The following is a 48,502-nucleotide window of genomic DNA, read 5'->3' on the forward strand; positions in this document are numbered from 1 at the left end:
CCGGGGGCGACCATCTCGGTTCGACTGACCGAGGTCAGCGCCGATCAGATCACTTTGGCCGTCGACGGGCAGGACGACGTGACACTGCACCATGTCTCTGACGGCGTCGTCGGAGGCGTGCAGCAGAGTCAGTGGGAGACCACGGTGTCGTCGCCGACGCCGAGCGATCTGCCGACGAACCCCACGGTCGCCGACCTGCAGCGACGCAACGGCGGTCGGCTGCCGTCTGGTCTGAACTTCGAGCGCACACCTGGGCCTTTCGAGGCGCAATGGAGCCAGCGCCAGACCTACAGCGCCCGCACGAGTGGCAGCACGCTGATCAACGCCGCGCAGAGCACCACGCTGAATGCGGTGCTGGCCGGCGGCGGCATCAGCGGAACCAAGACGGTCAGCGTCAGCGGCGGTCTGGGCGCAGGCTGGGTCGTCCCTGACGACGAGGTCGCTGCGGTGACCGACCGCCTCGTCGACGCACAGCAGCAGGCGGCCGAGCGTGCTCTGTGGTGGGGGTGGCTTCCCGGCGTGCTGCTGTGCGTCGCCGCCGGTCTGCTGCTCTCAGGCGCGCTCGATCATCGTCGGGCCAAAGATCAGATCGCGGAAGACGCAGAGGCCGGAGTCCATCCTGCGCGGCAGGCCGGTGCTGAGGGTGACCACGCACCGGTCGAGACCGGCGCCGCTGCGAAGTGACGGTTTTCTCTGCGCTCCGTGCAGAGAATCAGAGAGCGGAGAGATCCGCGACAGTTGGAGGGAACACACAGATGAAGAAGCATCACACTCGGGTGCTCGTCGCCGGCGGCGTCGCCGTGCTGGCAGGAATCAGCCTGGCAGGGTGCTCGTCAAACGGCGGCGATGCGGCACAGTCGTCCGGCGGCGCCGCACAGGTCAATGTCACGCTCACCAGTGACAACGGCAAAGACACCTGCAAGCTCGACACCACCGAGGCCGCTGCCGGCCCCGTGACCTTCACGGTCAAGAACGAGAGCGCGCCGGCGATCAGCGAAGTCGAGCTGCTGTTCAACCAGAAAATCATCGGTGAGAAAGAAAACCTCGCCCCAGGCCTCGACCCGGTGAGCTTCACCTCGACGCTCGACGGCGGCAAGTACCGCATCTACTGCCCTGGCGCAGACACCGAGTACGTCGATTTCACCGTGACCGGTGAGGCCGCCGCCGCCCCCAGCGGCTCGGCACAGGACGTCCTCAACGCCGGTGTGCCCGCGTACGGCAGCTACATCAAAGATCAGGTCGCCCAGCTGGACTCGACGGTCAAAGCCCTCGATGCGAAGGTGCAGGCCGGTGACGTCGAAGGCGCGAAGACTGCCTACGCCACTGCGCGCCCGTACTACGAGCGTGCTGAATCGGCCGTCGACGGGTTCCTCGTACCCGGAAACGAGAACCCCGAAGACAACGCTCAGAACCTCGACTACCTGATCGACATGCGCGAGTCGAACCTCGACGACGCAGCCGGCTGGCACGGCTTCCACGCCATCGAGCGCGACCTCTGGCAGGGCGGTGCGATCACTGCCGAGACCAAGACCCTCTCGACCGAGCTGGTCAAGAACGTCGACATTCTGAACACGCAGGTCATCCCGACCTTCACCGAAGGCCTGAAGCCCGAGGATCTCGCCAACGGCGCAGCCGACCTGCTCGAAGAGGTCTCGACCACGAAGATCACCGGCGAGGAAGAGGCCTACAGCCACATCGACCTCGTCGACTTCGCCGGCAACGTCGAGGGCGCACAGCAGGCGTACGCTTCGCTGCGCGACGGCCTCGACAAGATCGATCCCGACCTGGTGAAGACCATCGACCAGGAGTTCGAGAACGTGCAGAAGATGCTCGACGGCTACCGCGATCCGTCAGCGCTCGGCGGGTTCAAGACCTACGACGAGCAGCTGAAGGCGAGCGACTCTGAGAAGCTCACCAAGGGCATCCAGCCGCTGCACGACGCGCTGGCCTCGATCGCAGAGAAGGTCGCCACCGCGTAGTCTGCTGTCAGAGGTGCACCAGCACCGCTGAGCACAGCGTCGTCTGAGTCGCTCGAGCACAGACGACGACGGCCAAAGGGTCGAAAGATATCGAGTACGCGATGACGCGGGGCGCCGGCACTGAGCCGACGCCCCGCTCTCGCGCAGCAGGCAGCACAGCCGCACGCAAGATTGCAGCAGGGGAAGAACGACAGATGTCAGAGAAACAGCCAGAGAGCCACGAACCCGGCCACGAACCCGGCCACGCACCCGACGCAGGCGCTGAGACGCAGGCGACGGGGGCATCCGCCGAAGAGGCGAAGCCACGAGCCGGCGTGAGCCGCCGTGCGCTGCTGACCGGCACCGGACTCGGCGTCGTGGGAGGTGCGCTCGCCGGAGGCGGCATCACCTGGGCCACGACGAACCAGGACGGCAAAGACACCATCGAGCTGCACGACTCGGTGCCGTTCTACGGGCAGGCGCATCCGGCAGGCGTGCAGACGCCGCCGCAGCGCTACCTGATGTTCATGACGTTCAATGTGAAGACGACTTCGAGGCAGCAGCTGCAGACGCTGCTGGCACGGTGGACGGCCGCAGCCGGCCTGCTGCAGAAGGGCGACGCCGTCGGGTCGGTCGAGCCGACCAGCGAGCAGGGCGTGCCCAAAGACACCGGCGAGGCCTACGGTCTGGCCCCGGCAAGCCTCACCGTCACGATCGGGCTCGGCCCGTCGCTGTTCGCACCCGGGCGCTTCGGTCTCGAGAACAAGCGACCCTCTCTGCTGGCCGATCTGCCGGCTCTGCCGAGCGACAACTTCGACCCGGCGCTCACCGGCGGCGACCTCAGCGTGCAGGCATGCGCCGACGACCCGCAGGTCGTGTACCACGCGGTGCGCAACCTCGCGCGCATCGGGCGCGGGCTGGTCGAGACGCACTGGACGCAGATGGGCTTCGGGCGCGCGTCGGCCGGGCCGGGGCAGCAGACGCCGCGCAACCTGATGGGGTTCAAAGACGGCACGCGCAACATCACCACCGACGACGACTACGAGAAGTTCGTCTGGAGCGACGGCGACGGCCAGGACTGGTTCGCCGGAGGCACCTATCAGGTCGTGCGCAAGATTCGTATGAGCATCGAGACTTGGGACGCCGACCGCATCGGCGATCAGCAGACGATCTTCGGGCGTACGAAGGGCGAGGGCGCTCCGCTGACCGGGTCGAAGGAGTTCGACGACCCGGACTTCGCCGCCACCGACGACCACGGAGAGCGCATCATCGATGTGACCTCGCACATTGCGCTGGCGGCGCACGAGAACAACGACGGGGTGAAGGTGCTGCGGCGGTCGTACAACTACACCGACGGGCTGAACCCGCATGCGCAGCTCGACGCCGGCCTCGTGTTCATCACGTACCAGAACGACCCCGAGCACTTCGCACGTCTGCAGCGGCGGCTCGGCGCGTCAGACCTGCTGAACGAGTACATCTCGCACATCGGGTCGGGCATCTTCGCGATTCCTCCCTCGCCGAAAGAGGGGCGCTACATCGGTCAGGAGCTCTTCGAAGGCTGAGTCGCTCGGCGCTGGGGCTGCAGCACCGGCACACCGGTCGCCTGCTCGACGATGCGCTCGAGCTGATCGGGCGGCGTCAGGTTCTCGCCGAGTCGGTTCGGCTTGCCCGCACCGTGGTAGTCGCTCGAACCGGTGACGATGAGGTCGTAGGTGCGCGCGACCTGCATGAGGTGTGCGCGGAACTCCGGCGGATTGAGCCGGTGCCAGACCTCAAGACCGCCGAGCCCGGCGTCGGCCATCCGGTGCATGAGGTCGTCGTCGGGCCCGGCGCCGCGCCCGACCGTCGCCGGATGCGCGACCACCGGAACGCCGCCGGCCTCGCGAATCAGCGTTATCGCCTCGACCGGGTCGGGTGCGAAGTACGGCTCGTAGTAGCCGGCGCGCGGATGCAGCATTCGGTCGAAGGCCTGGGTGCGGTCTGCGACGATGCCGCGTTCGACCAGGGCGTCGGCGATGTGCGGGCGACCGATCGCCTTCGCCTCGCCTGACTGTGCGAGCACGTCGGCCCAGGTGACGGGGAAGTCTTTGGCCAGCCGGGCGACGATGCGTTCGGCGCGGTGCTCGCGGGAGTCCCGAATCTCTGCGGTCAGCTCGGTGAGCGCCCGATTCGTCGGGTCGAACAGGTAGGCGAGCATGTGCATCGAGCCGCTGCGAGTGATCGTCGACAGCTCCATGCCTCGCACGAGGCCGATGCCCGCCTGCTCGGCGGCGCAGGCGGCTTCGTCCCAGCCGTCGGTGTTGTCGTGGTCGGTGAGTCCCAGGCAGTCGAGGCCGGTGGCCGCGGCCTCGTCGATCAGCTCGGTCGGCGACTGCGTGCCGTCAGACACCCGAGAATGGGTGTGCAGGTCGATGCGAGTGAATGAGAGGGCCATGTCGTCATCGTACGTGAGCCGCTGCCTCGTATCGCCGACGTGCCTCTGCGGCGCGTGAGATCGCCTGTTGACACCGGTGCGAGAATGAGAGCATGAGCGATTCAGCACAGAAGCCGGGTGAGGCGCGCTCGCGCACCCCGAAGAACGAGCACTTTCGCACCTACATCTCACAGGGCTGGGCAGACCGAGAGGCGCAGGTTCCCGACACCGACGTCGTGGCCAGGTTCGCCGAGGATCGCCGCGATCGTCTGCATGCGATGCTTCCCGAACACACACTCGTGGTTCCCGCTGGCGACGTCAAAGTGCGCAGCAACGACACCGACTTCCGCTTTCGGCCGCACAGCGCCTTCACCCATCTGACGGCTTGGGGAGCAGACGCGGTGCCGGGCGCCGTGCTCGTGCTGCCGCCGGTCGACAGCGATGACGAGCCCGTGCTGCTCTTCCGCAAACCCGCCGGCCGAGACACCGACGAGTTCTATGCCGACCCCGCCATCGGCGAGTTCTGGAACGGGCCGCGGCCCGGTCTCGACGAGATCGCGGCTCGACTGGGCGTCAGCACGGCCGACATCCGCCAACTGCCTTCGGTCTTGGGAGCGCACACCGGCCCAGTCTCCGTGATCGCCGGTGTCGATGCGAATGCAGACGCCGCGGTCGACGATTTGGGGGAGCGTCACGACGCCGCTGGCGACAGCCTGCTCGAACGTGATGCGAGCGAACTGCGTCTGGTCAAAGACAGCTGGGAGATCGCGCAGATTCGCGAGGCGGTCGGGGCCTCCAAGGCGGGTTTTGACGACATCCTGCGACGGATGCCGGAGATCAGCGGGCACCCGCGAGGCGAACGTGTCGTGGAAGGGACGTTCTGGGCGCGCGCTCGCGAGCTCGGCAACGATGTCGGTTACGACACCATCGCTGCTGCGGGAGATCACGCGTGTTATCTGCACTGGACCGACAACGACGGCGCGGTGCAGGACGGACAGCTGATTCTGATCGACGCGGGCGTCGAGGTCGACAGCCTGTATACGGCCGACGTCACTCGAACGGTTCCGGTGTCCGGGCGGTTCTCCGCACGACAGCGTGAGGTGTACGAGGCGGTGCGAGAGGCGGCCGATGCGGCGTTCGCGGTGGCTCGTCCCGGTGTGCGTTTTCGCGACGTGCACAATGCTGCGCTCGAAGTGATCGCTCGCAAGACCAGCGAATGGGGGCTGCTGCCGATTCCGCTGGAGCAGACGCTCGACACGGAATGGCAGCTGCATCGCCGTTTCATGGTGCACGGCACCAGCCACCATTTGGGGCTCGACGTGCACGACTGCGCTCAGGCCCGTCGTGAGATGTATCAGGATGCTCTGCTCGAGCCCGGCATGGTGTTCACGATCGAGCCAGGGCTGTACTTCCAGGCCGACGACCTGACGATTCCCGAGGACTTTCGCGGCATCGGGGTGCGCATCGAAGACGACGTGCTCGTGACCGACGACGGCGTGGAGTCGCTGACCGCCTCCTTCCCGCGCACGGCCGACGAGGTCGAGGAGTGGTGCGCGTCACCCGAGACGTCGGAGTGATCGGCGGAGCGGCGGCCTCTCGCACGTGCGTGCAGACAGGATTCTTCTCGTCTCACTCCTGCGCGGGAGGCACGCGGCTCAGATCTGCGGCGCGCGCGGCGGGGTCGGATCCCCGAGCGACGGCATGGTACCGAGGATGCGCTGGGCCTGCCCGGCGACCGACGGATCGGTGACCACCGCATACGCGCTCGCCACGACCGCGGTGGTCGACTGGTAGTTCTTGTAGCGGCGGGTCAACGCATAGGTCACGATGCCCGAGATGATGCCGAACCCGGCGCCCAGTGCGAGAGCGGCGAAGAGGTAGTTCATCCCGTTGTTCGGCGTCCAGATCAGCATGATCAGTCCGAGGAACAAGCCGAACCACAACCCGCTGACCAGCCCGCTGAGAGCCGCCTTCGGGTAGCTCAGTCCGGTGGTGATGCGCTCGATGCTGTGCAGGTCGTTGCCCACGACGCTCACTTTTTCGACGGGGAACTCTTTCTCGACCAGCTGGTCGACGGCGGCGACCGCCTCGCGATACGTCTTGTACTCCGCGACGGTCGTGCCTGTCGGAAGCGTCGGAAACATGTGCGGGTTGGTCTGCCCGGCAGAATTTAGTCCATTGCCCATGACCTCATTGTCGCACTCACGCCGGATTGTCGCACTGGGCTGGGTGCACGGCGTACCATTTGCGTGTGACGTCACCCAAGATCTTTGTCTCCCGCATCATCGGCAGTGGGGTGTTCGACCCTGCCGGTGACCGAGTGGGCCGCACACGTGACGTGGTCGTCACCTATCGCACCGTAGGGCCTCCTGTGGTCGTCGGCCTGTTGGTCGAGGTTCCCGGGCGCAGACGGGTCTTCCTGCGAATCGCCCGGGTCACCGGCATCGTCTCCGGGGCCATCATCACCACTGGGTTGATCAACCTGCGCCGCTTCGAGCAGCGCGCCGGTGAGACGCGCATTCTCGCTGAGATCTTCGGCCGAACCGTGCGCCTGCGCGATTCGCAGCAGACCGGACGCATCGAAGACGTCAGCATCGAGAAGCTGAGCACGGGTGAGTGGGTGATCGCCGACGCCTTCATGCGCAAGCCGAAGACGAACGCATCGCCGTTCTCGCGCGGCGAGACCGTGCTCGTGCCCTGGGATGAGACCGAAGAGATCCACCGTGAGGGCGTCGAACAGGACACCACCCACCTGCTCGCCTCGTTCCAGGAGCTGCAGGCCCCAGATCTGGCGAGCTCGCTGATGGAGCTGCCAGACCGTCGGCGTGAAGAGGTCATCGAGAACCTGTCGAACGAACGTCTCGCCGACGCGCTCGAAGAGCTCGGTCGCAACGACCAGGCCGAACTCGTGCGCACCATCGATGACATTCGTTTCGCCGAGGTGCTCGACCACATGCAGCCTGACGACGCCGCCGACCTCGTCGCCGAGATCGCTCCAGAGCGCAAAGAGAAGCTGCTGCAGCTGATGGAGCCCGAAGAGGCCTCTGACGTGCGTATGCTGCTGCGCTACGCCCCCGACACCGCCGGTGGTCTGATGACCACCGAGCCGGTGATCTGCTCTGCCGACACGACCGTGGCCGAGGGGCTGGCGCTGATCCGCCGACATGAGATCGCACCCGCTCTGGCGGCCGCGATCTGGGTCACGCTGCCGCCCTATGAGGCGCCGACGGGTCGCTACATCGGCATGGTGCACTTTCAGCGGATGCTGCGGTATCCTCCGCATGAGCGTCTCGGCACCCTGGTCGACGACGACATCGAGCCGATGTCCCCTGAGACGTCGGCACTTGAGGTCGCGCGAAATCTTGCCGCGTACAATCTGACGTCGATTCCGGTCGTCGACGGCAACCGACGCCTGCTCGGCGTGGTGACTGTTGACGATGTACTGGACAACCTGCTGCCTGAAGACTGGCGGCACCGAGTCGGGGAGGTGAACGATGATGGCGAAACAGCCGAGCAGTGATCACGGACTGCTGAACGCACCACAGGCACGTCGCGTGCGACTGTGGAAGCGCAAGGATCCTGTCGAGTTCGGCAGCGCCGACACCTTCGGCCGGTTCACTGAGTCGTTCGCGCGTGCGATGGGCACGCCGGCCTTCCTGCTCGGTATGAGCGTGTTCATCATCCTCTGGATCACTTGGAACACGATCGGCCCCGAAGACCTGCGCTTCGACTCGGCGGCGATGGGGTACATCGCCCTGACGCTGGTGCTGAGTCTGCAGGCCTCGTACTCGGCTCCGCTGCTGCTTCTGGCGCAGAACCGTCAGGACGATCGCGACCGTGTGCAGATCGAGCAGGACCGCCAGCGAGCGGAACGCAACCTGGCCGACACCGAGTATCTGGCTCGTGAGGTGGTTGCGCTGCGTCTTGCCGTCAGCGAGCTCGCCAGCGAGCGGTTCGTGCGTGATGAGCTGCGCGAGCAGCTCGAAGATCTGACCGCCACCATCCAGGAGCTGCGCGGCGAGATGACACCGCGACAGGCGGGCGAGGGCATCGCCTCATCGGCTGCTGAGGCATCCGTCGCTGCTCACCGCGACGGTCACGCAGCGACGGCCGCACCTCTGAACCTGGCGGTCGACGGGCAGGCGCAGGAACAGCGCTGATGCTGCCCGATCAGACGTCGAAGCGCATCGACCCTGCTTTGGAGGCAGCGCTTTCGCGCGTGCACGATCCAGAGCTTCGTCGGCCGCTCGTCGACCTGGGCATGATCGAGCAGGCGACGCTCGTCGACGGTCACGCTGAAGCGCTCGTGCGGCTCACGATCACGGGTTGCCCGGCCTCGCAGCGCATCGAGCATGACGTCATCGAAGCGCTCGAAAGCGTCGTGGGCGCAGGCAACGCCAAAGTCACCCTCGAAGTCATGAGCGACGAGCAGCGGCGGGCGCTGCTCGCCTCATTGCGGCAGGGGCACCGCGGCAATCCCTTCGGTGAAGGCACACTCACCCGGGTCATCGCGGTCACCAGTGGCAAGGGAGGCGTCGGCAAGTCGACCATCACCGCCAACCTTGCGGCCGACCTTGCGGCTCGGGGGCTCGACGTCGGGGTGCTCGACGCTGACGTCTACGGATTCTCGATTCCCGGCCAGCTCGGCATAACGACCGGCCCGACCAAGCTCGACGAGCTGATGCTGCCGCCGATCGGCCATGGGGTGAAGGCGATCTCGATCGGCATGTTCGTGGGGGCGGGCAAAGCCGTCTCGTGGCGTGGACCGATGCTGCAGCGCACGCTTCAGCAGTTTCTGACCGACGTGCACTTCGGTGATCTCGACGTGCTGCTGCTCGACCTGCCGCCGGGCACCGGCGACGTCGCGCTGACGGCCGGGCAGCTGCTGCCGAACGCCGAGGTGGTCGTCGTGACCACGCCTCAAGAGGCCGCCTCCGAGGTCGCCGTGCGAGCCGGACTGCTCGCCGGGCAGCTGGGACAGAAAGTGGCTGGCGTCGTCGAGAACATGTCGTGGCTGCAGCAGGGCGATGAGCGCATCGAGGTCTTCGGCTCGGGTGGGGGTCGGCGCGCCGCCGACGAGCTCAGCCAGGATCTCGAACGCCCCGTTCCGCTGCTGGGACAGATTCCGATGAGCATTCCGGTGCGTGCCGGCGCCGACATTGGGCAGCCGGTCGTGCTGACGGCTCCGGAAGACCCGGCGGCTCAGGCTCTGCACGCACTGGCAACCAGGCTCGTCGAGCGACCTCGCGGCCTGCAGGGTCGGCAGCTGCCGCTCAGCGTCGGGTGACGAGGGTGCGATTCTGTGCGCACGGGACAGAGCATCTTTTCGGGCTCGACGAATGGCCTGTGCACAGTGTGATCAGCAGGCACGCCGACCGATGAAGTGCGTGATCAGGTCGCGTCGTTGTCGAAAGGTGCCGGTCGCTGATTGCGCTCACGTTCGGCTCGCTCGCTTGCGACGAGCGCGGTGGCGGTGAGGGCGGTGGATGCGACGGCCCCGGTCGCCGCTCCGGCTGCACCTGCGGCGGTTGTGACGGGCGGATCGTCCTGCAGCGCCTCGGCGATGATCCGACGCGGATCGTACTGGCGTGGGTCGAGCTTCTTCCAGTCGAGGTCGTCGATGGCACCGTCGGTCTCGTCTTTGACACGCTGCTTGGAGCTCTCGAGAAACTCTTTGACCTTGCGCGTGCCACGACCGAGCAGCTCTGCGTAGCGCGGTAGATTCGCCGGGCCGAGAATGAGCGCAGCAACCACTGCTACCAAGAGGATTTTCTCGAAACTCATTCCCACAGGTATTACAGTAGCCGAGTTGTTCCTATGCTTGCAGCAGGAGGTTGCCATGACATCAGCGGCGAACATCGCCAGGTACACGGCCGAATACCAGACCGAGCCTGAGACGATCGAACGCGCTCGAGCTGCGGCGCTCGAGTGGAATGTTGAGGCAGTCTCACCGATCGTCGGCGCGCAGCTTGCACTGCTCAGCGGTGCCGTAGACGCCCGTAACATCGTCGAAGTGGGCACGGGGACCGGTGTCAGCGGTCTGTGGCTGCTGAAGGGCGCACCAGAGGCTACGCTGACCACGATTGAGTCAGAGGTTGACTACCAGCAGTCGGCCAAACGCTCGTTCGCTCAGGCAGCCCTGCCAGGGTCGCATGTGCGCGCCATTCTGGGGCGTGCATCAGGAGTGCTGGAACGACTTGCCGACCGTTCGTACGATCTGGTGTTCATCGACGCCGACATCGCTTCGGCGCCCGCCTACGTCGCACATGGACTGCGACTGGCACGACCGGGTGGACTCATCGTGCTGGCCCACGCACTGGCTCATGGTCGAGTGGCCGATCCAGCGGCTCGGGATGCCGAGACGACTGGGCTGCGAGATCTCATCGAAGAGATCGGCAAGCGAGACCAGATTCGATCATCGCTGCTTCCGCTGGATGACGGCCTGCTGACTGTGGTGGCCCCCGCGAGCTAGAGGCCTGAGCGAGCTAGAAACCCGGTCAAAACCGGTTCAGGCGACCACGTCGGCCAGAACGGAGTGCAGCTCTTTGGCCTCGTCGGGTGTGACGGAGACGACAAGTCGTCCGCCGCCTTCAAGTGGCACGCGTACCACGATGACCTTGCCCTCTCGGACGGCCTCCATCGGTCCGTCACCAGTGCGCGGTTTCATCGCTGCCATGGCATATACCTCTTTCTGAGCGATACGAGCGTGCTGCTTTGCACCACTCCAGTATCTCACGAGCGCTCGAAAAGGGGCAGAGCGAGCCTCTGATGCCCGGGGTCAGCGCAGCCAGGCGACCAGCGCATCCAGACAGCGCGGCACTTCGTCGACGCGCAGGCGTTCGTCGTCGGCGTGCGCCAGCAGGGCGTCTCCGGGGCCGAAATTGACCGCGGGGATGCCGAGCGCACTGAATCGGGAGACATCGGTCCAGCCGTATTTCGGCTTCGGTTCGCTGCCGACGGCCTCGACGAACTCCTTGGCGATCGGGGCGTCGAGCCCGGGGCGGGCCCCCGGCGACATATCGATGAACTCGATTTCGTAGCCGGCGAAGAGGTCGCGCATGCGCTGTTCTGCCTCGGCTGCGCTGCGGCTCGGTGCGAAGCGATAGTTGACGTGCACGGTGCACTCGTCGGGAATCACGTTGCCGGCGACACCTCCCGTGATGCCTACGGCGTTGAGACCTTCACGGTAGGCAAGACCGTCGACCGTGATCGTCTCGGGCTCGAAGTCGCGCAGAATGTCGAGAATGCCGGCGGCGGCATGAATCGCATTCACCCCGACCCATGCGCGGGCGGAATGCGCGCGCCGACCCCGAGTGTGCAGCAGGAAGCGGCACGTGCCGTTGCACCCGCCTTCGATCTCGCCACCGGTGGGCTCGCCCAGGATGGCGAAGTCGGCGGCCAGCCACTCAGGGTGCTCACGCGAGACTCGGCCCAGACCGTTGAGGTCGGCGGCGACCTCTTCGTTGTCGTAGAAGACGTAGGTCATGTCGACGCTCGGGGCGGGCACACGACCCGCAACGGCCAGAAACACGGCGTCACCGGCCTTCATGTCGACGGTGCCACGACCGTTCAGCCAGGTGCCTTCGGCGTCGGTCGTGGTGGTGGTCGGCACGTTATCCCGGATCGGCACGGTGTCGAGGTGCCCCGCCAGAAGCACTCGTCGGTCGCGTCCGAGGTGCGTGCGCGCCACAACGGTGTCGCCGTCGCGCAGCACCTCGAGGTCGGTCTGCGTGCGCAGCGCATGCTCGACCGCGTCGGCCAGCCGTCGTTCGTCACCCGACTCAGACGGAATGTCGCAGATGGCGCGGGTCAGGTCGATGACCGAGCCGGAGAGGTCGAGAGCGTCGGGCGAAGTGTTCATGGTCAACATGGTAGCGACGGGTACAATCTGTGCCTATGACTGACACCCCAGACAACGCACCCCGCATCGGATTCGGCACCGGCCTCGCCACGCTCACTGCGAAGGGCGATGTGCTGGACGTGTGGTTCCCGCTGCCCGAGCTGCTCGAGAGAGTCGAAGACGCGCCGGGCCAGCAGCCGGGGCTCGAGTCGCACTTTGCTGGGCTCGTAGAAGGCGAGCAGGCGCGAGACGAGCTGCGCGAGGTCGAACGCCGGGTGATCTCAGTTGTCGTCGACCTGCAGCAGCCCGTCGAAGACACCGCTGATGCGTACCTGCGCCTGCACCTGCTGTCGCATCTGCTGGTGCAGCCCAACTCGATCAACCTCGACGGCATCTTCGGCCACCTGCCGAACAACGTCTGGACCAACCGCGGGCCGGTCGAGCCCGACACCTTCGACCGTCGCCGCGGGCAGCTGCGCGCGGCAGGCGTCGTCGCGCTGCTGGTCGACAAGTTCCCGCGTCTGATCGACTACGTGAGCCCCAAGGGCGTGCGCATCGGAGACGGCGCTCGCGTGCGTTTGGGTGCACACCTCGCACCAGGCACGACGGTCATGCACGAAGGCTTCGTCAACTTCAACGCCGGCACTCTCGGCGAGTCGATGGTCGAGGGACGCATCTCGCAGGGTGTCGTGGTCGGCGACGGTTCGGACATCGGCGGCGGCGCATCCATCATGGGCACGCTCTCGGGCGGCGGTCGCGAGCGCGTGCGCATCGGCGAGCATGCGCTGCTCGGCGCGAATGCCGGCATCGGCATCTCGATCGGTGACGACAGCGTCGTCGAGGCAGGGCTCTACATCACGGCTGGCACCAAGGTCACGCTGCTTGGTGCAGGCGGCACACAGCGCGTCGTCAAGGCCGTTGAGCTGAGCGGCGAGAGCAACCTGCTGTTCCGTCGCAACTCGGTCACCGGTGCGGTGGAGGCGCTGCGTCGAAAGGGTCAGGGCATCGAGCTGAACCCGGAGCTGCACGCTTGAGTGCCGCGTTCAGCGACGAGGCCTGGACGCTCACGGCGGGGCTGCGTGCGCAGATCGACGAACTCGACTTTCTGCGCGAGCTCGGTGACGGCACGCTCGACATGGACGACTTCCTGTTCTATCTGCGGCAGGATTCGTTCTACCTGACGGGTTACGCCAAGGCGCTCGCCTTTGTGGCGACCCACGCGCCCGATCCGCAGAGCGCCGCTTTCTGGGCGGGCGCAGCAGCCGAAGCGAGCACCGGCGAGACCGAGCTGCACGAGACGCTGCTGCCGCACGGCCGTGCCGAAGAGGTGCGCGAGCCGCTGCAGGCGTCGCCCACCTCGCTCGGCTATACGTCGTACCTCGTCGCCACCGCTGCGACCGAGTCGTACGCCGTCGCCGCGGCTGCTCTGCTGCCGTGTTTCTGGGTGTATGCGGATGTGTCGGCTCGGCTGGCCGTGCACGCGCACGACGTGCTCGCGGCCGATCCACGGCATCCGTTCGCCCAGTGGGTGGCCAACTATGACGGCGAGGACTTCCAGCACGCCGTGGCCGAAGCCCGACGCTGGACGGATGCAGCGGCCGAGCAGGTCGGCGCCGACGAGCGCCAGCGCATGCTCGACGCATTCCTGATCGCCACGCGCTACGAGCTGCTGTTCTGGCGCACGGCGAAGCTCCGCGAGCGCTGGCCTGAGCACTGAGCAGGATGCACGCAGGCGCATGCGCTGAGACGGATGCACCGAGACACCGTGGGCACCGACTGAACGAGAACTGAGAGTCTGAGGAGGCAATCATGCTGTTGGCATTCTCTGTGGCGCCGTCGGGCACTGGCCGAGCCGATGCGTCGGTGCACGATGCGGTCGCTGCAGCGGTCAAGGTCGTGCGCGACTCCGGTCTGCCCAATCGCACCTCGTCCATGTTCACTGAGATCGAAGGCACATGGGATGAGGTCTTCGACGTCGTGAAGCGTGCCACCGAGGCGGTCGAGCCGTTCGGGTCGCGTGTCTCGCTGGTGATCAAGGCGGATATCCGCCCAGGTCACACCGGCGAGATCACCGGCAAGCTCGAACGGCTGGAGCAGGCCATCGACGAGCTCTGAGACGCCGCTGCGTACAGATCCGTCGCGGGAATGCCTCCCGGATCAGGTCAGATCTCTTCGAGGTCGACGACCTCGAACTCAAGCAGACGCGCCCCGGTGGCGACCGGCTTGTGGCCCTCGCCGTGAGCGTGCGCAGCATGGTTCGCACGGCTGTCGCGCCAGTGTTCGAAGTCCTCCTGCGTCGCCCACTGCGTCAGCACGAAGTAGCGATCCTCACCCGCGGTCGGGCGCAGCAACTGGAAGCTCTCGAACCCCGGCTGTCCGTCGACCGAGTGACGGCGAGCGGCGAAGCGGCGCTCCAGCTCGGCACCCTCGCCTTCGGGCACCTCAAGCGCATTGATGACGACGACTGACATGTTGTCTCCTTCTGTTGCGATTCTCGTTCCGAGGGACTCAGGCGGTCCCACAGCAGTCGGCAGCGCCGACGATCAGGCCCGCTCTTTGAGCACGTAGCGCTGAACCTTCGCGCTCGCCGTTCGGGGCAGCTCGTCGACGAACTCGATCACCCGCGGATAGGCGTGCGCTGCGTAGCGGGTCTTGACCTCCTGCTGCAGCTCGTGGATGAGCGTCTCGTCGCCGGTGAAGCTCTGAGCGAGCACGATATAGGCTGCGACGACCTCGCCGCGCAGCTCGTCGGGTTTGCCGACGACCGCGACCTCGCGCACTGCCGGGTGCATGGCGAGCACACTCTCGACGTCAAGCGGACTGATGCGATATCCAGCAGCCAGAATGAGGTCGTCGTCGCGCGACACGAAGTGCAGCTGACCGTCGTCGCTCTGCCAGCCGAGGTCTCCGGTGAGGTACCAGCGGCCGTCGTCGGTGTAGCGCTCGGCGGTCTTCTGCGGCGCATCGTCATATCCGGGGAACCACCAGACCGGGCTCTCGGAGGGTGAGAAGGCGAGACGACCCACCTCGCCGGCCTTGGCCGGCCGGTCAGCATCCTGATCAAGGATCTCGCAGTGCCAGCCGGGCAGCGTCACACCCATCGAACCGGCCTGGGCCGGCAGTGAGATGCCCTCGCGCCAAGGCACCCCGATCAGCATGCCGTGCTCGGTCTGTCCGTAGTGATCGTGCGGCTCGGCTCCGAGCACATCGCGCGACCACTCGAGCACCTCAGGCGTCAGGGGCTCACCGGCAGACGACGCGCGGCGCAGGTGCACGGGCAGGTCGCTCTGCGGGTCGTTGCGCATGGCACGGAACATGGTGGGTGCTCCGCAGAAGTTGGTGACGCCGAACCGGCTGAGCACGTTCCAGGCCTGCTCGGCGGTGAATTTGTCGTGCGGCAGCAGGTTCGTGTGGCCAACGACCAGCGGCCCGAGCACCCCGAAGTAGAGCCCGTAGGCCCAGCCCGGGTCGGCGGCGTTCCAGAACACGTCGTCGGGCTGCAGATCGAGCCCGTTGACCATGTACGAGCGGAACGACACCAGCGCCTTCATCGGCAGCGGGACGCCCTTCGGCGCCCCGGTCGTGCCAGAGGTGTAGAGCAGCGCGAGCACGCCGTCACCACCGATCGAAGCCGATTCGGTGAGAGGCTCGGCCGCTTCGACGAGCGGGCCGAAGACCGCATCGTCGGCCCATTCCGGGTGCGCGGCTGCCGTCGTGTCGTCGTCGACCGGGTCGACGCGCAGGATGCTCCAGCTGCGTCCGTCTGCCGGCAGATCCTCGCTCGGGTCGAGCTTGTGTCGCTGGCTCGCGTCGGCCACGACCAAAGAGGCACGACCGGCGTTGACCCGCATGCCGATGGCCTGCGCCGCGAGCGCGGTGAAGAGGGGGATGTGCACGGCGCCGAGACGCCAGATGCCGAGCAGAATACCGATGTAGTCGGCCGATCGAGCCATCATGACGCCGACGCGGGAGCCCTCAGTGACGCCGAGATCGGCGAGCACCCGAGCCGAGCGCTGCGAGAGTTCGTCGAGGTCGCCGAATGTGAGGTCGACGCCATTCCAATCGGCGTCGACGGTGCGGAAGGCGACCGCATCGCGAGGATGCGCCCGCAGGAGCAGATCGATCGCGTTCGCCTCGGGCGCGTCGTAGACGGCACGCCAACGGGTGATCTCTTCGTCGATGAGCCGAGCGATCTCGGTGTCGGTCTGCTGCGCTTCGGTCATCTGGGCTCCAGTCTCGTCGTGCTTCTCAGGAAGGCGCACCGCCGTTGCTGCGCCCGGCAGACAGCCTACGTCAGGCGTCGCGCCGAATGTGGATCACACGGAATCCACGCGCAGTGGCTGCACGGCGCACTTCGAAGTCGCCGGGCAGCTCCTCGGCCAGCCAGCGCTGCAACGAGTCAGCACCGAGCTGCTTGCCGACGACGAGCCAGGCTGCGCCGCCAGGAGCGAGCCGCGGCAGCCAGGTCAGCAGCAGCTCGTGCAGCGCCTGTTTGCCGATGCGGATCGGCGGATTCGCCCAGATGACGTTGAACTCGACATCGTCGGGCACGCCGTCGGGGGAGGCGACGGTGACCCCCTCGAGACCGAGGCGATCGGCGTTGCGCGTGGTGGCATCCCTCGCCCGCTCGTTCACGTCGACGGCCCAGATCCGCAGATGCGGTGCACGCAGGGCAAGCGTCAGTGCGATCGGGCCCCAGCCGCACCCGATGTCGAGCGCCTGACCGGTCTGCGGCGGCTCGGGCACGTGATCGAGCAGGATGCGGGTGGCCTTGTCGAGCCCGTCAGGGGAGAACAGGCCACTGGCGACGGCCACTGTGCGTGTGCGACCATCGAGATCGACGTCGATGTCGCGCCAATGCGCGGCCACCTGTGGGTGTTCGGCGAAATAATGCTCTTGAGCCATGCGTTCAGGTTAGTGGAGGTACATATACATGACAGATTCCGGGCGCCCGTTGGACGAGCTGCTGCAGAGGATCGAGGCTCGTGAGCAGGCGACGGAGGCTCTCGGCCGAGAGATCGATTCGACCACTGTGAAGGTCGGCCATGCTCAGGCGCTGCAGTCTGAGGCGAGCGAGGCTCACGGTGGTGACGAGGAGCGATTCGAACGTGCGGCGCTGAAGCGCGTCGCAGGGCTCTCGACCGAACTCGAAGACGTCTCAGAGGTCGAGTACCGGCAGCTGCGGCTTGAGAACGTCGTGTTGATCGGTGTGTACACGCAGGGGAGTCTTGCCGATGCCGAGAACTCGCTTGCCGAGCTCGCCGCACTGGCAGAGACCGCCGGATCACGAGTGCTGGATGCGCTGCTGCAGCGCCGGCTGAACCCAGATCCGGGCACGTATCTTGGTCACGGCAAGGCCCATGAGCTGAAAGAGCTCGTCGCCGCACTGGGTGCCGACACCGTCATCGCAGATACTGAGCTCGCCCCGAGTCAGCGGCGTGCGCTCGAAGACGTCGTGCGGGTGAAGGTCGTCGACCGCACCGCGCTGATCCTCGACATCTTCGCCCAGCACGCCAAGAGCCGAGAGGGCAAAGCCCAGGTCGAGCTCGCGCAGATGGAGTACATGCTGCCGCGTCTGCGAGGCTGGGGCGGATCACTGAGTCGTCAGGCCGGCGGCCGTGCTGCTGCCGGTGAGGGCATCGGCTCGCGTGGCCCGGGCGAGACGCAGATCGAGATGGATCGCCGGCGCATTCACACGCGCATGGCGAAGCTGCGCAGACAGATCAAGGCGATGGCGCCGGCCCGCGCCGCGAAGCGTGCGAACCGCGACCGTTTCGCGATTCCGTCGGTTGCCGTGGTCGGGTACACCAACGCGGGCAAGTCGTCGCTGGTCAACGCGATCACCGGTTCGGACGAACTCGTGCAGAACCAGCTGTTCGCGACTCTTGACTCGACCGTGCGTCGCAACACGACCGAAGACGGTCGGGTGTACACGCTCAGCGACACAGTCGGCTTCGTGCGGCGTCTGCCGCACCAGCTCGTCGAGGCGTTCCGGTCGACGTTCGAAGAGGCAGCCGACGCAGATGTGCTCGTGCACGTCGTCGACGGCTCGCACCCCGATCCACAGGCGCAGATCGAAGCGGTGAGAACCGTGCTTGCGGAGTCGGGTCTGGAGGGGGCACGCGAGATTCTGGTCTTCAACAAGATCGACCTCGTCGACGACGAGCGTCGCATGGTGCTTCGTGCCATGGAGCCCGAGGCTTCGATGGTCTCGACTCGCACCGGTGAGGGCATAGCCGACCTGGTGCGTCGCATCGAGACGGCGCTGCCCGACCCCGGCGTCGAAATCGATGTCGTGGTTCCATACGACCGCGGCGACCTCGTTGCGCAGGCGCACGAGCACGGGCAGGTGCTGCACACCGAGTACCTGGACAAGGGCACACGGCTGCATGCGCGCGTCAGCCCGCAGCTGGCAGAGCAGATTGACGGGGTTGCCGTCACAACTGCTGCCGTGCAGTGAGTGCCGCGATCACACAGAGCGCAGCACGGCGACGACTTTGCCGAGGATGACCGCGTGGTCACCGAGGATCGGCTCGTACTGGGTGTTCTGAGGGAGCAGCCAGGTGTGCCCGTCACGCTGACGGAACGTCTTGACCGTGGCCTCCTCTTCAAGCAGCGCGGCGACGATGTCACCGGCGACGGCGTCCTGCTGCTGCCGCACCACGACCCAGTCGCCGTCGCAGATCGCCGCGTCGATCATGGAGTCTCCGCGCACTTTGAGCAGAAAGAGCTCGCCCTGCCCGACCAGTTGCCTGGGCAGCGGAAACACGTCGTCGATGTGCTGATCGGCGAGGATGGGGGAGCCTGCGGCGATCTGGCCGACCAGTGGCACCATTGCGGTCTCTTCTGAGACGACCGCCAGTGCCTGCTGTGCCGGAGTCGACGGTGGCTCGGCGACGGCCGTCGGCTCCTGCTCGATGAGTACTTCGAGTGCACGCGGTCGCTTCGGGTCGCGGCGGATGCAGCCGGCGAGTTCGAGCTGATTGAGCTGGTGGGTCACCGATGACAGTGACGAGAGACCGACCGCATCGCCGATCTCGCGCATGCTCGGCGGATACCCGCGGTCGCTGATCGACTCGGTGATGAATGCGAGGATGCTCTGCTGCTTCTTACTGAGCCGTGAGCGGTCACCACGGCCTGACGTCGTCGACGTGTGGGGTCTCGTGGCCATATTTTCAGTCCTTCTGCGCGTGATGTCAGTGGGTCGTGGTGCACTGACTCAGGTGATGCCTATTCGAAACTTTATCCGAACGATGGGCATCTGGCCAAAGATGTCTTCGAACAGGCGTGGCGTGAGTGGGTTGCCCAAACGCAGATTCGAAGATATATTCGAAAGACACGTTCGAAAGGACTTCTCATGGACGCGACCAACAACCTCTCCTCGGCACCCATCGTCAAGACGCGGGCACGTCTCACGCGCCGTGGCCGGCAGGTGCGGGCGCTGGCACTGGTGATGCTGCTGGCTGCAGTCATCGTGGCGGCCATCTCATTCGGCACCCAGGCCTTCGCCGGTGACGACGAGCCGATCGAAGTCACCAGAGTGCAGGTCCAGCCCGGCGACACGCTCTGGGACATCGCACAGCTGTCCGCCCCGCGTCATGACGTACGCGACGCCGTCGCCGAGATCCGCAGAGCGAACCACCTCGATGACGCCACGGTGCATCCTGGCGATCAGCTGATCATTCCCGCTCATCTGCTCGACGCCTGAACGACGAACTCGCCGACTGGTTCGAGACCGGAGTCCTGATGACGCCGTCCTGGCGATTCGTCGTTTGCGCAAGGGCGCACGCGTAGACTTGCGTCTGTGACCACTCTTGATGATCTTCCCCTTCGCGCAGAACTCGTCGGACAGCAGCCGTACGGCGCACCGCAGCTGCACGTGCCCATCGAACTCAATGTGAATGAGAACACCTTCGGACTTCCCCCAGAAGCCGTTCGCGACATCCAAGAGAGCGTCGCTGGTGTGGTCGCCGGTCTGAACCGCTACCCCGACCGAGAGTTCACCGCACTGCGCGAAGCCCTGGCAGGCTACCTCGGTCACGGTGTCACCCCAGAGCAGGTCTGGGCGGCAAACGGCTCGAACGAGGTGCTGCAGCAGGTGCTGCAGGCATTCGGCGGGCCAGGTCGGTCACTGCTGAGCTTCGTACCGACCTACTCGATGTACCCGCTGCTGGCAGCCGGAACACAGACGGCCTGGCTGCCGATCGATCGGCAGGCTGATTTCACTCTCACCCCAGATGCCGTTGCCGCGGCGATCCGCGAGCACCGTCCAGATCTCGTGTTCATCTGCCGGCCCAACAACCCCACCGGCACTGGTGCCGCGCTCGATGTGATCGAAGCCGCATATGCTGCGACTGACGGCATCGTGGTCGTCGACGAGGCCTACCAGGAGTTCAGCGGTTCCGATGCCGTGAGCGCACTCACACTGCTGCCGGGGCGCCCACGTCTGGCGATCTCGCGCACCATGAGCAAGGCGTTCGCCTATGCGGGTGCACGGGTCGGCTATCTCGCCGCAGATCCGGCGTTCGTCGACGCGCTTCGGCTGGTGCGGCTGCCCTACCATCTCTCTGCGCTCACTCAGGCGGCGGCCGAAGCCGCACTGCGTCACGCGCCGGCGATGCTCGCCAATGTCGATCGCATCCGCGCGCAGCGAGACCGCATCGAACGGCGAGTTGCCGAGCTCGGCTTCACGCCCTATCCCTCTGCGTCGAACTTCGTGCTGATCGGTGGCGTGGCAGACCCGAAAGACACCTTCACTCGTCTGCTCGCCGAGGGCATTATCGTTCGCGACAACGGTATTCCGCACACGCTGCGCGTCACCGCCGGAACCGAGAGCGAGACCAGCGCGTTCCTTGCCGCCTTCGAACGAATCGCCACGCCGGTCACCGCCGGTTAGACTAGGTGACCGTATTGCCTCCAGGCGGCTGATCGCCCTGGACGAGGGCAGTTGACAAGGGAGAGAGATGCCTGAATCATCGCGTCGAGCGACCGTGCGCAGAGAGACCTCTGAATCGTCAGTCCGCGTGACTGTCGATCTCGACGGCACCGGCACGTCGCACATCGAGACCGGGGTTCCCTTCTACAATCACATGCTCACGGCACTGAGCCGACACTCGCTCATCGACCTCGATATCGAGGCGACCGGTGACATCGACATCGATGTGCATCACACCGTCGAAGACACCGCCATCGTCTTGGGCGAGGCAGTGAAGCAGGCGTTGGGCGACAAACGGGGCATCACACGCTACGGCGACGCCACGGTGCCGCTCGACGAGGCTCTGGCACAGGCCGTCGTCGACATCTCGGGGCGTCCGTACTTCGTGCACACCGGCGAGTCTGAGGCATTCACGATGCACCTGATCGGCGGTCACTTCACCGGTTCTCTCGTCGGTCACGCCGTAGAGTCGTTCGCCTTCCACGCGGGAATCACCATCCACCTGCGTGTGCTGGCCGGTCGCGACCCGCACCACATCGCCGAGACTGAGTTCAAAGCGGTCGCGCGCGCACTGCGTGCTGCGGTGTCGCTCGATCCGCGCGTCACCGGAGTGCCCTCGACAAAGGGCGCCCTGTGAGTGCAAGACCCACGGTCGCCGTGCTCGACTACGGCAGCGGCAACGTACACTCAGCGGCGAAGGCACTCACGCAGGCAGGCGCCGATGTTCAGCTGACGCGGGACAAGGCCGCGGTGGGCGCCGCCGACGGACTGCTCGTGCCCGGTGTCGGTGCGTTCGGTGCCGTAATGGACCAGCTCAACGAAGTCGGCGCACCCCAGATGATCGAGCGGCGCCTCGCCGGCGGGCTTCCCGTGCTCGGCATCTGCGTCGGCATGCAGGTGATGTTTGACCATGGTGTCGAAGGCGAGATGGAGCATGACGGACTGGCCCAATGGCCCGGTACCGTCAGCCGACTGCAGGCTCCTGTGCTGCCGCACATGGGGTGGAACACCGTGCAGCCGGGGGAACGCAGCCGTCTCTTCTCGGGTATCGAGAACGAGCGCTTCTACTTCGTGCACACCTTTGCGGCCAAACGCTGGACACTACAGACCGACCCGCCGTTTCCGCAGCCGGTCGTGACCACGGCATCCTACGGAGAGCCATTCCTGGCCGCGGTCGAGAACGGTGCCCTGTGTGCGACGCAGTTCCATCCTGAGAAGTCGGGGCGTGCAGGCATCAGACTGCTGCGCAACTGGCTGAGCACATTGCCGAACGTCGCCCACTGAGGTGTCGTGCACGAGACATCAGGTCACTCGGGGAGCCCTGTGACCGGTATGAATGAGGGAGAGACACATGAGTGAGGAAGATCTGGCCCAGCGCCCTGAACTGGTGCTGCTGCCTGCCGTCGACATCGCCGATGGAAAGGCCGTGCGCCTCACCCAGGGCGAGGCCGGCACTGAGAAATCGTACGGCGACCCGACCGATGCGGCCCTTGACTGGGTTCGCCAAGGGGCCGACTGGATTCACCTGGTCGACCTTGACGCCGCCTTCGGTCGCGGTGAGAACCGCAAGGCGATTCGTCGCGTCATCAAGCAGGCCGGTCACGTCAACATCGAGCTCTCCGGCGGCATCCGCGATGATCGCTCTCTCGAGCAGGCGCTCAGCACCGGTGTCAAACGCGTGAATCTCGGCACCGCAGCGCTGGAGAACCCTGAGTGGGCTGCCAAAGTCATCGGTGAGTATGGCGAGGCGATCGCCGTCGGCCTCGACGTGCGCGGCACGACCCTCGCTGCGCGCGGGTGGACGAAAGATGGCGGCGACCTGTTCGAGGTTCTGGAACGTCTGGAAGAAGCCGGCTGCGCTCGCTACGTCGTCACCGATGTGTCCAAAGACGGGACGCTCAAAGGGCCGAATCTCGACCTGCTGAGCCAGGTGCTCGCTCGTACTGACAAGCCTGTTGTGGCCTCTGGCGGGGTTTCCTCCCTGGACGACGTCGCCGCGCTGCGCGAGCTGATTCCGGCTGGCCTCGAGGGGGCGATCATCGGCAAGGCTCTCTACGCCGGTCGCTTCACCTTGGCCGAGGCCCTCGACATCGCTCGCGACTGAGGCGCGTCGATGACTGACAGCCGTGCATCCGGCCTGCCTGCTGACTCAGCCGGCACGCCATGGGCCGGGCGCCGATTCGAGGCCAATCGCTTCGCGACCGATGACGGCACGTCGCCGACGGCTTGGTTGGAGGCGGTACGCAGGTTTCGCCTGGCCGAGATCAGCATCAGCGAGGTCATCGCGGAGCTGCATAAGACGAGGCTGCTGATTCCACTGGTCGCCGAGCTCGAATCCTCCGGCGTCGCAGAGAACGGGCTGCCTGTCGACAAATCTGCCGAGCTCGCAACAGTCACCGTTGCGACTCCTGACGGTCAGCGTGCGCTGCCCGTCTTCACCGCGGTGGATGCCATGCAGCAGTGGAACCCCGAGGCGCGGCCGGTGCCAGCCGAGGCTCCTCGGGTCGCGCTGGCAGCAGCGGGGGAGCACACCCCGCGTGTAGTGGTCGATCCCGGTGCCGAAAGTGAGTTCGTAGTGCGGTGGCCGGCCCTGGAAGCGCTGGCGACTGGCCGCGCGTGGACTCCGGCGATCGACGACCCGCGCGTACTGGAGGCATTCATGCGTCCGGCCAGTGAGCTGCCCAGCATCAAATCGCTGGTTCTGACCCCGGGCGACCCGACCTCACAGCTGCGCGGTCCAGAGATTCTGGTGCAGCTCGAGATCATCGACGGTCTGGACGCTGCGGCGCTGAAAGAGATGTCGGACTGGCTCTCTGAGCAGTGGCGTGCCGACGAGACCATCATGGGGCAGGTGGACTCGATCGGGGTGCGCTTCGTGCGCACTCAGTACTGAACGCCGGGGTGCTTTCGGTCAGTTCACTGGTCCGGTGAGCTTCTCACCCGGGCCCTCGCCACGAGCGTCGGGAATCAGTGACGCCTCACGGAAGGCCAGCTGCAGGGTGCGCAGTCCGTCGCGCATGCTGCGAGCATGCAGGTTGCCGATCGCAGGCGCTGATGCGATGACCAGCCCGGCCAGCGCCTCAATGAGTTTGCGCGCCTCGTCGAGGTCTCGTTCCTGCTCTGGATCCTGAGCCAGCCCGATCTTCACGGCCGCGGCACTCATGAGATGCACGGCTGCGGTCGAGATGACCTCGACGGCAGGAACGTCGCCGATATCGCGGGTCAGATCCTCCAGCGCTTCGCGCTCCCGAACATCCATCTCGCGCGATCCGCCGGCCGCCGGTGACTCAGCCGCGTCGGCTCCGTCGCTGTGCAGACCGCTGGAACGCTCGCCCAGAATGTCGCCTTCGTGGATGCTTCGCTTGGTCATCTTCGCTCTTTCTCTCGTGTCCCCGGCACTCAGAACGGCAGGAGCGGCGCAAGTGCTCGCAGGAGGGCTCGGTCTCTGGTAGTATGGCTTGTGCTGTGCGTCTCGACGATGCTCAGCGCTGAGCTGAAGAGGAGTTCACACTCCCACCTACTGTAGTCGACCTCAACACAGACTGCCGGGTCCAAAGTGCTCAAGACGCGACTGCGCCTTGCTGCTTCTCTGACGTTCACCATGCCGTGCACGAGTAAGGAGCAGCCGATTAGCGAGCCGCGCATCAATGACCGTATCCGAGTTCCCGAAGTCCGCCTGGTCGGGCCCAAGGGAGAGCAGATCGGTGTCGTCTCCGTAGCCAAGGCACTGCACCTGGCGCGTGAGGCTGACCTCGACCTCGTCGAGGTCGCCCCGCATTCGAAGCCGCCGGTAGCCAAGCTCATGGACTACGGCAAGTTCAAGTACGAAGCCGCTCAGAAAGCGCGTGAGGCCCGTCGCAACCAGACGAACGCCCAGCTCAAAGAGATCCGCTTCCGCCTCAAGATCGACAGCCACGACTATGAGACCAAGAAGGGCCATGTGCTCAGGTTCCTCAAGAGCGGCGACAAGGTCAAGGTCATGATCATGTTCCGTGGTCGTGAGCAGTCTCGCCCCGAGTTCGGCTACAAGCTGCTCATGAAGCTCGCCGAAGAGCTCAAGGAGTACGCGACCATCGAGTTCAAGCCGCTGCAGGACGGTCGCAACATGACCATGGTGCTTGCGCCGATCCGCACCAAGGCCGAGATCAAGGCCGAGGCCGAGCGTGCTGCGAAACGCGAGGCGAAGGCCGCCGAAGTCGAGGCTGACGCTGAGAAGACCACGACTGACGCAGAGAAGACCAACTGACCGATCCACCGGTCGGCAGATACGAAAGAGAAGAAGAAGATGCCAAAGCAGAAGACACATTCCGGTGCCAAGAAGCGTTTTCGCACCACCGGCAGCGGCAAGCTGTACCGCGAGCAGGCGAACAAGCGCCACCTGCTCGAGCACAAGTCGTCACGTCGCACCCGTCGCCTGAGCGCGGATGTCCCGGTCTCGGCCGCTGACACCAAGCAGGTCAAGCGACTGCTGGGCAAGTAAGAGCGAACCGGACTGAAGAGAGAGTACTGAAATGGCAAGAGTCAAGCGTTCCGTCAACGCCAAGAAGAAGCGTCGCGAGATCCTCGAGAAGGCAGAGGGCTACCGCGGTCAGCGGTCGCGCCTCTACCGCAAGGCGAAGGAGCAGGTCACCCATTCGTACACCTACGCCTTCCGTGATCGCCGTGCGAAGAAGGGGCAGTTCCGCCGCCTCTGGATCCAGCGCATCAACGCTGCGGCACGTGCGAACGGCATCACCTACAACCGTCTGATCCAGGGACTGAACCTGGCCGGTGTCGAGGTCGACCGCCGCCTGCTCGCCGAGCTGGCCGTCACTGACGCCAAGACGTTCAGCAGCCTCGTCGAGACCGCAAAGCAGGCTCTGCCCGCTGATGTGAACGCTCCTCAGGCCTGAACATGCTCAGCAGCGTTCACAACGAGCGCGTGAGATTCGCTGCCTCTTTGGCACGCAGAGACGCCCGGTCGAAGACCGGGCGTTTTCTGCTTGATGGGCCGCAGGCCGTGGCCGAGGCCATTCGGTGGCGCCCTCAGGTCGTCGAACAGGTCTATGTGGCAGAGAACGCCCTCGGGCGCCTCAGCGATCTGTCCGAATCTGCTCGCGCGGCTGGGCTGCCGGTCGAGACCGTCACAGAGCGTGTGCTCAAAGGGATGAGTGACACCGTGCATCCGCAGGGCGTCGTGGCGGTGGCCCGGCAGTTCCCGGTCCGCGTCGAAGACCTGTTCTCCGGAACCCCGAGACTCATCGTGATCATGCATCACGTCTCAGACCCGGGAAACGCTGGCACCGTGCTGCGGGTGGCCGACGCAGTGGGCGCCGACGGAGTGGTGTTCACCGATCGCAGCGTCGACGTCTACAACCCGAAAGTGGTGCGTTCGACGACCGGGTCGCTCTTTCACCTGCCGGTGGCGGTCGGGGTCGATCTGGGCGACGCAATGCGACTCGCACACGAGAGCGGCCTGCAGACCCTCGCAGCGGACATCAGCGGTGACGAGCTCGCATCTGATGAGGCGACGGCAGAGCTGCTGTCTCGGCCGACGGCATGGCTCTTCGGCAATGAGGCGCACGGTCTCGACGATGCCGAACTTGCCCTCGCCGACCGCGCAGTGCGACTGCCGATCTACGGTCAGGCGGAGTCGCTGAACCTGGCCATCGCCGCCAGCGTGTGCCTCTACCAATCGGCGTTTCGCATGCACGCCTGAACGGCGCAGGAGTCGGCCCCTACGTGAGGTCGGCCGTCGGTGCAAGTCGAATAGGATTCGCCGGGTCGGTCTGCGATTGCTACTGTGTAGCCAGGTTTCACTCTTGTTACGAGAGTGTTACGTGGCAGTTCTTGCAATGAAGCGCTAACTACGATGGGGCACCATGACCACGAACGACACCGTCTCGATCCCGCAGATCCAGAGTGATGACCCCATTGTGGTCATTGACCACGTCGAAAAGCACTACGGTGAGCTGCACGTGCTGAACGACATCAACACGAACGTGGGCCGTGGCGAGGTCGTCGTCGTGATCGGCCCCTCCGGGTCAGGCAAATCGACGCTCTGTCGGGCGATCAACCGGCTTGAGACGATTGACTCGGGCACAATCACCATCGACGGCAAGCCGCTGCCCTCCGAAGGAAAAGGCCTCGCACGCCTCCGTGCCGACGTCGGCATGGTCTTCCAGTCGTTCAACCTCTTCGCGCACAAGACGATCCTTGAGAACGTCACGCTCGGCCCCATCAAGGTGCGAGGTCTCAAGCGCAAAGAAGCCGAAGAGCAGGCGATGGTTCTGCTCAAGCGTGTCGGTGTGGCGAACCAGGCCATGAAGTACCCCGCTCAGCTCTCAGGCGGCCAGCAGCAGCGCGTGGCCATCGCCCGCAGCCTGGCCATGAACCCCAAGCTCATTCTGCTCGACGAGCCGACCAGCGCGCTCGACCCCGAGATGATCAACGAGGTGCTCGACGTCATGGTCGAGCTGGCTCGCACCGGTATGACCATGGTGGTGGTCACACATGAGATGGGCTTCGCCCGCAAAGCGGCCAATCGCATCATCTTCATGGCCGACGGCCAGATCGTCGAAGAGGCCCGGCCAGAAGAGTTCTTCACGAATCCCAAAACCTCGAGAGCACGTGAGTTCCTCTCGAAGATCCTCACGCACTGAGTCGTGAGCTCAACCCGAAAGAATGGAGACCACCCCATGAGAATGAGGAAAGCGCTTTCAGGTGCAGCACTGCTGGCAGTCGGGGCGATCGCCCTCAGCGGATGCGCGTCAGGCGGTTCGACGACAGATTCCGCCAAGTTCCCGGTGGCAGAGAACGTCACGGTCGAGGGCAGCCCGACCTTCGACGCGATCAAGCAGCGCGGCAAAGTCGTCGTCGGTGTGAAAGACGACCAGCCTGGCTTGGGCTATCTTGACGCCGCAACGAACGAGCGCTCTGGGTTCGACATCGAAGTGGCACAGTGGATGGCCGCCTCGCTGGGCTTCGGTGCTGACAAGATCGAGTACAAGTCGATTCCGAGCGCCAACCGTGAGCAGTCGATCATTAATGGCGATATCGACTACTACGTGGGCACCTATTCGATCACTGACAAGCGCAAGCAGCAGATCGGCTTCGCAGGTCCGTACTTCGTGACCGGTCAGGGCCTGCTCGTCCGTTCGGACGACGACTCGATCAAGGGCCCCGATGATCTGGCAGGCAAGACCGTCTGCTCCGCAACCGGCTCGACGCCGATTCAGAACATTCGCGAGAACTACCCCGAGGCGAAGGTCACTGAATTCGACAAGTACTCGCAGTGCGTCGACGGGCTGAAGAACAAGCAGCTCGATGCCGTCACGACAGATGAGGCCATCCTGATCGGCTACGCCGCGCAGGATCCCGACTCGCTCAAAGTCGTCGGCGAACCCTTCACCACAGAGAAGTACGGCATCGGTCTGAGCAAGGACGACACCGCACTGCGCACGTTCTTCAACAAGACGCTCACCGACGGCGGCTCCACCTGGACAGAGATCTTCGACCGCACTCTGGGAGCGTCGGGCACGAAGGTCGAGCAGCCCAAGGTCGAAGCGTACTGATTCGCCGTCGACTCGCTCCGCTGAACGACGTGGCCGTCTGAGCCACTGGCCGGCGGGGCACGGAGTGCCGGGGAAATCCTCCCGGCACTCCGATCCTCCCCATCCGCATCGAACTGAGAGACGAACGTGAACACTCTGCTCGAAAACAGCGACCTGTTCCTCACCGGGTTTCGCAACACTCTGATTCTGTTCGCAGTGTCAGCGGTCTTCTCTCTGTTGCTCGGCGGCGTGGTCGGCGCCATGCGAGTGTCACCTGTCGGCCCGATGCGCGTGGTCGGCACGGTGTACGTGAACCTGGTGCGCAATACTCCACTCACTCTGCTCATGCTGTTCTTCGCATTGGGCTACCCGAAGCTGGGGCTGCCGACTCCTGGTTTCATGGCCTTGGCCATCATCTCTCTGAGCCTCTACACCGCAACCTACGTCGCAGAGGCCATCCGCTCCGGCATCAACACCGTTCCGGTCGGACAGGCCGAGGCCGCACGGTCGATCGGGCTGACCTTCGGGCAGACCATGTCGCAGGTCGTGCTGCCCCAAGCGATCCGAGCCGTCGTTCCTCCGCTGATCAGCGTGTTCATCGCTCTTCTGAAGAACACCACAGTGGCTGCGGGCTTCTCCGTCTTCGAGGCGGGCGCCATCCGCGCCTACGCCTCAGAGCGTGGTGAGAACGCCATGGTCGTGCTGCTGTGGGTCGCACTGATCTTCGTGGTGCTGGTAATGGGGCTTTCTCTGCTACAGCGAGTCCTCGAGAAGAAATGGAAGGTCAAGGCATGAGCACCTCCGTTCTCTATGACGCACCAGGCCCCAAGGCCCTGCGACGCAATCGCATTCTGGGCGTGGTCACGGTCATCGTCGTCATCGCCGTACTGGGCTTCGTGATCTCTCACCTGGCAACGAGTGGCCAGTTCGAGGCGAAGAAGTGGCAGCTGTTCACCTACCCCTTGGTGTGGCAGCGAGTCGGGCTCGCCCTCGTCTCCACGCTGTCTGCGTTTGCTCTCGCCGCGGTGCTCAGTCTCGTGCTCGGAGTAGTGCTCGCTGTCGGGCGACTCTCGGATCATGCCTGGGTGAGCCGTCCGGCCGCTTGGATCACCGAGCTGTTCCGGGCCGTTCCTCTGCTGATCCTGATGATGATCATCTACTACGGTCTGCCGACGATCGGTGTCACTTGGGTGAGCCCGTTCGTCGCGGTCGTCGCCGGCCTGACGATGTACAACGGCTCGGTTCTCGCCGAGGTGTTCCGCTCCGGAATCCAGGCACTGCCGAAGGGGCAGGCCGAGGCCGGCTACTCGATCGGCCTGCGCAAGGGGCAGGTCATGCGCATGATTCTGCTGCCGCAGGCGGTCAAGTCGATGATGCCGGTGATCATCTCGCAGCTGGTCGTCGTGCTCAAAGACACGGCACTTGGCTTCATCGTCACCTATGAAGAGCTGCTGTACGTCGCCAAGTTCTACGGGGCTCAGGCACAGTTCGACTACCCGATCATTCCGTCTGCCATCGTGATCGGCTCGATCTACATCGGTCTCTGCCTGCTGCTCAGCGGCTTCGCGGTCTGGCTGCAGCGGCGACTGAGTCGTGCACACCGCTGACCAGCGCGCCAGCTGAAGCGCGCATTCCGAGTGTGATGCGCAGACGTCGCTAGAATGGAGTGGTGCGCGCAGGCGCACCCTCCACTTCGACCGCGGCTGCACCACGTGCCGGCCGCCTCGCGAGGAACGTCACGGAACGGAATCATGTCTGATCACACTCCCATCACGGGCGAGATCGTCGACGGGCTCGTCGACGATGCTCTGCAAGCGATTGAGGCCGCGGCGACGACCGACGAACTGAAGCAGGTTCGAGCCGCACACAGCGGCGAAGGTTCGCCGCTGGCCACACTCAACCGATCGATCGGCGGTCTGCCGAAAGAGCAGAAAGCCCAGGCCGGCAAGCTCGTCGGTCAGGCACGCGGCCGAGTGAACAAGGCCTTCGCCGCGCGCGAGAGCTCACTCGCCGCCGCTGAGAAGGCCGAGCGGCTGGCAGCCGACACCGTCGACATCACCGCCGCCGCCAGCATCCATCGCACCGGATCCCGCCACCCCCTCAACCTCCTCGTCGAGCAGGTCAGCGACGTCTTCGTCGGCATGGGGTGGGAGATCGCCGAAGGGCCCGAGATCGAGAACGAGTGGTTCAACTTCGACGCGCTGAACTTCGACGCCGACCACCCCGCTCGCGCAATGCAGGACACCTTCTTCGTCGAGCCGGTCGACCGGCATCTGCTGATGCGCACCCACACCTCTCCGGTGCAGGTGCGTTCGCTGCTGACACGCGACCTGCCGGTCTACGTTCTGGCGCCGGGGCAGGTGTACCGCACAGATGAGCTCGACTCGACGCACACTCCCGTGTTCCACCAGTTCGAGGGGCTCGCGGTCGACCGAGGGCTGACCATGGCCGATCTGCGCGGCACGCTCGAACACATGGCTCGCATCATGTTCGGCGACGACGCACGCATTCGCCTGCGCCCCAGCTACTTTCCCTTCACCGAGCCCAGCGCCGAACTCGACGTCTGGTACCCGGGGGCCAAAGGCGGCCCGCAGTGGGTCGAATGGGGCGGCTGCGGCATGGTTCACCCCAACGTGCTGCGTGCGGCGGGCATCGACCCCGAGGCATACTCAGGCTTCGCGTTCGGCATGGGCGTCGAGCGCACGCTGCAGTTCCGCAACGATGTGAATGACATGCGTGACATGGTCGAAGGCGATGTGCGCTTCAGCGAGCAGTTCGGGGTGATTATCTGATGCGGGTTCCATTGAGCTGGCTCGGCGAGTTCGTCGAGCTGCAGAGTTCCGAACCGGATGCGGTGCTGGCCGCGCTGGTCAAAGTCGGGCTTGAAGAAGAAGACGTGCATGCGTTCGAAGTCAGCGGTCCGCTCGTCGTCGGCCAGGTGCTCGAGGCGACGCCCGAGCCTCAGACCAACGGCAAGACCATCAACTGGTGCAGTGTGCGTGTGGCCCCCGAAGGTCAGCAGGCCGCTGACGGCGGTGAGTCGGTGCGCGGCATCGTCTGCGGCGCGCACAACTTCGTGGTGGGTGACAAAGTCGTCGTGACGCTGCCCGGCAGCGTGCTGCCCGGTGACTTCCGCATCGCGGCGCGAAAGACGTACGGCCATGTCTCTGACGGCATGATGGCCAGCGCGCGCGAGCTCGGCCTGGGCGAAGACCACAACGGCATCATCGTGCTCGCCGATCTGGGACTCGACCCCGAGGTCGGCACGCCGGCGATTCCGCTGCTCGGCCTGGACGACCGCGCGGTCGAGATCAATGTGACGCCTGATCGCGGCTACGCCTTCTCGATTCGCGGTGTGGCCCGCGAGTACGGTCACGCGACCGGTGCGGCCTTCGTCGACCCGGTCGATCGGGTGGGCACACCCGTGCTCGCATCCGGCTTCTCGGCCGAGATCGACGACCGGCAGCCGATTCGCGGTGCGGCCGGGGTGCGCAGCTTTGTGACGCGCGTCGTCGACGGCGTCGACGCCAGCGCTCCGACGCCCCCGTGGATGCTGGAGAGGCTGACCTTGGCCGGCATCCGGTCGATCTCGGTCATCGTCGACATCACCAACTACGTCATGCTCGAGACCGGGCAGCCGATCCACGGCTACGATCTCGATCGACTCGACGGCGGGCTGGTGGTGCGTCGAGCACAGGCCGGCGAGAAGCTGACCACGCTCGACGACAAAGAGCGCACCCTCGATCCCGAAGACCTGGTCATTGCCGATCATGCTCATGCCATCGGCCTGGCCGGTGTGATGGGCGGTGCGGCCACCGAGGTGAGCGAGACCACGAAGCGTGTGCTCGTCGAGGCTGCGGCGTTCGAGCCGGTGTCGATCGCCCGCACCGCCCGTCGGCACAAACTGCCCAGTGAGGCTTCGAAGCGCTACGAGCGCGGGGTCGATCCCGCCATCGCCTCGGCGGCTGCGCAGCGCGTCGTCGACCTGCTGGTCGAACTCGCCGGCGGAACCGCCTCCGAGATCGGATCGGCCTACCTGCCCGAACTGCCCAAGACGACGGTGCAGCTGCCGGTCGACGCTGCGGCCGCGCTGACCGGCATCGACGTCACCCGTGACGAAGTGGTGTCGATTCTGCGACAGATCGGTGCCCAGGTCGTCGACAACGGCGACGTGCTCGAGGTCACTGCCCCCACCTGGCGCCCTGACATCACCGAACAGGTCGACCTGATCGAAGAGGTCGCCCGCATCGCCGGCTACGAGCGCATTCCGGTGCGCCTGCCGGTGGCCCCTCCGGGGCACGGCTACACGGCTGCTCAGCAGGCTCGTCGGCGGCTGGCCCGGCATCTGGCCGGTGCCGGCTACACCGAAGTCTTCAGCTATCCGTTCGTCTCTGCAGCGCAGAACGCGCTGTTCGAATCGGCAGAGGTGGCGTCGGTCGCCCTGGCGAACCCGCTCGATGCCAAAGAGGGCCTTCTGCGTCGGCTCGTGCTGCCCGGTCTGCTCGAAGTGGCCCGGCGCAACATCAGCCGCGGGCTCACCGACCTGGCGATCGTGGAGCAGGAGCTGGTCTTCCGACCCGAAGCAGGGCAGCAGACGGGGTCGCCGCAACTGCCGATCGGCACGGCGCGTCCCGATGCGGCCACGCTGCAGGCGCTTTACGAGAGTCTGCCGCCACAGCCGCGGCACATCGCCGCAGTGATCGCCGGCAACAGTATCGCGCATCAGCCCGGCACCAAGGCGCTCCCCGTCGACTGGCAGGAGGCCAGCGCGTTCGTGGCACAGGTGGGTCTCGCCTTCGGCGTCACGCTCAGCCTGCGTCAGGCTTCGCTCATCGGCCTGCATCCCGGGCGCGGTGGCGAGGTCGTCGCCTCGACGGCCGAGGGAGAGGTCGTCGTGGGCTTCGCCGGCGAGCTGCATCCCGACCACGTCGCCGCGATGAAGCTGCATGGACGCATCGCCGTCGCCGAGATCGACATCGATGCTCTGCAGCGCATCGCCCCGGCTCAGGTGCACGCCGCGCCGGTGCGCACGCAGACTGCGGCCACGCAAGACCTCTCTCTGGTCGTGCCGCTCGACACCCCGGCTGCTCAGGTGCGGGCTGCCATCACCGAAGGCGCCGGCGACCTGCTCGAACACGTGCAGTTGGTCGACGACTATCGCGGAGACGGCGTCGGCGAAGGTGAGAAGTCGCTCACGTTCGCTCTGCGCTTCCGCGCGGCCGACCGCACACTGACCGCCGCAGAGGCGACCGAGGCGAAGGACGCCGCCGTCGCGCTGGCGGCCGAGCGCTTCGGTGCGCAGCTGCGGGCCTGACGTAAGGTGAATGCCATGTCGATCTCTGTAGCCGTCGCCGGAGCCAGCGGGTATGCGGGCGGAGAGCTGCTTCGCCTGCTCTCGTCGCACCCGCAGCTCGAGGTGCGCACGGTCACCGCTCATTCGAACGCCGGGCAGCGCCTCGGTGACATCCACCCTCACCTGCACCGTCTCGGAGACCTCGTGCTCGCCGACACGAGTGCCGAGAACCTCGCGGGTCACGACGTGGTCTTCGTGGCCCTGCCGCATGGCAAGAGCGGCGAACTCACTGATCAGCTGCCCGAGAACGTGGTCGTCGTCGACGCCGGGGCCGATCATCGGCTGATCGACGAAGACGACTGGAACCGCTTCTACGGCGGCGACTATCACGGGGCTTGGGCCTACGGTCTGCCAGAACTGCCGCGAGAGGGCGGCCGTCAGCGCGACTGGTTGCGCGGGGCGACTCGAATCGCCGCTCCGGGCTGCAACGTGAGTGCGATCAGCATCGGGCTGGCGCCCGCCGTCGCGGCAGGACTGGTCGAGACCGACGACTTGGTCGCCGTGCTCGCGGTGGGTCCCTCCGGCGCCGGGCGTTCGCTGAAGCCGAACCTGCTTGCCAGCGAGATTCTCGGATCGGCCAGTGCGTACGCCGTCGGCGGCACCCATCGCCACATCCCCGAGATCCAGCAGGATCTGCGTTGGGCCGCCAGCGCTCCGGGCGAGACCTCGACGCAGGACATCCGCATCTCATTCACCCCCGTGCTGGTGCCGATGGCCCGTGGAATCCTGGCCACCTCGACCGCACGGCTGTCTGCGGGCACTACGATCGGCGACCTGCGCGACGCCTACGAAGCCGCTTACGAAGACGAGCGCTTCGTCGAACTGCTGCCCGCCGGCCGTTTCCCGGCGACCGCATCCGTGCTCGGCTCCAATGTCGCCTCGCTCGGCATCGCCGTCGACGAGGCCGCCGGGCGGCTCGTCGCCGTCTCAGCGCTCGACAACCTGGTGAAGGGCACCGCCGGTGCCGCCATTCAGTCTGCAAACATCGCCCTGGGCCTTGACGAGGCCGCCGGGCTGCCCATCGAAGGAGTCGCTCCGTGACCGTCACCACACCAGCAGGATTCGAGGCGGCCGGGGTGGCCGCCGGCATCAAAGCGAACAGACACCGCGATCTGGCGCTCGTCGTCAACCGCGGGCCGCGCTTCGATGCCGCTGCGGTGTTCACCACCAACCGGTGCCAGGCGAACCCAGTGCGCTGGAGCCGTCAGGTCGCGGCCGACGGCCGCGTCGACGCGGTCGTGCTGAACTCCGGCGGTGCGAACTGCTACACCGGCGAGCAGGGCTTTCAGACGGCTCACGCGACAGCAGAGGCGGTCGCCGAACAGGTCGGCGTCTCGGCCGGCGACGTCGTCGTCTGCTCGACCGGCATCATCGGCCATCAGCTGCCGCTCGAGAAACTGGTCGGCGGCGTGAGCGCTGCGGCTGCCGAGCTCTCTGCAGACGGCGGCAGCCTGGCCGCCGAAGCCATCCTCACGACTGACACCGTGGCCAAGGAGGTCGCTGTGCGTCATCCCGACGGCTGGTCGATCGGCGGCATCGCCAAGGGGTCGGGCATGATCGCCCCGGGTATGGCCACCATGCTCGTCGTGGTCACCACCGACGCCGTGATCGAGGCCGCCGAGCTGCAGCAGGCGCTCGACGAAGCCGTGCGACACACGTTCAACCGCCTCGACGTCGACGGCTGCATGTCGACCAACGACACGGTCACCCTGCTGAGCTCGGGCGCCTCAGGCGTCAGCCCTGCGCACGCGGAGTTCGTCGCACGGCTGACCGAGGTCTGCGACGTGCTGGCCGCCAAGATCCAGGATGACGCCGAGGGCGCTTCGCACACCATCGACATCGAAGTCCAGCACGCGGCAGACGAGGATGACGCGATCGAGGTCGCCAGGGCCGTGGGGCGCAGCAACCTCTTCAAGGCCGCCATCGCAGGCAACGATCCGAACTGGGGACGCGTCCTCGCAGCTGTGGGCACGACTCAGGCCGCGTTCGACCCCTTCGACATCGACGTGACGATCAACGACACCCGCATCTGCCATGCTGGCCAGCCCGATCGCGACCCCGCCACCGTCGACCTCTCGCCTCGAGCCGTCCATGTGCTGATCGACCTGAAGTCAGGCGAGGCGACAGGTATGGTGCGCACCAGCGATCTCACACATGAGTACGTCGAGATCAACAGCGAATACGAGAGCTGATATGACTGAGCATCTCTCTCTGGCCGAAGACGCTGCGCTCGCCGAAGTCAAGACGGCGACGCTGATGGAGTCGCTGCCGTGGCTTCAGAAGTTCCACGGCGAGACCTTCGTTCTGAAGTTCGGCGGCAACGCGATGGGCGACCCAACTCTGATCGACGCGTTCGCTCAGGATGTCGTCTATCTGAGCATGGTCGGCATCCGGCCCGTCGTGGTGCATGGCGGAGGCCCGCAGATCACGCAGATGCTGGAACGGCTCGGCATTCCCACCGAGTTCAGGGTCGGGTACCGCTACACCTCGCCCGAGGCGATGGATGTCGTGCGCATGGTGCTCACCGGGCAGATCTCTCGAGATCTGGTCGGGCGCATCAACCACTACGGTCCGTTCGCCGTCGCCATCTCAGGTGAAGACGCCGGGCTGTTCACCGCCGAGCGCATTACGGGCAACGACCACGGCAGGTCTGTCGATCTGGGGCTCGTCGGCGAGGTCGTCGGCGTGCAGCCGCAGATCGTGCGCGCACAGCTCGACGCCGGGCGTGTGCCGGTCGTCTCGTCGATCGCACCAGAGGGGGAGTGCGGTGCGCAGCCGCTGAACGTCAATGCCGATCGGGCGGCCTCGGCCCTCGCCGTGGCGCTCGGCGCAGCCAAGCTCGTGCTGCTGACGAACGTCGGGGGGCTCTACCGCGACTGGCCGGATCCCACCAGCCTGATCTCGCAGATGACGACCGATGAGCTCGAACAGATGCTGCCGAGTCTCGAGAGCGGCATGATCCCGAAGATGCGCGCCTGCCTTGACGCCGTGCGCGGCGGCGTTCCTCAGGCGCACGTGGTCGACGGTCGACGTCCGCACTCGGCGCTGCTCGAGATCTTCACCCAATCGGGTATCGGAACGCTCGTCACCCCGACGCCCGACGCGACAGTCCGCGCCGAGACGAACGACGCATCGGCCGAGCGACGATGATGCGGGACCGCCTCGACTGACCGGTCGTTCACGGCGGCCCCGACCACCGCATCCGCACACCCATTGCGCAACGCACTCATTCACCGCACAGGAGCACATCACACACATGGCAGACTGGACCACTGACTATCAGGAGCATCTGCTTCCCGTCTTCGGCACCCCCGCACGCGAGCTCGACCATGGTCGAGGAGCATGGGTGTACGACGTCGACGGCAATCGGTATCTCGACTTCCTGGCCGGCATCGCCGTCTCGGCGCTCGGCCACGCCCACCCCGCACTCGTGCGCGCGATCAGCGAGCAGGCCGCTCGCATCATCCACGTCTCGAATCTGTTCACCTCACCGTCTCAGATCGGTCTCGCCGAAGACCTGCTGCGTGTCGCAGGCAACCCCGAGAACGGCCGCGTGTTCTTCGCCAACAGCGGCACCGAGGCGAACGAGGCGGCTTTCAAGATCGCTCGCGCCCATGCGCGTCAGGGCGGCGGCACTCGCATTCTCGCGCTCGAGCATGCCTTTCACGGGCGCACTCTCGGTGCCCTCAGCGTGACATGGAAGCATAAGCTGCGCGAGCGCTTCGAGCCGCTTGCGAGCGAGGTCGAGTTCATTCCGGCGACGCTCGACGCGCTCGACACCATCGACGACTCTGTCGCTGCGATCTTCGTCGAGCCAGTGCAGGGCGAGGCCGGTGTGCTGCCGCTTCCCGAAGGGTACCTGCAGAAGGCCCGCGAGCTCACGACACAGGCGAACGCACTGCTCATCGTCGACGAGGTGCAGACCGGCATGGGCCGCACCGGCAGCTGGTTCGCGTTCCAGCAGTCGGGCATCATGCCAGACGTCTTCACGCTGGCCAAGGGGCTCGGCGGCGGGGTGCCGATCGGTGCGACCGTCACCGTCGGAGCGGCCAGCGGCATCCTGCATGCCGGCGACCACGGTTCGACGTTCGGCGGCAACCCGCTGGCGACGACCGCAGGTCGCACGGTCATCAACTCGATCGAGAGCGAGGCCCTGCTCGACAACGTGCGACACCAGTCACAGCACCTGCGCGACCTGCTGCCGACGCTGCGGCTCGTCACGGGTGTGCGCGGCATGGGGCTGCTGCTCGGTGTGCAGCTGGATAAGCCGGTCGCGGCCGACCTCGTCGCAGCCGCCCTTGAAGAGGGGCTCATCATCAACGCACCCGATGCACAGACCATCCGACTCGCGCCGCCGCTGATCATCGGCGAGGCAGAGGTGCAGGAGTTCGGCGAACGGTGGACGAAAGCGACAGAGAGGCTCAGCGCATGACCAGGCATTTTCTTCGAGACGACGATCTGACTCCCGTCGAGCAGGCCGAGGTGCTCGACCTCGCGGCCGCACTCAAAGCCGACCGATTCTCTCAGCGCCCGCTTGAAGGCCCGCAGACGGTCGCCGTGTTCTTCGACAAGACGTCGACGCGCACCCGCGTGTCGTTCGCCACCGGCATCGCCGATCTCGGCGGCTCGCCGCTGATCGTCGAGTCGCAGTCGAGCCAGCTCGGCGGCAAGGAGTCGATCAGCGACACCGCACATGTGCTCGAGCGCATGGTCGCGGCGATCGTGTGGCGCACCTACGCACAGTCAGGCCTCGAAGAGATGGCCGCGAACAGCCGCGTGCCGGTCGTCAACGCTCTGTCGGACGACTTCCACCCGTGCCAGATTCTGGCCGACCTGCTCACGATTCGCGAGCACAAGGGCGCACTCAAGGGGCTGACGCTGACGTATGTCGGTGATGCGGCGAACAACATGTCGCACTCCTACCTGCTCGGCGGCGCGACCGCAGGCATGCACGTGCGCGTGGCCGGCCCGGAGGGGTATCTGCCCGACCCGCAGGTCGTGGCGGATGCCGAACGACGTGCCGCCGAGACAGGCGGCTCTGTCTGGGTCGGCACCGATCCGGCTGCTGCGGTCAAGGATTCGGACGTCGTGCTCACCGACACCTGGGTGTCGATGGGGCAGGAGTCCGAGAAGGCCGAACGCCAGCGACTGTTCACCGACTACCAGGTGAACGACGAGCTCTTTGGCCAGGCGGCTGACGACGCGATCTTCCTGCACTGCCTGCCGGCCTACCGGGGCTATGAGGTCTCGGCGTCGGTCATCGACGGCCCGCGCAGTGTGGTCTGGGACGAAGCTGAGAACCGTCTGCACGCGCAGAAGGCGCTGCTGGCCTGGCTGCTGCAGCACTGAGCAGCGCAGGCCCCGACTGCTGCACAGATCGACGGGCTCTGAACGGGCCGCGGCACATCCCACTGCCGCGGCCCGTTCTGCGCATCCGGCGCGCGCCGTGGTGCACGGGCCCGACGAGACCTCTCACGTAGAATGAACACGGCCGCAGGCGCGGCATGAAGGAGCACAATGTCTGAACGCGCAGGAAAAGCCGGAGCACTCTGGGGAGGACGCTTCACCAACGGGCCGTCGCCGGCTCTTGCCGAGCTGAGCAGGTCGACACAGTTCGACTGGGTGCTCGCCCCCTATGACCTGGCAGGTTCTCACGCCCACGCGGCGGCCCTGCACCGGGCCGGCTATCTGACCGACGACGAGTACCGAGACATGATCGCAGCCCTCGACGAGCTCGGTCGTCGGGTGGCATCCGGCGCGTTCGCGGCCCAGCCAGAAGACGAAGACGTGCACTCCGCGCTCGAACGCGGCCTGATCGAGATCGCCGGGGGCGGGCTCGGCGGCAAGCTGCGTGCCGGTCGATCGCGCAACGATCAGATCGCGACTCTTGTGCGCATGTATGCCAAAGATCACGCCCGAACCATCGCAGGCCTGGTCGCCCACGTCTTGGACGCACTGCTCGAGCAGGCCGAGCGCCATATCGATGACCCGCTGCCCGGTCGTACGCATCTGCAGAGCGCTCAGCCCGTACTGCTCGGGCATCATCTGCTGGCGCACGTCTGGCCGCTGCTGCGCGACCTCGACCGACTCGCCGACTGGCGCGATCGTGCCGACGTGTCGCCCTACGGCTCGGGCGCGCTCGCAGGCAACACTCTGGGGCTCGATCCGCAGGCGGTCGCCGAAGACCTGGGGTTCACCTCGTCGGTGCAGAACTCGATCGACGGCACGGCCTCGCGCGACGTGGTCGCCGAGTTCTCGTTCATCCTCACGATGATCGGTATCGATCTGTCGCGCTTCGCCGAAGAGATCATCACCTGGAACACCGCTGAGTTCGACTTCGTGACTCTCGACGACGGTTACTCGACCGGCTCGTCGATCATGCCGCAGAAGAAGAACCCCGACATCGCCGAGCTCGCTCGCGGAAAGAGCGGCCGTCTCATCGGCGATCTGACCGGGCTGCTGGCGACGCTGAAAGCGCAGCCGCTGGCATACAACCGTGACCTGCAAGAAGACAAAGAGCCGATCTTCGACCAGGTGACGCAGCTCGAAGTGCTGCTGCCCGCCTACGCAGGCATGGTCGCAACGGCCCGTTTCAACACTGAGCGCATGGCCGAGGCCGCGCCCAAGGGATTCTCTCTGGCGACCGACGTCGCCGAGTGGCTCGTGAAGCGGGGTGTGCCCTTCCGCGACGCCCACGAGATCTCGGGCAAGCTGGTCGGATACTGCGAACAGCGTGGCATCGGTCTCGACGACCCCACCGACGCAGAGTACGCATCGGTGGATGCGCGGCTCACGCCCGGCGTGCGAGAGGTGCTGACCGTCGCCGGATCGGTCAACGCCCGCACCGGACGCGGCGGCACCGCAGCGGTGAACGTGCGATCCCAGCTCGAAGAGGCACCGCGAACACTGAGTGAGACGCTGCGTCGTATCGGCGTCGCCGAGCAGCAGGCATAGACAGAAAGTGACTGAAACCGTGACGGACACCCCGACCGAACTCGCGCCGCAGCGCATCGACGAGTCATTCGACTCCATCGTCGACGAGCTCCAGTGGCGGGGACTCATCTCAGTGAGCACCGATCTCGACGACCTGAGAGCATCTCTCGCCGCCGGGCCGATCCGCTATTACTGCGGATTCGACCCCACTGCGGCGAGCCTGCACTTGGGCCACCTCGTGCAGCTGCTGCTGATGCGTCGCCTGCAGCTGGCCGGCAATACGCCGTATGCTCTGGTCGGCGGGGCGACGGGACTCATCGGCGACCCGCGGCCAACAGCTGAGCGCACGCTGCACTCCCGCGAACAGGTCGGAGAGTGGGTCACACGCATCCAGCATCAGGTGTCGCGGTATCTCAGCGACGACGGTGCCAACGCGGTGCGCATCGTGAACAATCTCGACTGGACGGCCGAGCTGAGCGCGATCGACTTTCTGCGCGACATCGGCAAGAACTTCCGCGTCGGAGCCATGCTCTCGAAAGAGGCCGTCTCGAAGCGGCTGAACTCGGACGCCGGCATCAGCTACACCGAGTTCAGCTACCAGGTGCTGCAGGCCAATGACTTTCTCGAGCTGTTCCGTCGTGAGGGAGTCACCCTGCAGAGCGGCGGCCAGGATCAGTGGGGCAACCTCGTCGGCGGTGTCGATCTGATCAGGCGTGTCGAGAAGCAGTCGGTGCATGCGATGGGCACGCCGCTCATCACGAATTCCGACGGCACCAAGTTCGGCAAGAGCGAAGGCAACGCCATCTGGATCGATGCCGACCTGACCGCGCCGTACGCGTTCTACCAGTTCTGGCTGAACACCGACGACGCCGACGTGATCGAACGGCTCAAGGTCTTCACGTTTCTGACTCGAGACGACATCGCGGAGTACGCACAGAAGGTCGCCGACGAGCCGTACAAGCGTGAGGCGCAGCGTCGGCTGGCGTTGGAGGTCACCGCGCTGGTTCATGGGCTGGACGCCACGCTTGCGGCGATTGACGCCTCGGCTGCGCTCTTCGGCAACGGCGACCTCACGACGCTCGACGAAGCCACGCTGATCGCCGCGCTGGCCGAGCTGCCCTCTGCAACCGTCGCACCGGACACCACGGTTGCTGCGGCGCTGGTCGAGACAGAGCTGGTGAAGAGCCTGGGCGAAGCCCGACGTGCGATCTCTCAGGGAGGGGTCTCGGTCAACAACGAACGGGTCACCGACCCAGAGGCCACCTTGGCAGACCAGTCGCTGCTGCACGGGCGCCATGCGGTGCTGCGACGCGGCAAGAAGACGCTGGCCAGCCTGACCGTGGCCTAGACACGCAGCAGCACCCGGCCCGTCGCCGGTCGAAAGGGAGTCGTCACCACTGGTGGCGGCTCCCTTTTCGCCTTCTGGGTGTCTCTGGTCTGATGAGGGGATAAGACCACCTGATTGCAGGCGGCTGTGGCTCAGATCGTTCCGAGAGTCCCGACTCGCGGGAGAGCCCCTGTGCTCATGCCTGTGCGTGTGCCTGTGCCTGTGGCTGTGGCTGTGCGTGTGCGTGGGGTTGGTGGTGTTCGACACGCCCGGGTGGTTGGTGTGGTTTTGGGTGGTTGGTGGGGTGTGGGTATTGTTTCTTCTTGTCACCCCAAAGGTGCTGGGATCTGTAGGGTTCTGGGCCTCAAGCGGGGGCCGCTCATTGTGTTGCTGGGGCCGTTTGGTTTTGGTGTATGGTGGGTGTCTGTGTTGCTTGGTTGTTTGCGTGTTGGTCTGGTTTTTCCGGGTTGACGTTGTGTGAATTTCTGGTAACATAGTGAAGCGCCTTGGCCGTTCTGGTCTTCTGGTTCTCCTGGTTTTGTCTGGGTGTCCTGGTTTGACTTGGTGGATGGTTGTGGTAAGCTGGAAAAGTTGCGCCGGCAGGTAGTCGCCCAGGTTTGGGTGGTGATGGTTGGTTGCGTCCGATCCTTGAGAACTCAACAGTGTGCACATGTCGATGCCAATTGATTTGGATTGCTGAGACCGTTTGGTTTTGGTGGTTCATGTTTTCTTTTGGTTTTATGCCATCACTTTTGTGGTGGTTTTTAGAGCCATGTCAGATTTTCTTCGGAGAGTTTGATCCTGGCTCAGGACGAACGCTGGCGGCGTGCTTAACACATGCAAGTCGAACGATGAAGCTGGAGCTTGCTTCGGTGGATTAGTGGCGAACGGGTGAGTAACACGTGAGTAACCTGCCCCTGACTCTGGGATAACTGCTGGAAACGGTAGCTAATACTGGATATGAACCGTACAGGCATCTGTAGCGGTTGGAAAGATTTTTTGGTTGGGGATGGACTCGCGGCCTATCAGCTTGTTGGTGAGGTAATGGCTCACCAAGGCGACGACGGGTAGCCGGCCTGAGAGGGTGACCGGCCACATTGGGACTGAGACACGGCCCAGACTCCTACGGGAGGCAGCAGTGGGGAATATTGCACAATGGGCGAAAGCCTGATGCAGCAACGCCGCGTGAGGGATGACGGCCTTCGGGTTGTAAACCTCTTTTAGCAGGGAAGAAGCGAGAGTGACGGTACCTGCAGAAAAAGCGCCGGCTAACTACGTGCCAGCAGCCGCGGTAATACGTAGGGCGCGAGCGTTGTCCGGAATTATTGGGCGTAAAGAGCTCGTAGGCGGTTTGTCGCGTCTGCTGTGAAATCCCGAGGCTCAACCTCGGGCTTGCAGTGGGTACGGGCAGACTAGAGTGCGGTAGGGGAGACTGGAACTCCTGGTGTAGCGGTGGAATGCGCAGATATCAGGAAGAACACCGATGGCGAAGGCAGGTCTCTGGGCCGTTACTGACGCTGAGGAGCGAAAGCATGGGGAGCGAACAGGATTAGATACCCTGGTAGTCCATGCCGTAAACGTTGGGTGCTAGACGTGGGGGCCTTTCCACGGTTTCCGTGTCGTAGCTAACGCATTAAGCACCCCGCCTGGGGAGTACGGCCGCAAGGCTAAAACTCAAAGGAATTGACGGGGGCCCGCACAAGCGGCGGAGCATGCGGATTAATTCGATGCAACGCGAAGAACCTTACCAAGGCTTGACATATAGAGGAAACGGCCAGAGATGGTCGCCCCGCAAGGTCTCTATACAGGTGGTGCATGGTTGTCGTCAGCTCGTGTCGTGAGATGTTGGGTTAAGTCCCGCAACGAGCGCAACCCTTGTCCTATGTTGCCAGCACGTTATGGTGGGAACTCATGGGAGACTGCCGTGGTCAACACGGAGGAAGGTGGGGATGACGTCAAATCATCATGCCCCTTATGTCTTGGGCTTCACGCATGCTACAATGGCCGGTACAAAGGGCTGCGATACCGCGAGGTGGAGCGAATCCCAGAAAGCCGGTCTCAGTTCGGATTGGGGTCTGCAACTCGACCCCATGAAGTCGGAGTCGCTAGTAATCGCAGATCAGCAACGCTGCGGTGAATACGTTCCCGGGCCTTGTACACACCGCCCGTCAAGTCACGAAAGTCGGTAACACCCGAAGCCGGTGGCCTAACCTTTTGGGAGGAGCCGTCGAAGGTGGGACTGGTGATTGGGACTAAGTCGTAACAAGGTAGCCGTACCGGAAGGTGCGGCTGGATCACCTCCTTTCTAAGGAGCTTTCGGAACCGTTTGGTTTCGTTGATAGTGCCTGCCAGTGTTTCCAAGAGAGCTGGTGGGTTGCTCATGGGTGGAATCATCGACATGCCTGCGTCTGGTGCATTTGAGTGTGAGTACGGTCTTCTTCGGAGGGTTTGGAAAGTGTTTGGGTGTGTTGGGTGTGGGGTGCATACTGTTGGGTCCTGGGGGATCGGGTCGGCCGCTTTTGGTGGTTGGACGGTTTTCCTTGGGCTTTGGCCCTTCTGGGCCGTGGTCTGGCTGGTCTTTGTGGCTGGTTGGGGTGCGGTGCTGGTCGTTGGTTGAGAACTGCATAGTGGACGCGAGCATCGGACACGCTCGCCTTTTGGTGGGTGTGTCGGATAGATATTTGTAGTCAATTTTGTTTGCACCATTGCGGCTGTTGTCGTGGTGGTTCGGACTGATGACACTGGTGAACATGATGAATTGATTTTGTTGTGTTCGTTACTTATGTGGTCAAGTTTCGAAGGGCAAACGGTGGATGCCTTGGCATCTGGAGCCGAAGAAGGACGTGGTAATCTGCGATATGCCTCGGGGAGCTGATAAACGAGCTTTGATCCGAGGATTTCCGAATGGGGGAACCCAGCCGGGCTGTGACCTGGTTACTCCAGTCTGAATGTATAGGGCTGTGAGAGGGAACGTGGGGAAGTGAAACATCTCAGTACCCACAGGAAGAGAAAACAAATTTAGTGATTCCGTGAGTAGTGGCGAGCGAAAGCGGATGAGGCCAAACCGATTATGTGTGATAGCCGGCAGGTGTTGCATGGTCGGGGTTGTGGGAGTCTCCTGTCGCGCTGCTGAGCGGCGAGGGTAGTTGAATAGCATAGTTGAATGGTCTTGAATGGCCGACCGTAGTGGGTGCGAGTCCCGTAGACGAAATGCTGTGATCGCCCGGAGGATTTCCCAAGTAGCACGGGGCCCGTGAAATCCCGTGTGAATCTGCCAGGACCACCTGGTAAGCCTAAATACTTCCAGATGACCGATAGCGGACGAGTACCGTGAGGGAAAGGTGAAAAGTACCCCGGGAGGGGAGTGAAATAGTACCTGAAACCGTTTGCCTACAATCCGTCGGAGCGCCCTTGTTGGTGTGACGGCGTGCCTTTTGAAGAATGAGCCTGCGAGTTAGTGATATGTGGCGAGGTTAACCCGTGTGGGGGATCCGTAGCGAAAGCGAGTCTGAATAGGGCGTTTGAGTCGCATGTTCTAAACCCGAAGCGAAGTGATCTATCCATGGCCAGGTTGAAGCGCGGGTAAGACCGCGTGGAGGACCGAACCCACTTAGGTTGAAAACTGAGGGGATGAGCTGTGGATAGGGGTGAAAGGCCAATCAAACTTCGTGATAGCTGGTTCTCTCCGAAATGCATTTAGGTGCAGCGTCATGTGTTTCTTACCGGAGGTAGAGCTACTGGATGGCTAATGGGCCCCACAGGGTTACTGACGTCAGCCAAACTCCGAATGCCGGTAAGTGAGAGCATGGCAGTGAGACAGTGGGGGATAAGCTTCATTGTCGAGAGGGAAACAACCCAGACTACCGACTAAGGCCCCTAAGCGTGTGCTAAGTGGGAAACGATGTGGAGTTGCATAGACAACCAGGAGGTTGGCTTAGAAGCAGCCACCCTTGAAAGAGTGCGTAATAGCTCACTGGTCAAGTGATTCTGCGCGGACAATGTAACGGGGCTCAAGCACACCGCCGAAGTCGTAGCATTCGCATTTGTGACAGGCCTTCGTGGTCCAGTCGTGCGGATGGGTAGGAGAGCGTCGTGTGGGCGTTGAAGCCGCGGGGTGACCCAGCGGTGGAGGCCACACGAGTGAGAATGCAGGCATGAGTAGCGAATGACGGGTGAGAAACCCGTCCTCCGGAAGACCAAGGGTTCCAGGGCCAGGCTAATCCGCCCTGGGTAAGTCGGGACCTAAGACGAGGCCGACAGGCGTAGTCGATGGACAACGGGTTGATATTCCCGTACCGGCGAAGAACCGTCAGAGCCAACCCAGTGATGCTAAGAGCCCGAATCCTCTGGCTTGCCCTTCGGGGTAGGAAAGAGGCCTAGCGCTCGACCCTGTCTGGTGCGGCTAGCGTATCTCTGGTGTGACGCAGGAAGGTAGCCTCCGCGGGGCGATGGTTGTCCCCGTCTAAGGGTGTAGGCCGAGGAGTTGGCAAATCCGCTCCTCATTCGGCTGAGACCTGATGGTGAGACCGTATGGTCGAAGTGGGTGATCCTATGCTGCCGAGAAAAGCATCGACGCGAGGTTCTAGCTGCCCGTACCCCAAACCGACTCAGGTGGTCAGGTAGAGAATACTAAGGAGATCGAGAGAATCATGGTTAAGGAACTCGGCAAAATGCCCCCGTAACTTCGGGAGAAGGGGGGCCCGGTGATGTGATCGGATTTACTTCGTGAGCGTTGTCGGGCCGCAGAGACCAGTGGGAAGCGACTGTTTATCAAAAACACAGGTCCGTGCGAAGTCGCAAGACGATGTATACGGACTGACGCCTGCCCGGTGCTGGAAGGTTAAGAGGAAGGGTTAGCTTCGGCGAAGCCTAGAATTTAAGCCCCAGTAAACGGCGGTGGTAACTATAACCATCCTAAGGTAGCGAAATTCCTTGTCGGGTAAGTTCCGACCTGCACGAATGGCGTAACGACTTCCCAGCTGTCTCAACCATGAACTCGGCGAAATTGCACTACGAGTAAAGATGCTCGTTACGCGCAGCAGGACGGAAAGACCCCGTGACCTTTACTATAGTTTGGTATTGGTATTCGGTGCAGTCTGTGTAGGATAGGTGGGAGACGTTGAAGCGGTCACGCTAGTGGTCGTGGAGTCATTGGTGAAATACCACTCTGACTGTTTTGGATATCTAACCTCGGCCCGTGATCCGGGTCAGGGACAGTGCCTGATGGGTAGTTTAACTGGGGCGGTTGCCTCCCAAAGAGTAACGGAGGCGCCCAAAGGTTCCCTCAACCTGGTTGGCAATCAGGTGGCGAGTGTAAGTGCACAAGGGAGCTTGACTGTGAGAGAGACATCTCAAGCAGGGACGAAAGTCGGGACTAGTGATCCGGCAGTGGCTTGTGGAAGCGCTGTCGCTCAACGGATAAAAGGTACCTCGGGGATAACAGGCTGATCTTGCCCAAGAGTCCATATCGACGGCATGGTTTGGCACCTCGATGTCGGCTCGTCGCATCCTGGGGCTGGAGTTGGTCCCAAGGGTTGGGCTGTTCGCCCATTAAAGCGGTACGCGAGCTGGGTTCAGAACGTCGTGAGACAGTTCGGTCCCTATCCGCTGCGTGCGTCGGAAATTTGAGAGGATCTGTCTCTAGTACGAGAGGACCGAGATGGACCAACCTCTGGTGTGCCAGTTGTTCCGCCAGGAGCATGGCTGGTTGGCTACGTTGGGAATGGATAACCGCTGAAAGCATCTAAGCGGGAAGCCGGCCTCAAGATGAGATTTCCATACCATTTATGGTGAGAGGACCCCAGCAGAACACTGGGTTGATAGGCCGGATGTGGAAGCACCGTAAGGTGTGGAGCTGACCGGTACTAATAGTCCGAGAACTTGACAACACACATAAATTCTTTCTGTAACGATGAACGCGTCCACTCTGCGGTTCCCGATCCATGACCGGGAACCACCACAACACACCTTTTGGGGTGTGGGTGTGGGTTGAACTGAATAGTGATCGAAGCCGTTACGGCGGCCATAGCGTGAGGGAAACGCCCGGACACATCCCGAACCCGGAAGCTAAGCCTCACAGCGCCGATGGTACTGCACGGGGGACCGTGTGGGAGAGTAGGACACCGCCGGAACATTATTCACGGAAGGCCACCCCGCTAGCGGGGTGGCCTTCCGTCGTTAACCACACACACGAACGCCAATCACACACGCA

The 48,502-nt window shown here is 64.5% G+C and carries 45 protein-coding genes and 3 rRNA genes (1 of these 48 running past the window's edge); 38 read left to right on the forward strand and 10 right to left on the reverse strand.

Annotated elements, in window-relative coordinates:
- The 3 genes from efeU to efeB form a co-directional block, all read left to right on the forward strand.
- A protein-coding gene (gene efeU / locus F8O06_RS03565; protein WP_192496821.1) for an iron uptake transporter permease EfeU crosses the window boundary here: on the forward strand, nucleotides 1–684 show its 3' end. It extends 948 nt beyond the left edge of the window; the window shows 684 of its 1,632 coding nt (coding positions 949–1,632); its start codon lies off the left edge, out of view; the stop codon is at nucleotides 682–684.
- Nucleotides 685–755: 71 nt separating this feature from the next.
- A complete protein-coding gene (gene efeO, locus F8O06_RS03570) occupies nucleotides 756–1,979 on the forward strand; it encodes an iron uptake system protein EfeO (protein ID WP_158037472.1) in 1,224 nt (407 codons plus the stop codon).
- Nucleotides 1,980–2,173: 194 nt separating this feature from the next.
- Complete coding sequence (gene efeB, locus F8O06_RS03575) at nucleotides 2,174–3,520, forward strand: iron uptake transporter deferrochelatase/peroxidase subunit (RefSeq protein ID WP_158037474.1); 1,347 nt, start codon at nucleotides 2,174–2,176, stop codon at nucleotides 3,518–3,520.
- On the opposite strand, the gene F8O06_RS03580 is transcribed toward efeB, so the two are convergent.
- Nucleotides 3,499–4,392 (reverse strand): PHP domain-containing protein, encoded by an 894-nt coding sequence (locus tag F8O06_RS03580; RefSeq protein ID WP_158031907.1) that lies wholly within the window; start codon nucleotides 4,390–4,392, stop codon nucleotides 3,499–3,501. The two genes, efeB and F8O06_RS03580, sit on opposite strands and share 22 nt — an antisense overlap.
- A 92-nt stretch (nucleotides 4,393–4,484) precedes the next feature.
- Between F8O06_RS03580 and F8O06_RS03585 the strand changes: the two genes are divergently transcribed.
- Nucleotides 4,485–5,948: an aminopeptidase P family protein gene (locus F8O06_RS03585; protein WP_158037476.1), complete on the forward strand. Its 1,464-nt coding sequence runs from the start codon at nucleotides 4,485–4,487 to the stop codon at nucleotides 5,946–5,948.
- Between the two features lie 78 nt (nucleotides 5,949–6,026).
- On the opposite strand, the gene F8O06_RS03590 is transcribed toward F8O06_RS03585, so the two are convergent.
- Nucleotides 6,027–6,557 carry a general stress protein gene (locus F8O06_RS03590; protein ID WP_158037478.1) on the reverse strand — a complete coding sequence of 177 codons (531 nt, stop codon included), beginning with the start codon at nucleotides 6,555–6,557 and terminating at the stop codon, nucleotides 6,027–6,029.
- Between the two features lie 65 nt (nucleotides 6,558–6,622).
- On the opposite strand from F8O06_RS03590, the gene F8O06_RS03595 reads away from it, so the two are divergent.
- From F8O06_RS03595 to F8O06_RS03605, 3 genes are read left to right on the forward strand one after another with little or no spacing between them, the layout of a single operon-like run.
- Nucleotides 6,623–7,891 carry a magnesium transporter MgtE N-terminal domain-containing protein gene (locus F8O06_RS03595; protein WP_158031904.1) on the forward strand — a complete coding sequence of 423 codons (1,269 nt, stop codon included), beginning with the start codon at nucleotides 6,623–6,625 and terminating at the stop codon, nucleotides 7,889–7,891.
- The gene (locus F8O06_RS03600) at nucleotides 7,869–8,531 is read left to right on the forward strand and encodes a DUF1003 domain-containing protein (RefSeq protein ID WP_158037615.1); all 663 of its coding nucleotides are present in this window, start codon (nucleotides 7,869–7,871) and stop codon (nucleotides 8,529–8,531) included. The genes F8O06_RS03595 and F8O06_RS03600 overlap by 23 nt, the downstream gene beginning before the upstream one ends.
- Nucleotides 8,531–9,658: an Mrp/NBP35 family ATP-binding protein gene (locus F8O06_RS03605; RefSeq protein ID WP_158037480.1), complete on the forward strand. Its 1,128-nt coding sequence runs from the start codon at nucleotides 8,531–8,533 to the stop codon at nucleotides 9,656–9,658. The genes F8O06_RS03600 and F8O06_RS03605 overlap by 1 nt, the downstream gene beginning before the upstream one ends.
- A 104-nt stretch (nucleotides 9,659–9,762) precedes the next feature.
- On the opposite strand, the gene F8O06_RS03610 is transcribed toward F8O06_RS03605, so the two are convergent.
- Nucleotides 9,763–10,155 carry a twin-arginine translocase TatA/TatE family subunit gene (locus F8O06_RS03610; protein ID WP_225733363.1) on the reverse strand — a complete coding sequence of 131 codons (393 nt, stop codon included), beginning with the start codon at nucleotides 10,153–10,155 and terminating at the stop codon, nucleotides 9,763–9,765.
- Between the two features lie 55 nt (nucleotides 10,156–10,210).
- Here F8O06_RS03610 and F8O06_RS03615 point away from each other — a divergent pair, with 55 nt between their 5' ends.
- Nucleotides 10,211–10,843 (forward strand): O-methyltransferase, encoded by a 633-nt coding sequence (locus F8O06_RS03615; protein ID WP_158031901.1) that lies wholly within the window; start codon nucleotides 10,211–10,213, stop codon nucleotides 10,841–10,843.
- Nucleotides 10,844–10,879: 36 nt separating this feature from the next.
- Here F8O06_RS03615 and F8O06_RS03620 read toward each other — a convergent pair whose 3' ends face one another.
- Nucleotides 10,880–11,047, reverse strand: a complete 168-nt coding sequence (locus tag F8O06_RS03620) for a DUF3117 domain-containing protein (protein WP_158031900.1) — start codon at nucleotides 11,045–11,047, stop codon at nucleotides 10,880–10,882.
- Nucleotides 11,048–11,149: 102 nt separating this feature from the next.
- Nucleotides 11,150–12,232 carry a succinyl-diaminopimelate desuccinylase gene (gene dapE, locus F8O06_RS03625; RefSeq protein ID WP_158037482.1) on the reverse strand — a complete coding sequence of 361 codons (1,083 nt, stop codon included), beginning with the start codon at nucleotides 12,230–12,232 and terminating at the stop codon, nucleotides 11,150–11,152.
- Between the two features lie 35 nt (nucleotides 12,233–12,267).
- On the opposite strand from dapE, the gene dapD reads away from it, so the two are divergent.
- The 3 genes from dapD (at nucleotide 12,268) to F8O06_RS03640 (ending at nucleotide 14,326) form a co-directional block, all read left to right on the forward strand.
- The gene (gene dapD, locus F8O06_RS03630; RefSeq protein WP_158037484.1) at nucleotides 12,268–13,245 is read left to right on the forward strand and encodes a 2,3,4,5-tetrahydropyridine-2,6-dicarboxylate N-succinyltransferase; all 978 of its coding nucleotides are present in this window, start codon (nucleotides 12,268–12,270) and stop codon (nucleotides 13,243–13,245) included.
- Nucleotides 13,242–13,928, forward strand: a complete 687-nt coding sequence (locus F8O06_RS03635) for a TenA family protein (RefSeq protein WP_158037486.1) — start codon at nucleotides 13,242–13,244, stop codon at nucleotides 13,926–13,928. The genes dapD and F8O06_RS03635 overlap by 4 nt, the downstream gene beginning before the upstream one ends.
- 92 nt (nucleotides 13,929–14,020) lie before the next feature.
- Nucleotides 14,021–14,326, forward strand: coding sequence for an MTH1187 family thiamine-binding protein (locus tag F8O06_RS03640; RefSeq protein ID WP_158031896.1), 306 nt, complete (start codon nucleotides 14,021–14,023; stop codon nucleotides 14,324–14,326).
- Between the two features lie 47 nt (nucleotides 14,327–14,373).
- On the opposite strand, the gene F8O06_RS03645 is transcribed toward F8O06_RS03640, so the two are convergent.
- The 3 genes from F8O06_RS03645 to F8O06_RS03655 all read right to left on the reverse strand — a co-directional run bounded on the left by F8O06_RS03645 (nucleotide 14,374) and on the right by F8O06_RS03655 (nucleotide 17,116).
- Nucleotides 14,374–14,682: an antibiotic biosynthesis monooxygenase family protein gene (locus F8O06_RS03645; protein ID WP_158037487.1), complete on the reverse strand. Its 309-nt coding sequence runs from the start codon at nucleotides 14,680–14,682 to the stop codon at nucleotides 14,374–14,376.
- 72 nt (nucleotides 14,683–14,754) lie between these two features.
- Complete coding sequence (locus F8O06_RS03650) at nucleotides 14,755–16,434, reverse strand: AMP-binding protein (protein WP_158037488.1); 1,680 nt, start codon at nucleotides 16,432–16,434, stop codon at nucleotides 14,755–14,757.
- A gap of 70 nt (nucleotides 16,435–16,504) precedes the next feature.
- A complete protein-coding gene (locus F8O06_RS03655) occupies nucleotides 16,505–17,116 on the reverse strand; it encodes a class I SAM-dependent methyltransferase (RefSeq protein ID WP_158037490.1) in 612 nt (203 codons plus the stop codon).
- A gap of 28 nt (nucleotides 17,117–17,144) precedes the next feature.
- On the opposite strand from F8O06_RS03655, the gene hflX reads away from it, so the two are divergent.
- The gene (hflX, locus tag F8O06_RS03660) at nucleotides 17,145–18,671 is read left to right on the forward strand and encodes a GTPase HflX (protein WP_158037492.1); all 1,527 of its coding nucleotides are present in this window, start codon (nucleotides 17,145–17,147) and stop codon (nucleotides 18,669–18,671) included.
- A gap of 9 nt (nucleotides 18,672–18,680) precedes the next feature.
- Here hflX and lexA read toward each other — a convergent pair whose 3' ends face one another.
- The gene (lexA, locus tag F8O06_RS03665) at nucleotides 18,681–19,382 is read right to left on the reverse strand and encodes a transcriptional repressor LexA (RefSeq protein ID WP_158031891.1); all 702 of its coding nucleotides are present in this window, start codon (nucleotides 19,380–19,382) and stop codon (nucleotides 18,681–18,683) included.
- Between the two features lie 186 nt (nucleotides 19,383–19,568).
- On the opposite strand from lexA, the gene F8O06_RS03670 reads away from it, so the two are divergent.
- The 6 genes from F8O06_RS03670 to F8O06_RS03695 all read left to right on the forward strand — a co-directional run bounded on the left by F8O06_RS03670 (nucleotide 19,569) and on the right by F8O06_RS03695 (nucleotide 24,039).
- On the forward strand, nucleotides 19,569–19,919 hold the full coding sequence (locus F8O06_RS03670; RefSeq protein WP_158037493.1) for a LysM peptidoglycan-binding domain-containing protein: 351 nt from the start codon (nucleotides 19,569–19,571) through the stop codon (nucleotides 19,917–19,919).
- Nucleotides 19,920–20,015: 96 nt separating this feature from the next.
- Nucleotides 20,016–21,107, forward strand: coding sequence for a histidinol-phosphate transaminase (locus F8O06_RS03675; protein ID WP_158037495.1), 1,092 nt, complete (start codon nucleotides 20,016–20,018; stop codon nucleotides 21,105–21,107).
- Nucleotides 21,108–21,174: 67 nt separating this feature from the next.
- Nucleotides 21,175–21,783, forward strand: a complete 609-nt coding sequence (gene hisB / locus F8O06_RS03680; RefSeq protein WP_158037497.1) for an imidazoleglycerol-phosphate dehydratase HisB — start codon at nucleotides 21,175–21,177, stop codon at nucleotides 21,781–21,783.
- Complete coding sequence (gene hisH, locus F8O06_RS03685; protein ID WP_158037499.1) at nucleotides 21,780–22,430, forward strand: imidazole glycerol phosphate synthase subunit HisH; 651 nt, start codon at nucleotides 21,780–21,782, stop codon at nucleotides 22,428–22,430. The genes hisB and hisH overlap by 4 nt, the downstream gene beginning before the upstream one ends.
- 67 nt (nucleotides 22,431–22,497) lie before the next feature.
- Nucleotides 22,498–23,250 carry a bifunctional 1-(5-phosphoribosyl)-5-((5-phosphoribosylamino)methylideneamino)imidazole-4-carboxamide isomerase/phosphoribosylanthranilate isomerase PriA gene (priA, locus tag F8O06_RS03690; protein WP_158037501.1) on the forward strand — a complete coding sequence of 251 codons (753 nt, stop codon included), beginning with the start codon at nucleotides 22,498–22,500 and terminating at the stop codon, nucleotides 23,248–23,250.
- Between the two features lie 9 nt (nucleotides 23,251–23,259).
- The gene (locus F8O06_RS03695; protein ID WP_158037503.1) at nucleotides 23,260–24,039 is read left to right on the forward strand and encodes an SseB family protein; all 780 of its coding nucleotides are present in this window, start codon (nucleotides 23,260–23,262) and stop codon (nucleotides 24,037–24,039) included.
- 18 nt (nucleotides 24,040–24,057) lie between these two features.
- Here the strand turns inward: F8O06_RS03695 and F8O06_RS03700 are convergent, their stop codons facing one another.
- Nucleotides 24,058–24,405 carry a DUF1844 domain-containing protein gene (locus F8O06_RS03700; RefSeq protein WP_158037617.1) on the reverse strand — a complete coding sequence of 116 codons (348 nt, stop codon included), beginning with the start codon at nucleotides 24,403–24,405 and terminating at the stop codon, nucleotides 24,058–24,060.
- Between the two features lie 297 nt (nucleotides 24,406–24,702).
- Here F8O06_RS03700 and infC point away from each other — a divergent pair, with 297 nt between their 5' ends.
- The 20 genes from infC (at nucleotide 24,703) to rrf (ending at nucleotide 48,422) form a co-directional block, all read left to right on the forward strand.
- Entirely contained in the window at nucleotides 24,703–25,392 is a 690-nt protein-coding gene (infC, locus tag F8O06_RS03705; RefSeq protein ID WP_318655638.1) for a translation initiation factor IF-3, read from the forward strand.
- 39 nt (nucleotides 25,393–25,431) lie between these two features.
- On the forward strand, nucleotides 25,432–25,626 hold the full coding sequence (gene rpmI / locus F8O06_RS03710) for a 50S ribosomal protein L35 (protein ID WP_158031884.1): 195 nt from the start codon (nucleotides 25,432–25,434) through the stop codon (nucleotides 25,624–25,626).
- A gap of 31 nt (nucleotides 25,627–25,657) precedes the next feature.
- On the forward strand, nucleotides 25,658–26,038 hold the full coding sequence (gene rplT, locus F8O06_RS03715) for a 50S ribosomal protein L20 (protein WP_158037505.1): 381 nt from the start codon (nucleotides 25,658–25,660) through the stop codon (nucleotides 26,036–26,038).
- Between the two features lie 2 nt (nucleotides 26,039–26,040).
- The gene (locus F8O06_RS03720; protein WP_158037507.1) at nucleotides 26,041–26,844 is read left to right on the forward strand and encodes a TrmH family RNA methyltransferase; all 804 of its coding nucleotides are present in this window, start codon (nucleotides 26,041–26,043) and stop codon (nucleotides 26,842–26,844) included.
- A gap of 163 nt (nucleotides 26,845–27,007) precedes the next feature.
- Entirely contained in the window at nucleotides 27,008–27,787 is a 780-nt protein-coding gene (locus tag F8O06_RS03725; protein WP_158031881.1) for an amino acid ABC transporter ATP-binding protein, read from the forward strand.
- A 36-nt stretch (nucleotides 27,788–27,823) separates the two neighbouring features.
- Complete coding sequence (locus F8O06_RS03730) at nucleotides 27,824–28,699, forward strand: glutamate ABC transporter substrate-binding protein (protein ID WP_192496739.1); 876 nt, start codon at nucleotides 27,824–27,826, stop codon at nucleotides 28,697–28,699.
- Nucleotides 28,700–28,825: 126 nt separating this feature from the next.
- The gene (locus F8O06_RS03735; protein WP_158031880.1) at nucleotides 28,826–29,473 is read left to right on the forward strand and encodes an amino acid ABC transporter permease; all 648 of its coding nucleotides are present in this window, start codon (nucleotides 28,826–28,828) and stop codon (nucleotides 29,471–29,473) included.
- Entirely contained in the window at nucleotides 29,470–30,285 is an 816-nt protein-coding gene (locus tag F8O06_RS03740; protein ID WP_158031879.1) for an amino acid ABC transporter permease, read from the forward strand. Before F8O06_RS03735 ends, F8O06_RS03740 begins: the two co-directional genes overlap by 4 nt.
- A 144-nt stretch (nucleotides 30,286–30,429) precedes the next feature.
- Nucleotides 30,430–31,470 (forward strand): phenylalanine--tRNA ligase subunit alpha, encoded by a 1,041-nt coding sequence (gene pheS, locus F8O06_RS03745; RefSeq protein WP_158037509.1) that lies wholly within the window; start codon nucleotides 30,430–30,432, stop codon nucleotides 31,468–31,470.
- A complete protein-coding gene (pheT, locus tag F8O06_RS03750) occupies nucleotides 31,470–33,992 on the forward strand; it encodes a phenylalanine--tRNA ligase subunit beta (RefSeq protein WP_158037510.1) in 2,523 nt (840 codons plus the stop codon). Before pheS ends, pheT begins: the two co-directional genes overlap by 1 nt.
- Before the next feature lie 15 nt (nucleotides 33,993–34,007).
- Entirely contained in the window at nucleotides 34,008–35,072 is a 1,065-nt protein-coding gene (gene argC, locus F8O06_RS03755) for an N-acetyl-gamma-glutamyl-phosphate reductase (protein ID WP_158037511.1), read from the forward strand.
- On the forward strand, nucleotides 35,069–36,223 hold the full coding sequence (gene argJ / locus F8O06_RS03760) for a bifunctional glutamate N-acetyltransferase/amino-acid acetyltransferase ArgJ (RefSeq protein WP_158037512.1): 1,155 nt from the start codon (nucleotides 35,069–35,071) through the stop codon (nucleotides 36,221–36,223). The genes argC and argJ overlap by 4 nt, the downstream gene beginning before the upstream one ends.
- A gap of 1 nt (nucleotide 36,224) precedes the next feature.
- Nucleotides 36,225–37,181 carry an acetylglutamate kinase gene (argB, locus tag F8O06_RS03765; RefSeq protein ID WP_158037514.1) on the forward strand — a complete coding sequence of 319 codons (957 nt, stop codon included), beginning with the start codon at nucleotides 36,225–36,227 and terminating at the stop codon, nucleotides 37,179–37,181.
- Between the two features lie 106 nt (nucleotides 37,182–37,287).
- Entirely contained in the window at nucleotides 37,288–38,463 is a 1,176-nt protein-coding gene (locus tag F8O06_RS03770; RefSeq protein WP_158037516.1) for an acetylornithine transaminase, read from the forward strand.
- Nucleotides 38,460–39,380 (forward strand): ornithine carbamoyltransferase, encoded by a 921-nt coding sequence (gene argF, locus F8O06_RS03775; RefSeq protein WP_158031872.1) that lies wholly within the window; start codon nucleotides 38,460–38,462, stop codon nucleotides 39,378–39,380. Before F8O06_RS03770 ends, argF begins: the two co-directional genes overlap by 4 nt.
- 168 nt (nucleotides 39,381–39,548) lie before the next feature.
- A complete protein-coding gene (gene argH, locus F8O06_RS03780; protein WP_158037518.1) occupies nucleotides 39,549–40,985 on the forward strand; it encodes an argininosuccinate lyase in 1,437 nt (478 codons plus the stop codon).
- 7 nt (nucleotides 40,986–40,992) lie between these two features.
- A complete protein-coding gene (gene tyrS, locus F8O06_RS03785; RefSeq protein WP_158037520.1) occupies nucleotides 40,993–42,312 on the forward strand; it encodes a tyrosine--tRNA ligase in 1,320 nt (439 codons plus the stop codon).
- A 762-nt stretch (nucleotides 42,313–43,074) separates the two neighbouring features.
- Nucleotides 43,075–44,596 (forward strand): 16S ribosomal RNA (locus F8O06_RS03790).
- A 481-nt stretch (nucleotides 44,597–45,077) separates the two neighbouring features.
- Nucleotides 45,078–48,179, forward strand: a 23S ribosomal RNA gene (locus F8O06_RS03795).
- Nucleotides 48,180–48,305: 126 nt separating this feature from the next.
- Nucleotides 48,306–48,422, forward strand: a 5S ribosomal RNA gene (gene rrf, locus F8O06_RS03800).
- The 16S, 23S and 5S rRNA genes sit together here, the layout of an rRNA operon.
- Nucleotides 48,423–48,502 lie beyond the last annotated feature (80 nt).

The organism is Pseudoclavibacter sp. CFCC 14310 (assembly GCF_008831165.1).
GTDB lineage: Bacteria > Actinomycetota > Actinomycetes > Actinomycetales > Microbacteriaceae > Pseudoclavibacter_A.

Coding starts and splice junctions, on each gene's coding strand:
- efeO (WP_158037472.1), top strand. CDS start 756: ATGAAGAAGCATCACACTCGGGTGCTCGTCGCCGGCGGCGTCGCCGTG.
- efeB (WP_158037474.1), top strand. CDS start 2,174: ATGTCAGAGAAACAGCCAGAGAGCCACGAACCCGGCCACGAACCCGGC.
- F8O06_RS03580 (WP_158031907.1), bottom strand. CDS start 4,392: ATGGCCCTCTCATTCACTCGCATCGACCTGCACACCCATTCTCGGGTG.
- F8O06_RS03585 (WP_158037476.1), top strand. CDS start 4,485: ATGAGCGATTCAGCACAGAAGCCGGGTGAGGCGCGCTCGCGCACCCCG.
- F8O06_RS03590 (WP_158037478.1), bottom strand. CDS start 6,557: ATGGGCAATGGACTAAATTCTGCCGGGCAGACCAACCCGCACATGTTT.
- F8O06_RS03600 (WP_158037615.1), top strand. CDS start 7,869: ATGGCGAAACAGCCGAGCAGTGATCACGGACTGCTGAACGCACCACAG.
- F8O06_RS03605 (WP_158037480.1), top strand. CDS start 8,531: ATGCTGCCCGATCAGACGTCGAAGCGCATCGACCCTGCTTTGGAGGCA.
- F8O06_RS03610 (WP_225733363.1), bottom strand. CDS start 10,155: ATGAGTTTCGAGAAAATCCTCTTGGTAGCAGTGGTTGCTGCGCTCATT.
- F8O06_RS03615 (WP_158031901.1), top strand. CDS start 10,211: ATGACATCAGCGGCGAACATCGCCAGGTACACGGCCGAATACCAGACC.
- F8O06_RS03620 (WP_158031900.1), bottom strand. CDS start 11,047: ATGGCAGCGATGAAACCGCGCACTGGTGACGGACCGATGGAGGCCGTC.
- dapE (WP_158037482.1), bottom strand. CDS start 12,232: ATGAACACTTCGCCCGACGCTCTCGACCTCTCCGGCTCGGTCATCGAC.
- dapD (WP_158037484.1), top strand. CDS start 12,268: ATGACTGACACCCCAGACAACGCACCCCGCATCGGATTCGGCACCGGC.
- F8O06_RS03640 (WP_158031896.1), top strand. CDS start 14,021: ATGCTGTTGGCATTCTCTGTGGCGCCGTCGGGCACTGGCCGAGCCGAT.
- F8O06_RS03645 (WP_158037487.1), bottom strand. CDS start 14,682: ATGTCAGTCGTCGTCATCAATGCGCTTGAGGTGCCCGAAGGCGAGGGT.
- F8O06_RS03650 (WP_158037488.1), bottom strand. CDS start 16,434: ATGACCGAAGCGCAGCAGACCGACACCGAGATCGCTCGGCTCATCGAC.
- F8O06_RS03655 (WP_158037490.1), bottom strand. CDS start 17,116: ATGGCTCAAGAGCATTATTTCGCCGAACACCCACAGGTGGCCGCGCAT.
- hflX (WP_158037492.1), top strand. CDS start 17,145: ATGACAGATTCCGGGCGCCCGTTGGACGAGCTGCTGCAGAGGATCGAG.
- lexA (WP_158031891.1), bottom strand. CDS start 19,382: ATGGCCACGAGACCCCACACGTCGACGACGTCAGGCCGTGGTGACCGC.
- F8O06_RS03670 (WP_158037493.1), top strand. CDS start 19,569: ATGGACGCGACCAACAACCTCTCCTCGGCACCCATCGTCAAGACGCGG.
- hisB (WP_158037497.1), top strand. CDS start 21,175: ATGCCTGAATCATCGCGTCGAGCGACCGTGCGCAGAGAGACCTCTGAA.
- priA (WP_158037501.1), top strand. CDS start 22,498: ATGAGTGAGGAAGATCTGGCCCAGCGCCCTGAACTGGTGCTGCTGCCT.
- F8O06_RS03695 (WP_158037503.1), top strand. CDS start 23,260: ATGACTGACAGCCGTGCATCCGGCCTGCCTGCTGACTCAGCCGGCACG.
- F8O06_RS03700 (WP_158037617.1), bottom strand. CDS start 24,405: ATGGATGTTCGGGAGCGCGAAGCGCTGGAGGATCTGACCCGCGATATC.
- rpmI (WP_158031884.1), top strand. CDS start 25,432: ATGCCAAAGCAGAAGACACATTCCGGTGCCAAGAAGCGTTTTCGCACC.
- rplT (WP_158037505.1), top strand. CDS start 25,658: ATGGCAAGAGTCAAGCGTTCCGTCAACGCCAAGAAGAAGCGTCGCGAG.
- F8O06_RS03720 (WP_158037507.1), top strand. CDS start 26,041: ATGCTCAGCAGCGTTCACAACGAGCGCGTGAGATTCGCTGCCTCTTTG.
- F8O06_RS03725 (WP_158031881.1), top strand. CDS start 27,008: ATGACCACGAACGACACCGTCTCGATCCCGCAGATCCAGAGTGATGAC.
- F8O06_RS03730 (WP_192496739.1), top strand. CDS start 27,824: ATGAGAATGAGGAAAGCGCTTTCAGGTGCAGCACTGCTGGCAGTCGGG.
- F8O06_RS03740 (WP_158031879.1), top strand. CDS start 29,470: ATGAGCACCTCCGTTCTCTATGACGCACCAGGCCCCAAGGCCCTGCGA.
- pheS (WP_158037509.1), top strand. CDS start 30,430: ATGTCTGATCACACTCCCATCACGGGCGAGATCGTCGACGGGCTCGTC.
- pheT (WP_158037510.1), top strand. CDS start 31,470: ATGCGGGTTCCATTGAGCTGGCTCGGCGAGTTCGTCGAGCTGCAGAGT.
- argC (WP_158037511.1), top strand. CDS start 34,008: ATGTCGATCTCTGTAGCCGTCGCCGGAGCCAGCGGGTATGCGGGCGGA.
- argB (WP_158037514.1), top strand. CDS start 36,225: ATGACTGAGCATCTCTCTCTGGCCGAAGACGCTGCGCTCGCCGAAGTC.
- F8O06_RS03770 (WP_158037516.1), top strand. CDS start 37,288: ATGGCAGACTGGACCACTGACTATCAGGAGCATCTGCTTCCCGTCTTC.
- argF (WP_158031872.1), top strand. CDS start 38,460: ATGACCAGGCATTTTCTTCGAGACGACGATCTGACTCCCGTCGAGCAG.
- argH (WP_158037518.1), top strand. CDS start 39,549: ATGTCTGAACGCGCAGGAAAAGCCGGAGCACTCTGGGGAGGACGCTTC.